Genomic DNA, 57,671 nt, shown 5'->3' on the forward strand with positions numbered 1-57,671 from the left:
TCTATACCATCAATTGGCTTTTCTGTTTTTATCGGTATCGATAGTAAACCGCAAAGGGTTGGCAAAATATCGATACTACTTGCTATTTCGGTAAGGTTCAACCCTTTTTCAATATGATTCACCCATTGCATATAGAATGGAGTACGAACACCACCTTCACTTACATTTCCTTTTTTTCCACTCATACCGCCATTCCACCGATAAGCATTAGGGCCATTATCAGAAAGATAAATAATGATGGTATCCTCTTCTAAACCTAGCTGTTTAATTTTATCAGTAACTCTGCCAACATTATCGTCTATATTTTCGACCATGGCCAACGCGGCTTTTGTAAATTGTAAATCTTCCTCTACGTCAGTTTCGGAAAGTAATTCTAAGGACTTGTGTTTCATTCTATCCCAATATTTGTCAGGTACTTGCATTGGGCTATGAGGGGTATTGTATGGCAGGTAAAGAAAGAACGATTCACTGGCATTTTTTTCAATAAAATCAAGTCCTTTATCCGTAAGGTCATCTACTAAAAAACCATTACCCTTTACCAACTTGCCGTTATTTTCTAACATGGGACTAAAGTAATTACCCCAATGGCCAGAAGCGAAACCATAAAATTGGTCAAATCCTCTTGAATTTGGGTGGTATGGAGGCTGCATACCATTATGCCATTTACCAAATGCAGCAGTATTATAGCCTACATTTTTAAGAAGTTCAGCTATGGTAGTTTCATTCAAATTAAAACGTTCACCACCAGATGAGGTTTCATAAACACCCATACGGGTAAAATACCTGCCGGTCAATAATTCGGCTCTTGTGGGTGAGCAAACTGGTTGCACATAGAAATTTTCAAAGGATGCTCCATTAATTCTTAAAGAGTCAATGTTGGGTGTATTTAGATTGGTGTTACCATTGCTACTTAAATCGCCCCAACCTTGGTCATCAGCAAGAATAAGAATTATGTTAGGTTTTTTTATTGAGGGTTTCGAGCTTTTTTCTTTTACTTTTTCAACACAAGAAATTAGTGCTGATAAAAAGATAAGAATGCTTAAAATTTTAAATTGCTTCATGAAATATCTAAAGACTTTACTAGATTTTTAAAATTTATTCTTTAACCGCTAAACCCACCATAGAATCTGCTGTTCCATAATATAGAAACCATTTATCTTTAAAATAGACCAAACCTTCAATGAAGGTAGTACCGGCCTTATACTGACCGCTTATTTCATGTGGTAGGCTAGGACAGATAAAAGGAGTGTCTAGTCTTTCTATCATCTTAGTTGGGTCATTTTTATCGAATAAAACTTGCCCTCCACAATAGGTGCCTTCTGGAAATTTGTCTGTGGCACCTTCGCCGCTTAAATTCTTTCCATTGTATAGTAAAAGAATGCCTGCATCTGTATATAGAGCAGGAGGCCCTGGTTCGGTTAAGTGGCTATCAAAATCATTTAAAGTTGGTTTAAAACTATGCAGTAATTCTCCTGTTTCGGTCAATGTTGGCTCCCAATCGACACCATTACTAGAAGTTGCAAGATTTACGAATAGCTCGCCCCAGTACATTAAGTACTTCCCGTTTATCTTTTTCGCAATCAATCTTCCATCTACGAGCTCTGTTACAATAGAACCCGATTTGCTCCATTCATTTAAAAACTTACCATCATTAGCATCTTCAAAAACAGGGCCTTGTTTAGACCAATTTCTCAGGTCTTTAGAAGTCGCACTTGATAGACGTGCAATATCTTTATTCCAACTTGTGTATAACATAATAAAGGTGCCATCAGGAGTTTCCACGACACGTGGGTCTTCGATTCCGCCAGGTTGGTCCCATTGCGAAAATGCGTCATTATCTGGGAATAGTACAGGTTCAGGATATTTTGTGAAGTCAATCCCGTTTGTACTATAAGCCAATCCGATACGAGAGGTTCTTCCGCCTAAAATAGCAGCAGGATTATCCTCTGCCCTAAATAATAGAAATACAGTATCGTTTTTTACGATTGCCCCAGGATTAAAAACATCGGCTTTTTGCCATTTTACTTCGTTGTTTGATATAGGGTCTAAAAATGTATAGGTCGAATCTGCCTGCATTATCGGATTGGTTTTGGTTTTTTCAAAACCTAGCAACCATGGAGATTCCGTTGACTTTTCAGCTTCGGTTGATGAGCTTTTCTCATCTTTACATGAGAATGATAAAATTGCTAAGGTCAATAATAACGATATACGGTAGTTCATTGTTTTTGGTTAAATTGCTAAAATGAAAGTTCCAAGTAAGGTAGTAATTATTCTACTGGGACTCAATATGAATTTTGGAAGATATTGAAATATAGAATGGCAGAAAAAATGAGTTGGCTTACTAATTTAATAACAGATTTTAAAAAATACGCTTCTTTAAAAATAGTAGTAGTCTTTATAATGGTATTTAATTTTTCTTGTAAAGAAAACACTAAGATATTAGAAGATAAACATTTACAATTAGAAGCCATAATCAAATCAGATTCACTACCTACAGAAGCTAATATTGAGATAGAAACGAAAAAAGAGGTTGCACCTTTAGCTTCTCTCATCGATACTACATTCATACGATTAGCAGATTACAGTGATGGCTTTGCTTATGATTTACGATACGCAACAGATAATAATTTTCTAAAGGAGAAAGTTTATGATTGCGCTGAATGTTATACCAGAGTGAAAACGGCAAAAGCATTAATAACTGCCAATGAAGAATTTAAAAAGGTAGGGATGAAAATTAAGTTTTATGATTGTTACCGACCGAATTCAGTGCAATACAAAATGTGGAAAATAGTGCCTAATCCACAATATGTGGCCAACCCTGTAAAAGGCTCTATACATAATAAGGGTGGGGCAGTAGATATTACTTTAGTTACTTTAGATGGAGAAGAGTTAGATATGGGAACCGATTTTGATTATTTTGGAAAGCGTGCTTACCATGATAATTTAGACCTACCTCAAGAAATACTAGATAACAGAAAGTTATTAAAAGAAACCATGGAAAAATATGGTTTCTGGTCTACTAGAACAGAGTGGTGGCATTATAATTTGAATGGTGCTACAAACGACCCCATAGCGAACTTTAACTGGTCATGTGATTAAAAAAGGTTAGAATATGAAATACAAAATACTTCTATTTGCGTTAATTTTTATGAGTCAAATAAATGCACAAGACACAATAATTAAGCTATGGCCAAAAGGTAAGGTTCCGAATCAATTGGTTTCCAATGATAAGGAAATACATAAAAAGGAAGGTATCTTAATAATAAGTAACGTTCAAGAACCTACAATTGAAGTGTTTTTGCCTGCGAAGCAGAATGCTACAGGAAAGGCAGTGCTCATTTTCCCTGGAGGTGGTTATGGTATTCTTGCTTATGATTGGGAAGGAACGGATATCGCAAAGTTTTTAAATGGAAAGGGGATTGCAGGGATTGTAGTAAAATATAGACTACCCTCAGATGTATCTCAAACAAATAAACAAAACGTACCATTAATAGATGCGCAAAGGGCTTTAAGAATGGTAAGATATCATGCTAAAGGTTTCAATATAACTAAAGATAAAATAGGCATTATCGGGTTTTCTGCAGGCGGACATCTGGCGTCTACCTTAGGTACGCATTTTGAGGAGTCTGTATATGTTTCAATAGATGATGTGGATACCGAAAGTGCAAGACCAGATTTTATGGCACTGGGTTATCCTGTAATAAGTATGGGGCCAATGACCCACGAAGGCTCTAAAGGCAATTTGTTAGGCAATAATCCGACTCAAAATTTACAAGACTATTTTTCAAATGAAAAACAGGTAACAAGAAATACACCACCCACATTTTTACTTCATGCTACAGATGATAATGCCGTACCCGTAGAGAATAGTTTACTTTTTTATAAAGCCCTAAAAGATAAAGGAGTTTCGGCAACTATGCATATATATCCTAAAGGAGGTCATGGTTTTTCGTTAGCACTTAACGACCCGTATTTAAAAGGTTGGACAGCGCTTATGTATGATTGGATTGTAAGCCTTGAATAGTTTATGTTTTTCAAGAAAAACATAGAAGCTAATCTAGTTTACTTTTATATTTTTGCAATCTGATTTCAGGATGTAATCCTTGAAAATATTCTTGATTAATTATAAAAAATAAGGTCTTGAGTTTTTTGAAATGATTATTTAAATTTCGGGATGTAGCGCAGTCCGGTAGCGCACTCGGCTGGGGGTCGAGTGGTCGCAGGTTCAAATCCTGTCATCCCGACAAAAAGGGTGTCATTTGACACCAAAACATAGCTAATCTTATGATAGTCAAGGGTTTTCATTTTTCTTGAAATCATAAGATTGGCTTTATTATCAAATCAAAGGTTACCTATTCGGTTACCTGGTTTATTACCAGAATTTTTACTACATTGGTAATTCAATAGATTTGACTTTCGCAACGATTTGACTTTCGTAAACAAATCGATTATTAATTTAAAGCGAGAGTTTATGCAGACTTCAAAGACTTTTAGTATTCATTTTTGGTTGAGTATGGCCAAGAAAAAAGACGATTTCGCACCCATATATGCCCGTATTACGGTCGATGGTAAACGTGCCGAAATCAGTTTAAAACGGTTCACTTCGGTTACCTATTGGGATACTCGTTCCAAAAGGGCAAATTCGAGAACTTCCGAGGGGAAATCCCTCAACGTGTATTTAGACCAAGTTTACTCTGATTTATTGGAATGTCAGAAACAGCTTGTTGGAGAATCCAAATACATTACCGCCCAAGCCATCAAGGCGAGGTATCTCGGCGAAGATGAACAGCACAAAACACTTCTCCAACTGGTTTCCTACCATAATAAAAATATGGTTTCCGTGCTCAAGCCCGGCACTTTGAAAAATTATTATACTACGGAACGCTATATCAAACGGTATTTGAAGAATAAGCTAAAGACCAATGACATTTTCCTCAAACAATTATCCTATAAATTCATAATTGACTTTGAACAGTTCCTTCGTAACGGTAAATCTATAAACCGTTCCCAACCCTTAAAGAACAATGGGGTTATGAAACATTTGGAACGATTAAAAAAGATGATGAACCTCGCCCTTCGATTGGAATGGGTGGAGAAAGACCCTTTTTTAAGATTCTCGCTGAAGTTCACAAAACATCAACGAGCGTTTTTATCCCAATCGGAACTTGAAGTTCTGGAATCTGCTCAGCTTTCAAAAGAGATTCATCAGAAAACAAAGGACGTTTTTGTCTTTGCCTGTTATACGGGCCTGTCTTATATCGATGTGAAATTGCTTAGCGATGATCATATTGTACGCGGTATCGATGGGGAATATTGGATATTCACAAAAAGGGAAAAGAACGATGAAGCGGTAAAAATCCCTCTTTTGGAAAAGGCTCTTGATATTATAAAAAAGTATGACCAAGATTCCGAAAACGAACAGGAAAAACTTTTGCCTGTATTTTCCAATCAAAAAATCAATAAATATTTGAAGGAAATAGCGTCAATACTTAAAATCAATAAAAAGCTTACGTTTCATGCGGCAAGACATACGTTCGCAACCACCGTTACACTTTCCAATGGAGTGCCCATTGAAACAGTTTCAAAATTGTTGGGGCATACAAAGCTTTCCACAACTCAAATCTATGCCAGGGTCATTGAACAGAAGGTGTCATCGGATATGCTTTCGTTGCGCAGTAAATTAAACACGAAGAACCAGGCCGAAACAGGGGTGCCTTATCAATAATTCTGTTCAGAGAATACCTTTTGGGTTCTAATCCAGTTCACATCACAATTTTCATCACTCAATATCATTGAAGGTTTATCCAGTACCATAAACTGGATTTTCTATTAGGACATTAGGAAATAAAACCCGTTCAGCACATTCCTCTACATTTCGCGAAAAGCTACATTCCGAGAAAAGACCTTCACTACTCAGGTCTTGGACACAATCCCCAATGTCAGCTTTCCATTCCGTTAACCCTTTCCGCTGCGCTAGAAAGGAACACTTCATTTCAGAGCCAAAATCGTGAATTAAGTCCGCCAAATCGGAATTCCATTATTCATTTGGTGTCGCTTCCTATGGTTTTGTACTTCACAAAGGCCTTTAGGTTCACCTTTCGTACCATCACGGTTATTCCCTTTTTATGCCAGCAAAATACCAACATTGGGAAGTTGAACGGACTGCATAAACCAGGCTCACTTCGACTGCGCTCAGCGCAGGCTACCCTCGCTCTTTTTTATAAGTCCTTATCAATTCCAAATATTGAAAAAGTATCGGCAACAAAAAAAGGTAACAGCGACGGCACTATGGGATGTAAATCTAAAATGAAGGGTATGAAATCTTACAAAAACATCAAAAAGGAAGCGACACCAAAAAAAACAAAAAAGGAAAACGCTCTAGATATAATAAGTAAATCACTTCAAAAAAACAGAAACAAAAACTATCTGAATGGTTCGGGTAGCATTTTAATTAATCTTTAAATCTATTACTATGAGTACTTTAAAAAATCATGTACAGTTAATTGGAAACGTTGGACAAGAACCAACTATTACGAATCTTGATAGCGGTAAAAAAGTAGCCCGTTTTTCATTGGCAACAAATGAGTATTACAAGGATGCCAAAGGGGAAAAACAAACGGACACCAATTGGCACACTGTTGTTGCTTGGGGCAAGACTGCGGAAATCATCGAAAAATTTGTAGGCAAAGGAAAGGAGATCGGGGTAACCGGGAAACTTAAGACACGAACCTATACCACCAATGAAGGAAATGAACGCTATGTTACTGAAGTCGAAGCAAACGAAATCCTTTTACTTGGAAGTAAAAACGACTAGTACTATTTAAAAAGCAAAGGGCGTTCCCGAAATTAAACGCCCTTTTTTCAATTCTCATTATTAACCTTTTAAGTAGAAAACAATGAAAGCACAAGTTAACGAAATCAAAGAAGGATTGCAACATTTTCACGGAACGGAAATGTTCTATCAAATACCATTATTAAAAACCCGTTTTACGGACGGGTTAAAATATTTATCCGAAGTCGCTGAATGTTTTTGGCTTATAACAGACACTTCAGTAATCGCAAAAAATCTGATGAACCGAAGCGAGTTTATAACGATAGACTTCAAAAGGCTACATAAAGAAAAACAGGATTTTGAAGGATACGAAGCGGAAATAATTTACAGCGACGGCAATGATACTATTTTGCAAAAGCAAAGATATAGGGTAACCGATTTTCCACTCGATGAACTGCGGTTATTTTTTGTAAATGATACGTTGATGTTACCTAGCGAATATTAAAATCTACAGCTATGGTATATCTCAATTTTACAGACCTGAGCGAAGAGGCGCAAAACCGACTTTTAGAAAATTCTAAAAAAGACGTTGAACGAAAATTTGGCGATAGTCTTCGAAAATATATAAAAGAAAATCACACCTGTTTTGAAACTATGGTTGAGGAAGAAGCAATACGGAATTTGTATTCTTATACTTTTATTTTTAACCCTTAAATTTTAAAATAACTAAATTGACACCTCTGAAAATACAGGGGTGTTTTGCTTTTAATCAATATCATATCAAGAAAAAAATTGTATCTTTAGTTTGCTGATATACAGCATTCAATTTTAAGTAGGGTTATCCATTTTTCGACTTTCGCCGATAACCGTACACATCGAAATAATAACATATCGGAAATTCATTTCCTTAAAATGGCAATTGGCTTTTTAGCCAGATTGTATGAAATTTTTGTTCGCCTGCAGCGAACGAAAAGGAATAGCAAGAGGGTAACACGCTAAAGCGATGTTTCGGATTCCTTTTCGTATTCAAATCACTGATTACCAACGACTTGAAATTATATTAATTTCTTGAAAATCAACGATTTGCGACAAACGGGCTGGAAACGCCCATTTTTAGGAAAGATTTTGCGACAAATCGGCGAATTATGAAATCATTTATCGGAATTAGATTCAAAAAGAAAATAGCAAAACGTTTTCAGGAATTTTCAAAAACACACTTCAAATCACATACCGAGGCAATGGTGCAAAAAACCGTCAAAGTGAACCACTGAAAACGGATTTTTTTGAACGACTTAAAAAATCGTTTCAGACTATCCTATAAAAGGGTTTGCAATAAATATTGCTATGCTCACTTTAATCCGGCGGGGGTGGTATACTTTGTCCGTCCTTTCCAGCTTAAGGATTATGCCTATAAATATTTCGAGGAAAGGGACAAAAATGCCTTGGCCTACTTGCCCAAATTGATCAATAGTTAGATATGGAGTTTACTTTTCGATAATGCCCTAGGGATTTGACATTTGGAAGTTATTTGCCGGATTGGGAATATTTCTTTTCGGAATGTTCTTGATGGAAGAACCCAACAAAAAACTTTCTGGCAGGTCATTCAAACGTCTAATCAGGGAATACATCTCCGGTAAGATCAAATCTATATTTTCAGGGATACTTGCAACCTCGATTATCCAAAGTAGTTCGGCCGTCTCACTTATGATCCTTGCATTTGTTAGTGCAGGAATCATGACGATGGAAAATGCCATTGGGGTTATACTAGGTTCTAATATAGGCACAACAGTTACAGCATGGATTTGTTGCAACCCTTGGGTTTAAGGTTAGTATAGAGAGCTTTGCACTGCCATTGATAGCAAGTGGTGGTCTTGGTCTTATTTTTCTTGGTAATTCTGAAAAATACGCCAACATAATCAAGCTAGTTGTTGGCTTTGGTTTTCTTTTCATGGGTCTTGACTATATGAAAGTGAGCATGGAAGTTTTTACAAGTACCCTGGATATCAATTCGATACCTGATTACGGAATTTTATTTTATCTAGTGATTGGAATATTACTTACTACGATAATGCAGTCCAGTTCTGCGACTATAGCGATAGTTCTTACCGCCCTGAATTTGGAAATATTAAGCTTCAATTCTGCGGTAGCCATGGTTATAGCTCCAAGTAAGATGTCGGCACTACAGCCACCATCTTACTTGGAGCTATAGGTGCCGTTCAAGTGAAAAAAAGAGTGGCGTTCAGTCATTTCGTGTTCAATCTGGTAACAGCATTGGTTGCACTTCTGGCAATGCCTGTTCTAGTATATATTGTACTTCAGCTTGTGGATATTAAAAATGATGCCGTTATAGGTTTGGCTTTGTTCCATACTATTTTTAACCTTTTAGGAGTCTTGATATTTATCCCTTTTATCCCTGTTTTAGCTAGGGTACTGATTAAAATATTTCTAGATATAAAAACGGAGGTCACTTTATTCGTCAACAATACTACCACTGATATTGCGGAAGCGGCCATTTCTGACATGAAAAAAGAGACGCTTCATTTGGTCAGCAAAGTACTTCCCTTTAACCTGAGCGTCTTACGCATTGATGAAAAAATCGTCTTTTCGTAATATGACTATAGTGGACCAGAAATAAAGCAAACCAAGGTATCAGGGTAGGATATGTATGATAACCTGAAATTATTACAGGCCGAGATTTTTACTTTCTCGGCAGGCATACAATCCAACGAACTATCTGAGACCGAATCACGGGACCTTAATCGTCATCTGCACGGGGCAAGAATGTCTTTGCATTCTGCAAAAAACATTAAAAGATGTTAAGCATAATTTCGACGAATTCGAGAATTCCGATAGTATTTTTTTGAATGACCAATATACAAATTTCAGAAAACGTTTGATGGAAACCTATCTAAAGATAGATAAGCTAATTATAGAGGACCCGAAAAAGGATAAAACAAAGTCCATCCTAAAGATATTGAAAAACCTCAAAGATGATGACCAATATTTTCTAAGGTTAACTACGCAGGCAGTAAGCAGTAAGCAGTTACAGGATATGGAGGTGTCAACGGCAATTATCGTAAATTTGGCATTCCTTCAATCATCTAAGCAGATATTATTGGCCATTCGCGAATTAGTGTTGAGCAATGAAGAAACTCAACAGTTTGAAGACGTTCAGGATATTAGTGATGAATTGAGTGAAAATGAGTGAATAATTTAAAGAAATTAATATCCAAAGAACTTGGATAAATTATAAACGAAAATTGTAATAATCTATACCCATGAAAACAACATTGACTAATTTCGTTTTAATTATCTACACGTTCTGTTTGGCATCGTGTACCGATAAAGATGGACAGACTGAAAAGGAGGGTTTAACACAAGAAGAAAATATTGTGCACGACAATAGTATTGGCTTTGACTACCTCATTCAAGAAGAAGTATTTGTGCCCATTTACTCGGAAATCTACACCAAAAAGAGAGAATATTTCTTTCATTTAACTGCGACCTTAAGTATCAGGAATACCAGTAAAGTAGATACTCTTTTTGTCAAAAATGTAGACTATTACAACACCAATGGGGAATTTATTCGTAGCTATCTTAAAAGGCCTGTTTATGTAAAGCCTTTTGGGACATTGGAATATGTTATTGCTGAAAAAGATTCATTGGGTGGTAGCGGGGCCAATTTCCACTTGGTTTGGGGATCTAATAAACCTATAAAACCTTTTATACAAGGAGTTATGATAGGAATATTTAACCAACAGGCTTTTGCCTTTACCACACTAGGGGTTACAATTTCTACCAAAGAATAGTTGATTTTTATTGGAGGATGGTTGAATGGTTTTTCTTGAGGTGTACATAAGTTTTAAAAAACCAATCTTCACTAAAAAAGTAGAAAATTGATGTTAAATATTGATGCGGATAGCTGAATAATGTTTTCCTTTAGTAAGCCCCTTGAATATCAGAATTATGAAAACGATACCTACTTTTGGTAGCAAGCTTAGAAAAAATATTGTCACTTTGCCAGAGGTCATAGACCAATGTAGCGGCATTCGTATTTTTGGCCAACTATTGAAATCATTTTTGTTTTCTACTGATGTGGCAATAATCCGAAATACCAATGCGAATGCGATTATTGCGGTTTATCCTTTTACTCCACAGCCTTTGATTTCCCATTCTTTGATCTTGGCTGCTGACAAACCTATTTTTTGCGGTGTCGGTGGAGGAATTGCCACAGGTCTTAGATCTATAGAACTTGCTATTGATGCCGAATTTCAAGGCGCATTAGGGGTGGTACTCAATCGGCCTACCCCTAATGATCTGATTCAAAAGCTTAAGGAGAAAGTTGATATTCCTGTAATTGTTACGGTGGTATCTGAAAACGATGATTTTGAAGGTAGGATTGCTGCTGGTGTAGATATATTCAATGTGTCTGGTGCCGACAAGACCGCTCACATCGTAAAGAAGATTAGGGATATCGACAATGCTGTGGCTATTTTGGCAACAGGGGGTAAGAGTGATGAAACCATCGTGCGCGTAATTGAAGCGGGTGCCAATGCTATCTCCTATACGCCTCCAACTTGCGGAGAGTTGTTCAAGGTAATAATGGATCAATACAGGAATGAAACAAAGCATCCGTCCCCGAACAAGGCAAAAGAGTGAAATATTACGTTTAGTATCAAATAAGTGATTTGTGTCATTTCATCCAGCAGTAACTTCAGATATCTTTGGTGCCTTATCAAACAAAGCATTCTAAACTATGAGCACTTCGGATAATTTACGGGACTTACAATCTAAGATTGTAGAAATGACCGCCATGATAGAAACTGATTATCCAGAACTTTATGGGTTTCAATAAGATGATACTATCACCCTTCCTACCTCGGATAACCCGCAAATGAATGAAGATGCCCTACTACAATATCTAGATAGCTTATCGCAGTTGGTAAAACAATATTTGAAGACAAGGGCAATTCAGCATTGATGAGAAGAATCTTTGGTTAGAATTTAAACACGACATCAATAAATCTAAAACCGCTTTTGAAAAATTTTGAAGATTATTGCAGAATACCTCTTCCCAGAGAACGAGCCTAAAACTATCTAAATAACAAAAAAGCTCTAACCATGATAAAATCCTTTGTTTCAAGACCAAATCCTCAGGTGGCTACAGAGCTTGTATATAAAGAAATAGAGCATATGAAAAGTCTCAACTACAAAATAAAAAAAATCTCAAGAGCGAAATGTCGTTATTTCAATCCGCTTAGCAATACAAGAGAGCTGCATTTTACTTTTACTATATGGTTCGAAGAGGTAGTAGTTCCACACAAACCAGAGCAATAAAACCTTCGTAAATCTAATTGCTACGCTTTTTTATCAGGTTTTCTATGGAAAAATAAGTAAAGGGACCTGAGTATGGTAGACCATTTTTTTGATTATGCTTTTGTGAAAAAGGCGGTCGGTAAAATTTCTTTTTCTTTCGACCAAGGCCAGAAGGTCAGTGTTTGATTCTTTCAATAAAATTTCTAACCGTTCCTCTATCTTATCCCAGTATAAAAACTTGTAGTCCAATCTACCGTAGCTGACTGTTTTAGATACCTCATCCCTTAAGTTGTCGGCGTAATGTTTTTCCTCCTCATTCTTGTATGCGGTTTCCGTTACATGTACCACATCAATAGAGGCTTTATAATGTTTTGCGAGTTTTACTAGAAAATTTATGTTTTCGGTATCTTTCTCTTCATAATCTGTTGCGAAGATCATTTTTTCAAAACCTTTATAAGACACTTTTTCAGGAATTGTCATTACAGGAAAATCTGTTTTCTTGATAACCTTATAGGTGTTGCTACCAAAAACCTTGTTTTCCACAGATCCTGCACCTGTTGTTCCCATTACCACTAAACAGGGCTTCTTTTCGTTGAGATATTTAGGCAGCCAAGACAGGGTGTCGCCTTGTAATACCTCTGTACCACAATCAATTCCACTCTTTTCAATGTTTGATTTTAATCTGAACAAACGGTTTTGGGCTTTTATTTCCAGTTCTTTTATTTCTTCCAAAACACGAAGCGGATTTTCTTCTGATTTTAGAATACCACTAGCATCAACGAAATGTACAATTTGAATTTTACATTTCAAGGCAGTGGCCATGGCTATTGCATAGGGCATAGCGTTTTCTGCGCAGGTCGAAAAATCAGTCGGGTAGATGATCATTTTAGGCTCCATTCTATTATTTTTAAGTATGCTAGACACATATAGATTAATAATTTAACCGTGCTAGCTGTGTTAGTCTTTTAGTTTTCTATTTTTAAGGATATTTGTTGTATAGTCGTTAATTTCAAATTTCAAATCTTTAAAGATTTCAGAACAATCCACCACCTGTGCCTTTAAAACTTCATGTTTTTGACTTAGCTGAAGATTGAACTCACAGTCCAATACTTCCAATATGCCTCCCAGTTTGTTTTCGTGCTTTGAAATACTGTTTCTTACCTCTAATTTGATAGCTTTTAACTTCTTTAAACGTTCTTGGTAGTCTTGCACCCGTTCAAAATGATCGGGAGTATTGGGTTGGTACAGATAGGAATTCATTAATCGCTCTAAAAAAACCATCTCATCGTCAACGAATTGCAAGGTGGACTTCCAGTGCTGGCAATCCCAATGCCACTTCTCTAGTTGTAGTTGATGTTCCGATTTTGTTTGGCCAGTGCCCATGGTAAATTACGCTGTTTGACCCAAGATATGATTAATGAAGAAAATCGGACATGATAAAAATCATCAGGAGGTATTTTTAAACAACGACCTCAATAACTTCATGAAGTTTGGGAATATGAACACTCCAACCAAATGTGTCTTTTATTTTTACCCTAAAAGCATCTAAGGCCGTAGGCTCACCATGAATTAGAAATACTTTCTCAGGAACGTTTTTGATATTCCGCATCCAATCTATCAGTTCCGCTTGGTCTGCATGGGCAGAAAGACTTTCTAAATGAACAATTTTAGCCTTTACGGGATAGTACTTACCAAACAATTTAAGTTCGTGGGCTCCATCCAGCAATTGTCTTCCCCTTGTACCTTCTGCCATAAAACCTACCAATAAGACCGTTGTTGACACAACATCGATTAACTGCTTTAAATAGGTTAATACTCTACCACCCGTTACCATACCACTACCAGCAATGACTATCTTGGGTCTTGGATCGTCTATGGTTTTCCAAGTGTCTTTGTAAGAGCTTATAATTGTTATATGGTCACACATCTCATGATACTCTTTCATGGGGAGTTTATGCCATTCTGGAAAACGCTCAAAGACTGATAATACATTGTTGCCCATGGGGCTGTCCACAAAAATTGGAATATTGGGAATGCGGTTCTTTTTGTACAATTTCCACAATTGGTACATTAATGATTGCAATCGTTCTACGGCAAATGAAGGGATAATTAGATTTCCCCTTTCACGGATGGTTTTATTAACAAGATCAACCAGAATTTGTTCCACATTTTCGTCAGGATGTAACTTATTCCCATAGGTGCTTTCAATAAAAAGATAATCCGCCCATTTTGGTCTTTCGGGTGGGGGCAATAAAAAATCCTCTTTTCTTCCTATGTCTCCTGAAAACAAGAATATTTTTCCAAAAATATCCAATTCGATAAAGGTCGCTCCTATGATATGCCCGTTATAATTGAACCTGAATTTTATGTTATCCGATAGCGATATCCAAATGTTTTTTTCTTCAAACTTGAACAAATCAATTGCTCTTTCTACTTCTTCTACGTTATAAAAAGGCAATGCAGGCTTATGCTTACTGTATTCTTCGTCGTTCGCTTTTTTAGCCTCCTCTTCGTGTATCTTGGCACTATCGAGTAGAATAATCTTTGTTATGGCGAGTGTGGGGGCAGTACCTACTATGCTTCCCTTAAACCCTTCTTTTACCAATCGGGGTAAATATCCCGTATGATCCAAATGACCATGGGTTAACAAAACCACATCAATTTTAGATACATCAATGGGCAAAGGTGTCCAATTGAGATTCCGTAATTCTTTTAAACCCTGGAACATGCCGCAGTCAACTAAAATATTTTGCTCGGGCGTTTCTAAGTAAAACTTGGAACCAGTTACCTCACCAGAGGCACCTAAAAAATGAATCTTAACTTTTTTCATAAATACTTAGCAGTTGCAAAGAAGCCTTACTTCTTCCATTATCTTTTTTTTTCGGTTTTCCGCAATTCCCAGATGATCCAAGAAAAAGGAATCTTTCAATAGTTGTTGGCATAACACCACATCTCTGCTCAATAGAAATTGCTTTTCCCTATTGGTTAGCATAGTTGATACGGTTATCGGATATAGTCCCAACCTGTCGATTCTGTCCCTAAGCCCATTGCCCTCAGGAAAATCCCAACATAGTAAATGCAAATCGGCACATTTTCCATATTTTCTAGCATCTTCGGTAAAACGGGTGTTGGTCACTACCCAACCTTTGTCCATTTCTTTTGTATTCTCCTTCTTGGTTTTCCAATGGGCTTTTACATCTTGGTAACGGGAATGGATATACAGAGGTACTTTAACGTCACAGTTTCGACCTTCTTCATTATGAAATTTGCATTCCACAATAGTTACCTGTCCATTTTTTTCAGCGAAAACATCAATTTCATGTGTAACACAAATACCCTGCATAATTTTACCTACTTCGGTCTTGTACCCTGAATATTCGAGAATTGCGCTAACAAATTTTTCAAATGGAAAACCTGTAGGACCTAACTCGTAAATCGCCTTTTTCAATTTGTATTTGGATGCAAATACTGGCTCATTTTTCTTCAGTATGGCAAAAGCACGATTGTATATTTCTTTGGAGGTAATACCTTGATACAATTCATCACGCACGCGATCCAATATTCGTTTAATTAATTGGTCATTGGCTCCACTACGTTTTAAAGATCCGCGTAATTTGCTAACGGAAAACTGTACTTTTTCTCCAGAGGATTTAATAACTTCCATATTCATTATTTAGAAATACTATTGTTTGATACGCACATCCATTTCTGGAATTTTAAGCAATTGTAGTGTTGTAGAGGCAAGTGTTACTTTTTCGCTACTTTGTGAAATCGCTTTTTCTATGTTCTCGAAAAGTTGATGTTTTGTAAGTCGTCTTAGCTTGTAGTCGGTTATGTATCTGAGGTTCAATTCTACCCAATTATCGGTCAAACGAATGGCGATGCTGGGGTCTAATTTGGCATTTTCGAGAAAGTAACGGTCTACCAACTCTTCCCATTTTGCTTTGGAATTTTTGGTATAGTCAGCGAGCAGCTCATTTGCCTGATCTAGCACAATTTTTTTTGCCAGTTCGAGATCTGAGCCGTAAGCTATGGGAATATTGAGTTCGTCCCAAACGAACGGGAAATCCATAGAATAGTTTTTGATAGGGCCTTTAAAAACAAAAGCATTACTGATTTTGACAATTCTGCCAGAATAGTTATCTGTGCTTACCCATTCCCCCATTTCCATAAGGGTAGTGAACATATTGTTGATGTCTATTACATCTCCTTTAATAGCATTGATTTCTATTCGATCCCCAGGTTTATAAACCCTGAACATAAGAATGTAAAATGACCCAGCGATACTTAAAATCAATTCCTGCAACGTAAAAGCGATACCCGCAGTAAAAAGACCTAGAATGATGGTATAGTTCTTTAGACTATCAAATGTAAAGGACAAAACAACAAGGAGAATTATAAAAAAGTACCCAACAACATCAATGGTCTTTTGTGCCCGGTATGCAATGCCCGTATTATCAATACGTCTTTTAACCAACTTTCTGAGAAAGCCCATGCCGACAATGATAACGACTACCCAGAGCAGTAGTGTGGCCAGCTTGATAACAATTGGCTCCTTAAAGAGTTCTAATACTTCTTGCATTCAAAACAAATTATTAATTCATTATTCTATGTCTTTCAATACCAAAATGGGGATTTCCGAATAGAAACCTAACTCCTTTACCAGCGGATTGGAGAGAATACTACCAAAGAACATATGTTTTTTGTTCATAAAAGCGACCATGCCACTTTCCCTACTTTGGATAAAGGTGTCAATGCCTTTTTGTACCTTAACATTAGTCATGGTATGAAAACTGTGACCTACATCATCTAACATATGATCCAATAGCACTTTATTGTTTTCTTGTGTCTTACTTAGTTTAGAACTCTCCATGACATGCAGTACGCGAATGGCCGACTTATGGTTCTTGGCAATATCCAAGAGGACTTGAATTTCTTTTCTTTTAAAACTAGCCTTAAAGTCCGTGGGGAAAACGATTTCTTTAGGTGGCGTAAATCGAACGTTTTCAGGTATAGCTAAAACCGGACATTCTGTTACCTTTTCCATAATATTTACGGTATGTGTTCCAAAAACCGTTGACCTTGTGCCCCCAGCACCTTTGGTACCCATAATGACAATGTCGATATCTTTTTTATCAATGATGTTCTTTAACCCATACAGAATGGAATTGAATTGTGAAATTGTATGAAAGGTATGTTTCGGGTTTTTTTCACGTAGGTTCAAAATTTCTATTTGTTTTTCCAAACCATCCAAAGAATATTTTTTGGCAGCATCATAATCAACATCTCCAGGTTCTGGTACCATTAAGCTTTTAGTAGAGTACCCTTTCACTTGAAAGACGTTCAATAAATAAAACTCACATTTTTCCTTTTCGTGCATATCCAAAGCATACCGAATTGCGTTTAGGGCATTATTGGAAAAATCGGTGGGCAACAAAATTCTCTTGTCCATGATGTATTTTTAGGTTTATAAGGTAAAAATAGAACCGAGATTGCGGTTGTGCCATGACATTTATCAGTCCTCACTAGGAATTATTAAAAAAGGGATATCTAAATTGAAACTTACTTTTTTTATAAGCGAACCTTGTACTAATTTTTTAAGAAAACCCTTCTCATAATTGATCATTGTCAACATATCAATACCCGAATCTTTTAAAAAGTTGTTTATTGTCTTGGTCTTATTAGAGAAATTGGGCATCCATTCTACTTTATAATCTACGGGGTCGAGATATTGTTTTAAAACATCCCTATTTGATTTTTGGGTTTCATCCAAACTTTCAGATTCCAAGACTCGAAAGATGCGGATAGAGGCATTAAAAAGGGAAGCCATAAAAAGCAAGGGCGAGATGACCTTTAGGTTAAAACTTCGCTTGTAATCGGTTACAAAAGCTATTTTCTTTACAGGTTCAAAGTCAATTTCACCAGGCACCATCAATAAAGGACATAACTTCATCGTATTTATGGTCTCTACAGCGCTACTACCCATAAAAATCGCTTTCGCAGCGGTCGTTCCCTTATTACCCATGACCACTAGATCAACGTTGTTCCTTTCCACCGTTTTTGAAATGGCTTCTACCAAATCGCCTTTAGTACTAATGGTCTTGAACATGTGATTGGTATTTCCGTTGTCCAATACTATTTTATGCAGGGTAATTTTTAGCCCTTCTTCTGACTCATCGCTTAATTGATCTAGCAAGGCATCGCCCTTACCCGTGGGGATTCTTTTGCTCGTTAATGGTGTATGTTCTTCATACGTATTGAGTATGTAAAAAGTGCAAGCCTTATTTCTTAATAGCTGGGTAGCATAAAACAGCGCGTTGTATGCGTTACTGGAAAAATCGGTTGTGGCGAGAATGTGCTGCATGACCTCAGTTTTTTGTATCATATGGAAGGACCATAAGGGGAAACGTTAGATTGAAACCTAATTCCTTTATTAGCGATTTGGAAAAAATACGCCCTATCAAAGAATGTTTTAACCTTAGCATAACTAATAAATCGATCTTATTATCGAAGGTAAAATCAATTATTGCATCCGGTATATCGTTATCGGTGTCAATATGAAATTGACAGGGAATGCCTTTTAGGATTTCTTCTAAATTTGCTTTACGTGCCAACTGACCTTCAGTTAGTTCATATCCCCCTGAAACATACAGCAGTTCGATTTCGGCACGTTTTTGTTTAGCAATATTTAGCAACTCCTTTAATTTTTCTTTTTGGTACACAATGCCATAGTCTGTAGGAAACAAAATCCTTTTGGGAGACTTATATGTAAAGTTGGAGGGAACCGCTAGTATTGGGCAGGCCGCCTTTTTTAAAATATGTATGGTATTGGTTCCGAATAAGATATCGCCTGCCCCGGTTGCACCCTGGGTACCCATAATGACAAGGTCAATATTTTCCTTGTCAATTATTCTTTCGACTTCATCTACCAAGGTGTTAAAAGCACAATGGGGTACAAAAAGGTGTTTGGGGTTTTTAAATTTCTTAGAAATGCGTTTTTGTAGCTCTGCCATTTGTGCCAGGGAAGATTCTTGACTTGCATCCTTGATATCGGTCTGGCCTGGATTAAACTCCTCCAATTTGTCATGGTAGGTAGAAGGTGTGAATGTATTCAATAAGTAAAACGCGCATTCCTCCTTTTTAAATAGATTTAGGGCATAGCTTATGGCATTAAATGCATTTTCCGAAAAATCGGTGGGTAGTATTATTTTTTTCATTTCTATATCTTTACGTTTTAACGAAATCTGTTTTGCATTACTAAAAAAGGAACCTTAATGGTCAGGGTTATTTCATCTATAGAGGAATGGAACAGAACTTTTTCCATGTATGAATGCCTTGTATTTATCATTACCAGAAGATCAATCTCACTTTTTGAAATAAGTTGGTTTATGGCAACTGACTTATCTTCAGCAAGAATGGTGTCAAAGACCAAATCTGGTTTGGTAAGACCATTCAATAAAAACTGCTTATTATCTTCCTGCCATAAAGAAAGAGTAGCCTTGGGGTTTATGTACAGCATATGAATAGTGGATATAAAAGAACCTGACATTTCGTTCAATAACTTCAGTTCCCTTCGTTTATAGGGTACCAAATAATCTGTAGGGAAAAGTATTTTTTTGGGCTGATGATACAAGAAATTTTCTGGGATAGCCAGAACAGGACATAGCACATACTTAAGCAATTGCACGGTATTACTACCAAATGTAATCTTAGGGTCATTGGTTTTTCCTTTGGTGCCCATGACCACGATATCTATATTTTCTTGGTTGACCAAATCGTTCGCCTCATCGGTAAGAGTGCCGAAAGCGGACAGTGTCTTGTATTTATGTTTTGGATTGGGAGAATATTCCATGATTTCATCCCATATTTTTTTGAGCTTTTTCTCTGAATTTTGATAAACTATTTCTTTTATATCCCCAATTGAGTTTTTGTTTTCATTTGAATGGCGGGAATAAACTTCGTCTGCAAAGGCATGTAGGATGAAAAATTCACTATGTTCATATTTAAACAGTTGGCAAGCATATTTTAATGCATTGAATGCGTTATCAGAAAAATCTATTGGAATCAAAACCTTTTTCATCGTTGCTATTTAATGATTATGGTCAAAAATAATCGGTACCTCTTCCATAAACCATGATATCGGTCAGTTCTCATTTGGAGAATTCTTAGTGCATGATTCTTCAACTTATTACTTAAATAGCGACACAGGTAATCTAAAAAGAGGTGATTAAGGGTAAGAAAACTGTAAGTATGAGGTTTGTTTAAAAGTTGAAGCTAACTCAGATTTTTTTGATGTGATATATATCATTTCCTATAACATGCTTTAAGAATAGTTTGCATCCTAATTTGAACGGACCAACTAACAGACAAAATAAGCATTTGGTCTAATCCTTAAATTATAATAAACATGGCAGTAGCGGAACACATACTTTTCTTTGACCAAATTTCTAATAAAGATGTACCTAGAGTTGGCGGCAAGAATGCCTCGTTAGGTGAAATGTACAATCAACTGAATCCAAAAGGTATAGGTATTCCTAACGGTTTTGCACTTACTGCTAAAGCTTATCGCTTGTTCAGGACAGAAAACAATTTAGAAAAAACGCTAAATGATTTGTTGCATGCTCTGGATACTGATCAGTATACCAACCTTAGTGAGATTGGTAAAAAGGCTAGAACATTGATATTAGGAGCATCCTTCCCTGATGAGGTTAATGCAGCCGTCAAGAAGGCATATATTTCACTTTCCGAACAATGCAAAATCAATAATTTAGATGTCGCTGTTCGTAGCAGCGCAACCGCCGAAGACCTCCCCACGGCCAGCTTTGCTGGAAGAATGGAGTCGTTTCTAAATATAAGTGGGGAAAAACAATTGTTGGATGCTGTGCATCGATGTTACGCCTCCTTGTTTACAGACCGGGCCATTAAGTACCGTCATGATATGGGGTTTACTGATATGGACATCGCCATTTCGGTTGGGGTACAACAAATGGTACGAAGTGATAAAGCAGCGTCGGGCGTTGCATTTACCATTGACCCCGATAGTGGGTTCGAGAATGCAATTATCATTAATAGTGTATGGGGCTTAGGCGAAAACATTGTACAAGGAAGATCGACCCCAGATGAATGGATTGTTTTTAAGCCTACCCTCACCAACGAAAAGCTGCATCCAATTTTGAAGAGCAGCTGCGGTAAAAAAGAATATACTATGGTGTATTCTGAAAAGAAAGAGGGAGCATCTGTGGAAAAAACCATTACGAATTTGGAAACGGCTATTGAAAAACAAAATATATTTTCCTTATCGAAAAAAGAGGTTGTACAGCTTGCACAATGGTGCTACAAGATAGAACAGCATTATGGGATGGCTATGGATATTGAATGGGCAAAAGATGGTCTTAATAATCAACTTTACATAGTACAGGCACGCCCTGAAACCGTTCACGGAAAGATAAAGAAACAGATTAGAGAAATCTTTACCCTGAAAGAGACTGGAAAGCTCCTTACTAAGGGAATTGCCTTGGGCGATAAGATTACTTCGGGCAAAGCCCGAATCATTATTAGTCCAGAGGATGGGGGGCAACTGAAAAAAGGCGAAGTCTTGATTACCGACATCACTAATCCCGATTGGGATCCGGTGCTCAAAAAAGCAGCAGCCATTATTACCAACAAAGGGGGAAGAACAAGCCATGCCGCCATTGTTGCCAGAGAATTAGGTACGGTTGCCGTGGTAGGTTGTGGCAATGCTACGCAAGTGATAAAAGATGGTCAAGAAATTACGGTTTCTTGTGCAGAAGGTAAAGAAGGCAATGTGTATGACGGGGTTCTAAAATGGGAAATAAAAGAAGAAGATTTTAGTCAATTACCAATGCCAATTACCGCACCTATGTTCATTCTTGCGGACCCTGATAGGGCCTTTGAACTCAACAACTATCCAAACAAAGGTGTTGGCCTGTTGCGACTAGAGTTTGCGATATCAAACAGTATTCGCATCCACCCTTTGGCCTTATGTGAGCCCGAAAAAGTAGTGGATGAAAAAACAAAGGCTGAGATAAAAGAACTTACCAAAGACCACAAAAATGGAGAGACCTATTTTGTGGACAAGCTTGCCGAAGCAGTCTCCATGGTAGCGGCAGCATTTTACCCTAAGGATGTAATTGTTCGAATGAGCGATTTTAAAAGTAACGAGTACGCTAATCTATTAGGGGGCAAGTATTTTGAACCACATGAAGAAAACCCGATGCTCGGCCTTCGAGGCGCATCACGGTATTACAGCGATTTTTACCGTAAAGGTTTTGCCTTGGAATGTATGGCCATGAAAAAGGTACGCGAAGAGATGGGAATGACCAATGTGAAGTTGATGATTCCATTTTGTAGAACTGTGGAGGAAGGAGAAAAGGTTATTGCGGAGCTTGCGCGAAACGGGCTTAAGCAAAAAGAGAACGGTTTGGAAGTTTATGTAATGATCGAGATTCCAAGTAACGTACTAATGGCTGATGCGTTTGCAAAGCTCTTCGATGGTTTCTCGATAGGTTCCAATGATTTGACTCAGTTGACCCTTGGGCTAGACCGCGATTCTGCCTTAATAAGTTATCTCTTCAATGAAGAAAACCCAGCCGTAAAGGGGTTAATACTGGAAACTATCCGTGCCGCGAAACGGAATAATATCAAAGTGGGATTGTGCGGTCAAGCACCCAGCGATATTCCGGCCTTTGCAAAGTTTTTGGTAGAGGAAGGGATTGACAGCATTTCCTTTAATCCTGATGCATTGGTGCAGGGAATTGAAAATATATTGGAAGCGGAAAAAAACACAAAACCCAAACAATGACAAAAATATTAATTATAGGAGGCGGTACTGCGGGTATAACGGTGGCCGCTCAATTAATACGAAAATTAAAGAAGGTACATATTGAATTATTTGAACCTTCTAAATACCATTATTACCAACCATTATATACACTCGTTGGCGCTGGTACGGATAAAAAAGAAAAAACAATAAAAGAAACTTCAAAGCTGATACCAAAAGGAGTTATTTGGAACCAACAAAAGATTCTAGGGTTTAAACCTAAAGAAAATATAGTTATTGGTGAAGATTGCAAAGAATACGTGTATGATTATCTGATTGTAGCACCAGGGATTCAATTAAACTGGCACCTAGTAAAGGGGTTAACAGAGACCATGGGTAAAAATGGTGTTTGTAGCGTATATGGTTACCAAGAATCTGAAGAAACATTTTCTTCCTTAAAGGCCTTTAAAGGGGGCAATGCATTATTTACGTCCCCAAATACGCCCGTAAAATGTGGTGGGGCACCCCAAAAAATAATGTATTTGACGGAAGCCTATTTAAGAAAAAAAGGTCTCCGAAATACTACCAATGTGATTTTCGCATCGGGGGGGTCGAAACTATTTAGTGTGCCAGGGTATACCGAAGCCCTTCAAAAAATCATTGATAATAGAAAGATAAAAACCCACTTTTCACATAATTTAATCAAGGTTGATGGCCAAAAAAAGGAAGCCACCTTTACGGTTAAAATGTTCGAAGGAGACCAACAAGTAGGTATGGAAGAAAAGATCATTAGTTTTGATTTGTTACACGTTGCACCGCCACAGAGTGCGCCAGATATCATAACAGAAAGTGAGCTGGCAATACAGGATGGAAAATTGAAAGGCTGGTTGAATGTTGACCATTATACTCTGCAACACAACAGTTTTCCAAATGTTTTTGGTCTTGGAGACGTATGTGGTTTGCCAACCGGAAAAACAGGGGCCGCAATTAGAAAACAAGTGCCTGTGGTTGTGAATAATGTACAAAGGTTACTGGAGAGAAAAGAGGTCAATGGTAAATTTAAATACAATGGGTATTCGGCTTGTCCTATACTAACGGATTACAAGCATGTATTAATGGCTGAATTCGAATATGGATACAAACCAAAATCCTCTTTCTTTTTTGATACAACTAAACCAAGATGGTCCATGTATTTACTCAAGCATTTTTATCTACCATGGTATTATTGGAATAGAATGTTGAAGGGAAGAAACTAGTTGATACTAAAAAAAGTATCTCTATGACATAATAAGTATAAATACCTATGAAATTGAATTATGCGAACGAGGAAGAAGCGGTAAAAATAATCCGGAGCACAGAGCATGTATTTATGCATGGTTGTGCTGCCCCGTGGTTATGTTAATTAAATGCTTTTTCATCTGCAGAACTAGAACATAAAAAGAATGATTAAAACATCAAAATTTACTTATAAGAACGCTCTTAGTCGTTTTACACACAACGCCGCAACATCTGGTATTGTTTTGATTTTAACTACGATAATTGCAATTATTTGGGCGAATTCAGCATGGGGAAGCGTTTATTTTGAGCTTTGGCAAAAACCCGTGTCATTTAGTTTCGGAGATGTTGGTATATCAAAACCTTTGATTTTATGGATCAATGATGGCTTAATGGCCATGTTTTTCTTCGTTATCGGTCTGGAGCTCAAACGTGAGATAATCGCGGGAGAACTTTCTACTTGGAAACAAGCATCAATGCCCATATTCGCCGCCATAGGGGGTTCAGCCATACCTGCATTAATCTTTTTACTATTCAATAGTGGATTGCCAACTGCTAATGGCTGGGGAATACCGATGGCGACCGATATTGCTTTTTCCCTAGGCGTTTTAGCCTTGTTGGGCAGTAGGGTTCCTCTTTCATTAAAAATATTTTTGACAGCACTTGCCATAGTTGATGATTTAGTGGCCGTTCTGGTAATAGCTTTTTTCTATTCCTCAGAGATTGTACTTTCTAATATCATCTGGGGTTTGGGCTTTCTCGGGGTAATGATAAGCATGAATTGGTTGGGTGTACGAAATCAACTTGCGTATGCAATACCAGGGGTATTGGGTTTTTGGCTGGCCTTTTTACTTTCAGGTATTCATCCTACAATTGCAGGCGTCTTGGCAGCTTTGACAATCCCTGCAAGTACCAAAATCAATAAGTCGGATTTTAAAAACAACATATTGAAGCTTCTAGCCGAAATAAGGGATTCTTCTGCAAAACTTAATCCATTTTTAACGAATAAGGAACAAGGCATCGTATCGAATATCGAAGCACAATGTGAATACTATAAACCTCCGCTTCAGGCTTTGGAAAAGGCGTTCCATCCTTGGGTTGTCTTTCTAATCATGCCAATTTTTGCTTTGAGCAACGCGGGAGTTTTGCTTGGTGATAGCATCGTATCCGCGATGTTAAGCCCTACCGGATTGGGAATTTCAATAGGATTGGTTTTAGGAAAACCAGTAGGCATTCTATTATTTTCTTGGATAGCATATAAATTGAAGATTGCCATGCTGCCCACAAACATTAAATGGGTGCATATATTGGGAGTTGGTCTTTTGGCCGGAATAGGCTTTACGATGGCCTTGTTTATTATGGGGCTCGCCTTTTCAGACACTACAATGATTAGTAATGCCAAAATAAGCATATTGTTTACCTCTTTAGGTGCTGGCATAATAGGCTATTTCATATTGTACAGAACATTACCAGCATATGAATCAAAGTAGAAAATGGGGAATTCAGTTAAAAAGTTTAAAAATTAGGATATGAGAAAAAACTTGGAAAAAGAGGAAATAGAAGGGGTTCTAATGAGCAACTATATAGGCCATCTGGCATTTATATCACAAGCAAGGCCCTATATGATGCCAATCACGTATTACTATAATAAGGTCCAGAATGCCATAATAAGTTATTCGGGCGAAGGTTTAAAATTGAGCGCAATGCGTAAAAACAATGCGGTTTCATTAGAAGTGGATGAAATCAATTCGGTGGGGAACTGGAAATCAGTTTTGGCGCACGGCACATTTGAAGAAGTTCAGGGAATCGATGCCAAACAGCAGTTGCATCAATTTGCCGAAGGTGTGAAAACCATTATCACAAAAAAAGAAGGTCATAGGCCACAATCGCTTAAGGAATTTTCAGCGCGGATATCTTCTGATAAAATTCCCGTTGTTTTCCGTATTAAGATACTTGAAATAACAGGAAAGCAAAGGGAATCTTAAATTGAAATTATGAGGACATTGGTTTATAGTATTCATGGTTTTGACAAACCTTTTTTGGAGATGGCTGCAAACGATAAACATGAATTGGCCTTTACAAAAGAACCTTTAAATGAAAACACGGCAGATCTGGCCAAGGGATATGAAGCCGTAGTACTTTTTACATCAGATAGAGGGACGGCACAAGCATTGGAAAAACAAGCCGCTCACGGAATTAAGTATTTGGCACTTAGGTCGGCAGGCTTTGACCATGTTGATCTTGCCAAAGCCAAAGAATTGGGAATGAAAGTAGCTTACGTTCCTTCGTATTCGCCCTATGCCATTGCAGAACATGCGGTCGCTTTGATGCTGGCATTGAACCGAAAACTCATTTTAGGTCAAGAATTAATGAATCAAAATAATTTTATTTTGGATCAGCTTGTAGGTTTCGATTTACACGGAAAAACGGTAGGAATAGTGGGCACGGGGAAGATAGGCGGTGCTTATACAAGAATCATGCATGGCTTTGGTTGTAAATTATTAGGGTATGATATTGAGCAAGACCAAGAACTTATTGAGGACACCAACATTTCCTACACCTCTTTGGAAAGGTTGTGCGAACAATCGGATGTTATCTCGGTTAACTGCCCTCTCAATGTTTGCACAAAACATATGTTTAACAAAGAAATTTTTTCCAAAATGAAAAAAGGGGTCATGTTCATTAATACTGCAAGAGGCGGAGTAGTCAATACCAATGATTTAATAGATGCCTTGGATAATGGAATTATTGCCTTCGCGGGCTTAGACGTATACGAATATGAAAAACCCATTTTTTTCTATGACCATTCGGGAAAGGCACTGGAGGATAGGCTCTTTGAAAAACTTCGCTCGTACCCGAATGTATTGATAACGGGACATCAGGCATTTTTGACCAATGAGGCCTTGAAAGGTATCGCCTCCACTACTATTGCCAATCTAGATGCTTGGGAAAGGAACGAGATTTCAGAAAATGAATTATAACATTTAAATGGAGCATTTGATATTGATTATCGCATTTATAGGTTTACTTGTAGGGGTTTTTCTTCTCAAGAGACTATGGTTGGGTGCTTTATTTGCCCTAGGATTGGTTATTTTGGGTAAGACATATCCCGCTGGCCTATATGTTCCCATTGCGAATGGTCTAATTATTACAGCTGAATTGGGTCTGTTGATTTTCGGGGCCTACTTGTTTTATAACCTATTATCGGCACATCGGCATTTTAAGGAATTCGATGTTTTTCTAAATTCTTTTTCATCCAAACTATCTGTTGTTATTATTCTGTGCTGGTTTATGGGCAGTTTTATGGAGGGTATCGCGGGCTTTGGCATCCCCGCTATGCTCATTGCCCCTCTTATGCTAGCTCTAGGTTTTAAACCGATTACAAGTATAATTCTACCTTTGGCGGCCAATACCACGGCTGTCGCTTTTGGCGCCCTGGGCACGCCTTTGAAAATAGGCCTTGGTATTTTTTCATCGGGCGATATGGTTCTATATACCCTGCTGCTAAATAGCTTGCCCGCCCTTATGATGCCTTTTGTTCTGGCATTTTTGTATAGTAAAACAGAGCAGGTAAAGATTAATTGGCCCAAAGAAAGAAAAAAGCTCTTAGGTGCTGGTGTTTGTTTTGTCGTACCCTATTTTATAACAGGATTGTTTACTGTAGAATATCCTTCGGCAATAGCCGGTTTTATAGGTCTAATTTTATTTGTTTCCATTTTTATCCCAAAAAAAGAAACGCCAAAACTGTCATTTTGGTGGAACAGTTTCTATCCGTACCTACTTTTCGTAGGGCTACTTTTAACAGCGAAATTTTTAATGTCCGGTTATACTTTTAAATGGAATGGAGATTTGAAGGAAATTCCTTTATATCAACCTGGATTAGTTTTCGTTTTTGCTGGCTTGGTTTATTTGATTATCAAAAATTATAAAAGTCTAAGCCTTCATATTTTGACAGAAACAAAAAGGACAATTTCACGCATATACAAACCAATAACCACAATTCTGTTGTTAGTCTGTTTTGTCCAATTGATAAATCCTGAATTGAACGGATTGATGCAAGGGCTATTAACTGATAACCCAAAGTTATCCATCCCATTAATTGCACTAGCAGGGGTGGGGGGCAGTTTTGTTACAGGGAGTGCCACAATGAGTAATTTATTATTGGGCAATAGTATACAGACATTCGCTTCAATGACCCTCTCCACGCCATTACTTTTAGCATTGCTGCATACAGGAAGTGCTGTTGGCAATGCCATATCATTACAGAACATCATCATGGTCAAGTCGGTTATTCAGCAACCTGTGAGGGAAGAAAAAATAGTATCTTATAATTTAATTACAGTATCGCTCTATATGACTTTATCAATGCTAATTGCAGTTTTACTAGTGAGATATAGATAGATCAGAAATCTAACAAGAATGAAATAATGTGATTAAAACTAATAGAATAAATTCAAGAAGAAATTAAAATGTCGACAGCGATTTTAGAAATTATAGACGTTTTGTTTTTTGCGTTTCATACAGCCCTTATACTTTTTAATGTATTCGGATGGCTTGTACCGGCTTGGCGTTTGGCAAATCTGATTACGTTGTTGCTGACGGTATTTTCATGGTTGGTGCTTGGGTTTTGGTACGGTTGGGGATACTTTATTTGTGTAGATTGGCATTGGTATGTCAGGGAGTTATTGGGTTATCAAAACACAAGCTCATCCTATATACACTTTCTTGTTCTTAAAATTACAGGGATTGATTTCCCAATTAATTTGGTGGATACAATTACAGCAACTGTACTCTTTTTGGTTGTTGTAATAAGTAGTTATTTAAATATTAAAAAATGGAAAAGCAAATAGTTTTTTACACATTCACTTGAATTGGCAAACTTTAAACTACATTACAAACGACTATGCTTTTTGAAAAACACTAGATATGAAGGGATCATTTAAACTTGGAAGTATAGCGGGAATCGCAGTATTTGTCCATTGGACATTTTCGATACTCATTGCTTATATTATTGTAAGTAATTACAGGGCTGGACAAAGTATGGAACAAATTCTATGGTCCTTGCTTTTTATACTCAGTATTTTTGGCACCGTTTTTTTACATGAACTAGGGCATGCGCTTGCGGCCAAAAAGTATAATGTAAAGACCAAAGACATTACTATTCTGCCCATAGGTGGGGTAGCCCGGTTGGAAAAAATTCCTGAAAAACCAAAAGAGGAATTAGTTGTTGCCATTGCAGGGCCTTTAGTTAATGTTGCGTTGGCCCTCATAACCAGCATGTTTATTACATTTCCCGAAGCCAATGAATTAACCGCTCTGGTCTCTGAAGGAATAACGGCCAGTAATTTCTTTCTTCTCTTCTATACGGTAAATATTTGGCTAGCCTTATTTAATCTTATTCCAGCTTTCCCTATGGATGGGGGTCGAATTCTTAGGGCATTATTGGCAATGCGTTTTGAGAGAAGCAAAGCGACCAAAATTGCCGCAAGAATAGGGCAGTTGTTGGCAATAGGTTTTGTTTTCATAGGGTTTTACGTCAATCCATTTCTAATTTTTATTGGTCTCTTTATTCTTCTTGGCGCACAGGCCGAAGTTCAATTTACCGAATCAAAAGCAATACTTGCCGGTTATACGGTTCAAGATGTGTTGATGCAGCAGTATCAATCTATTGATTCTGGCGAACCTATAAAAACAGCTATTGCGTATCTTTTAAATGGTCAGAGTAAAAACTTTTTGGTAACCGAAAACAATTTACCAGTAGGCACTTTAAGTCGCGATGAAATCATCAAGGGTCTGTCAACTAAAGGAGAAAATGAAATGGTTGGTAATGTTATGAACAAAGATTTTGTTTTTCTCGAAATCGATTCCCCATTAGAAGAAGCCTTTGAGCAAATGCAGCAGCAAAAAACTAGCTTAATACCTGTAGTGAAAAATGAACTTGTTGTTGGTGCCTTGGATATGGAGAACATCTTAGAATTTATAATGGTTAAAAATGCCAAGGAAAAAAATATGGCGAAACCGATTAACAATTAAATAATAAAGAAATGGTAGAATTATTCTCACAGGCGGATACTTGGGTAGCCCTAGTAACCCTAACGTTTTTAGAAATTATTTTAGGTATCGATAATGTTATATTCATCTCTATTACTGCAGGTAAATTACCTGAGGACAGCCAAAAAAAGGCAATAAGATTAGGGCTATTATTGGCCATGTTTTTTAGGGTATTGCTGTTGTTTGGAGTCTCCTATTTAATTGCAATGAAAGATGCATTTTTCAGTTTCGATTATTCATGGTTTAAAACCGATATTACAGGGCAAGGCATGGTGTTGTTCTTAGGGGGTATTTTTCTTATTTATAAGAGTACTAGTGAAATTCATCAAAAGGTGGAGAATATTTCGCATAGTAAAGCTAAGGCGGTGGCCGCTTCATTTGTTAAAGTTATTGTGCAAATCGTTATAATTGATATGGTTTTTTCCTTTGATTCAGTTTTAACAGCGGTGGGTATGACTAGCGGGCTTGAAGGTGCATTACCAATTATGATTATAGCCGTGGTCGTTTCGATAATCATTATGATGGTTTTTGCAAATCCGGTCAGCAATTTTGTGAATAAACATCCCGCAATACAAATGTTGGCACTCTCTTTTTTGATTTTAATTGGTTTTATGTTGATTACCGAAGGAGCGCATTTGTCAAATACCGAAGTGTTTCAGCAGCATGTTGGCGCAATACCTAAAGGGTATTTGTATTTCGCGATCGTATTTTCATTAGCCATTGAGTTTTTGAATATGCGTTTTAGAAAAAATATTGATATAGAGGAGATTTCTGAAGAAGGCGAATAGCCAAATGAGTAAGAAGGGTATTTTGGGTAATAAAATTTAAAAATATAGAAGTACGATATACTAGATTATGCTAAGAGAGCAAGGACATAAAACAAGGGCTGATACCGGCAATAGCTTTTCCGAAAGGATTGAGCTGGTAAATAGTGGAGAAGATTTCTTTGACCGTCTATTGTGTATTATTTCTAATACCAAGTCAGAATTGCACTTGCAAACCTACATTTTTGAAAACGATGTCGCGGGAAAAGAGGTTGCCTTAGCTTTGAAAAAGGCTGTCTTAAGAAATGTAAAGGTCTATGTATTGTTTGATGGTTACGGTTCGGCTTCCTTATCAGACTATTTTATAAATGACTTGGTTGCCAATGGAATCAATGTCCGGTTTTTTGCTCCTTTTTTCTCAATGAATAGTATCTATTTAGGGCGCAGATTACACCATAAGATTGTGGTAGCTGATGGCGAAACTGCACTTGTTGGAGGTATAAATATTGCTGATAAGTATCGGGGAACTAAAACGATGGAACCTTGGTTGGATTATGCAGTTCAAATTGAAAGCGCTAATGCAGCGTCTTATCTTCAGGAGTTGTGTAAAATGATTTATTTAAAAAATAACCGTAAAAGTATTGTCACAACAAAGAATACTTTCCACTTAGCAAAAGGTGTTTCGGCCCATATCATTCAAAACGACTGGCTGCATCGAAAAAACGAGATTTATGATGCCTATACCAATGCTATTCAAAATGCCAAGGAGGAAATAACGATACTGGGCAGTTATTTCTTTCCAGGGCGAAGACTTTCTAAAGCCTTAAAGGAGGTGTCCCTGAAAGGAGTGAAAGTGAAATTGATTCTGTCAGGGGTTTCAGATGTGCCGTTGGCAAGACGGGCAACAAACCATTTATATACTTCACTTCTTAAATGCAATATTGAACTGTATGAATGGAAGAATTCCGTTTTACATGGTAAAGTAGCAACCGTAGACCATACATGGGCGACTGTTGGCTCCTTTAACCTAAACCATCTAAGTTCATACGGAAGTATTGAACTGAATTTAGAGATAATCTCAAAAGAATTTTCCAAAACTATAGCCACAAGCTTAAATGGGGTAATTGCTCAATGTGAAAAGATAACTTATGATACCCTTAAGGCTAGGGGAGGTTTTTTTACTACGATATTGAACTGGTTCGCTTATCGCATAGTTAGGATCCTTTTTAGAATTACGACCTACGTTCCGTATAAACGATTTTTTAAACGCTTTCAAAATGAATAGTATAGTTTTTGATATTGCCGGATTCGCATTGTGTGCGGGGGTCATTTTAATTAGTGGTTCCAAACTATCCAAATATGGAGATATGATGGCAGATATGCTAGGTTGGGGCAAAATGTTCATGGGCCTTGTACTGATGGCATCGGTTACATCAATGCCCGAATTGATGACCGGCTTTAGTTCTGTAGTCTTGGTCGATGCTCCGAATTTAGCTGTAGGGGATATTGTGGGTAGTTGTGCTTTTAACATCCTGATTATTTCAATTATGGATATGTTCTACAACAAAAAAAAGCCCCTTACATCGGACGTGCAGCCAGGCCATATCATTTCCGCATCCTTTGGTATTATGATGTTGAGTGTGGTGGCTGTCGCTATTTTGATGCCCGGTGTTTTCGGAAGTATTGCATGGGTTGGCGGATCTAGTATAGTCTTTATCTCGATTTATCTAGTTGCAATACGGGTGCTTTACTTATACGAAAAGAAGCAGCATATTCAACATATTTTCCCAAGCGAAGGGGAACTCACTTTAAAACAGGTGATTACGAAGTATGTCATCAATGCCCTCATTGTGATGGGGGCTGCCTTAGCTCTCCCTTATTTTGGGGAACATCTTGCTGTAGCTAGCGGACTGGGTCAAAGCTTTTTTGGTACGCTCTTCATTGCGGCCTCTACGTCCTTGCCCGAAATAGTGGTTTCCGTAACTGCAATCCGTATCGGTACTATAGACCTTGCTATCGGTAATATTTTTGGGAGTAATATTTTTAATATCGGCATACTGGCATTGGACGATATTTTATACACAAAGGGACCTTTATTATTGGATACAAGTCCCAATCATATCATTCCTGTACTAGGAACTATAATTATAACCGCTATTGGTATTACCGGCATCGTTTATAGGGCAGAGAAGAAATGGAAACTGGCATTGGATACGGCATTAATATTGATCGTATTCGTACTCATGATGTTCCTATTGTATCATAAAACAAATATCGCAATCTAATGAATTGGCATTTACTACCCCTTACCGAAATTTCACAGCTGCTAAATACAAGCCCCTCAGGTCTTGATAGCATAACAGTTTCCCAGCGTCTCGTCGAAAACGGAAAAAATGTAATTGAGGATACGAAAAAGAAGACCGTTTTGCAGATGGTATTGCATCAATTAACGGATTTTATGATTGTGATTCTTATTGTAGCAGCTGTTATTTCTGGAGTTATTGGGGATCTAACAGATACAATAATCATTCTGGTCATTATCATTTTAAATGCCATCGTCGGATTCGTACAAGAATACCGAGCGGAAAAAGCAATGGAAGCTTTAAAAGGGATGGTAGCCAGTCAAGCACGTATTTTGCGTAATGGAAAATTAATTGATATCCCTACTGCCGATTTGGTGCCTGGGGATGTCGTTGCGCTTGAGGCTGGAAATATTATTCCTGCCGATGTCCGATTTTACGAAACACATCAGGTAAAAGTCGATGAATCTGCCCTTACTGGGGAATCCCATAATGTGGAAAAGAACCCAGATGAACTGCCTGAAGGGGAATACCCATTGGGCGACCGTATTAATATGGGCTTTAAAGGAACTTCTATTACCAACGGAAGAGCACTTGCATACGTAGTGGCTACTGGTATGAAAACCGAATTGGGTCGTATTGCAAAAATGATTCAGACCGATGAAATAGTAACCCCATTGCAAAAAAGATTGGACGCTTTCGGTAAAAAGCTCTCTGTCGTTATACTTATTCTGTGTTTAGTAATCTTTACTATTGGCTGGCTACGAGGCGAGAGCATTTTAAATATGCTTATACTATCCATTTCGCTTGCTGTTGCAGCAATACCGGAGGCAATGCCAGCACTTGTAACTATAACACTAGCTCTTGGGGCAAAGCGATTGGCAAAAAGCAATGCCCTTATTAGAAAGCTTCCGGCGGTCGAAACCCTGGGTTCGGTTACTTATATCTGTTCGGATAAGACGGGTACCCTCACTTTGAATAAAATGACGGTTCAGGAGGTTTTTGAAACAAAAGACGCGGAATCCCTTTCTGTTTTCGCAAATGGAAATACGCTACTAAACGCAATGGCCTTGAATAATGATGTTTCGAAAAACGAAGACGGTAAATGGCTTGGCGATTCAACAGAGGTGGCATTGGTACAATATGCGTATGATAAGGATGTTGAAAGAACATGGTTGGAAAAAACAGCTCCAAGAATTGCGGAACTGCCTTTTGATTCTTCCAGAAAGTGCATGACCACCTTTCATAAAACAGATAAAGGAATACTTGCAATTACTAAAGGAGCAGTAGATGTGCTATTGGGCAAACTTGTTGAAAATCAAAATTCTCATATCTCCGATTTTGAACACAAAGCCGATAAAATGGCAGAAAGAGGATATCGTGTCTTAGGCTATGCCATTAGGTTACTACCTAAACTACCAAAAATTTTAAATGCTAATGAAATAGAAAAAGACCTTACACTCATTGGTTTTGTCGGTATGATAGACCCTCCACGTGAGGAAGCTAAGCAAGCAGTAAAAGAATGTAAAGATGCAGGTATTATACCCGTTATGATTACCGGTGATCATAAGCTTACAGCACAAGCTATTGCAAAACAGCTAGGAATAATTTCTTCTGCGGAAGACATAGTATTAAACGGAACCGAATTGGCTAAACTAAGTGACGATGATTTTGAAAAAATCGTTGAAAAAGTCCGAGTATATGCAAGAGTAAACCCAGAGCAAAAATTAAAAATTGTTAAAGCATTGCAGGATAAAGATCAATTCGTTGCGATGACAGGGGATGGTGTCAATGATGCTCCTGCACTTAAAAATGCGGATATTGGAGTTGCTATGGGAATTAGTGGAACAGAGGTTACAAAAGAAGCCTCGCATATGATCCTATTGGATGATAATTTTGCCACAATAGTCGTGGCGGTAAAACATGGCAGGAAGATATTTGATAATATATTGAAGTTCATTAAATATATAATGACGGGCAATTCAAGCGAATTATGGGCCATTCTACTTGCCCCATTTTTTGGATTGCCTATTCCGCTATTGGCAATACATATTTTATGGATAAACCTGGTAACTGATGGTTTACCAGGACTTGCGTTAGCCTCTGAGCCATCTGAATCTGGGATTATGAAACGCCCTCCAAGAAGTCCAAAACAGAGCATTTTTGCCAATGGAATGGCAATCCATATTCTGTGGGTCGGTTTTTTTATGGGTTCAGTAACACTTGGCATGCAAGCATGGGCAATACACCATGAACACGCCAATTGGCAGACGATGGCTTTTACCGTGTTGTGTTTTAGTCAAATGGGGCATGTGATGGCCATTCGTTCGGATAGGGAATCTCTTTTTAAGATTGGGGTATTTTCCAATAAACCAATGCTGGTTGCCTTATTGATAACCTTTGCGTTACAGTTTATGATTATTTATGTGCCCTTCTTTAACGATATTTTCAAAACACAACCACTTTCCTTGTCTGAACTTGGAATAACATTGGCAGCATCAGTTGTTGTTTTTTGGGCTGTGGAATTGGAAAAATGGATAAAAAGAATCAAGTCGAAAAGAAAAACCGTTCAACAATGAAAAAACTATTAAATTATCTTTTACAAGGAATTTTGTACATCGCCCCAATAGGCATAACCCTTTATATCATTTATGCCGTTTTTGATTTGATAGACCAATCATTACAAAAATTACTGGATCAGTTTTTTGATTTCAATATACCCGGATTGGGTATATTGACCTTGGTGTTATTCTTGATTTTAGTGGGCTTTTTAGGAAGAACGATTATCGCACGCCCGTTGGGTCTTATTTTAAAAAAAACAATCGATAGAATACCCTTATTAGGGTTTATTTTTTCCGCATTTAATGATTTGTTTTCTGCATTTGTTGGAAAGGAAAAAAAATTTAATCAACCGGTTTTGGTTAAGGTAAACCTGAATTCTGATTTAGAAAAATTAGGTTTCATTACCGAGGAAAATCTGGAACTTCTTGAAGAGAGAGATAAGGTGGCTGTCTATTTTCCACACTCGTACAACTTTTCAGGCGAATTGTTTATTGTGCCAAAGGTCAACATCAAACCATTGAATATACCTTCCAGCGAAGTCATGAAGTTTATTATTTCTGCAGGATTGACTGGGTGGGAAAAGAAAGTTGAATAGTTCCTTCAGTTCAAATAAAGGTATGTTTTGCGACAATGAAACCATAAAATCGACACTAAAATTTACGAGATTGGACCATGGTCCATGGTTCATTTTGATGACATTATGATATCTTTAACCAAATAATCACTAAATCTTAGAAAATGAAAATCTTTTTATATAGAATGATGCTCTTTTTTTGTTTGACACTACTCCCCATTGCAATCTGCGCACAAACGAATTATTACAATGTTACTACGAAAAATGACACTATAGGAGTGCTGAAAGTTTCAAAGATTATTGAGTCGGAAAAAGTTATATATCATTATGCAATAGATATAGGGTTCGAAATCGTAACTAAAATACACATCTTGTATGATTTAAGTACAGTTTATAAAAACGACGCCCTTTTTTCAGCTAGTGTTGATAATACGGTAAACGGTAGGCAACGGCATAAATCTGACCTTTTATGGAAAGATTCATATTATGAGATTAATGAAGAGGGAAAGAAAAGCAGAAAATTCGGGACTCTAGTGAATTACAGTAATATTAAACTTTTTTTTTATGAGCCAATAGATGTCCAAAAAGTGTTTTCAGAACATGCTGCTGAGTTTGGGACGCTAAAATTAAAAGGTAAAAATCATTATGAGCTTACCTTACATACGGGGGCAAAAAATCACTACTACTACAAAGACGGGATATTGGTTAAAGCAAACATCGGTAATTCTTTCATCCCATTTCAATTGGTATTAAGAAAGAAATAGTGTTAGTCGAAAAAGAAATTAATTATAGAGGAGTATTTAGCCGATAGGATTAATGTGCAAAGCAAATTTTATACTTTTCAAATGTTTCAATTATACACCATGTCAAGTCTTAAAAAGTTGGAATTCTTAAATTAAACACCTTAAAAATGAACATAGTTACCTTAACAGTCAATCCAGCTCTTGATAAAAGTGCCAAAGTAGATGGTCTTGTGCCGAATGATAAACTGAAATGTCATTCCCTCAAATACCAGCCGGGAGGCGGAGGTATTAATATTACAAGAGTATTAAAAAGACTTGAATTAGAGACCAATTGTATTTTTCCATCTGGTGGTAACGCAGGAGTTCATTTAAAAGATTTACTACTTAAAGAAAATATAGAGCCCATTTCAGTTCCCGTGGACGGATGGACAAGAGAAAATCTTTCTGTTGTGGATACCCAAAATGGATTACAATATCGATTTGGGATGCCAGGAAATACATTGTTGGAAAAAGAACTAAATACCTTAGAAAACCTATTGAAAAAAAGTTTGAATACCAACGATATTTTGGTTTTAAGCGGAAGCCTAGCAGAGGGAATACCTATTGATTACTATTCTAAACTCATCAAGGCAGTAGCCAGTAAAAAGGTCAAAATAGTAATAGATACCTCAGGCTCAGCCCTTAAAGAAGTTCTTAAAGAAAATGTGTATTTGATAAAACCAAACCAGCGCGAGTTGGCCCAACTGGCTGGAAAAGAATTTTTATCAAGCGAAGAACAAGAAGCATTTGCTTTAGAACTGATTAAATCGAAAAAGGCAAAATATGTGGTGGTCTCTTTAGGCGCAAGAGGGGCTTTTATAGCCTCGGAGGAAGGTATTCACTACCAAGCCACCCCTTCATTGTAAAAAGCACGATAGGCGCAGGAGACAGTATGGTTGCTGGACTGGTTTATGCCACAACAAAAAATTGTACTCCCAAAATAATGCTGAAATGGGGAGTTGCCTGTGGCGTCGCAGCAACCATGAATGAAGGAACGGACTTGGCCCAAAAGGGAAATATCGATATAATATTTAAAATGCTGTAGCTTCCCCTAATATTGCCTTTAAGGGATTATTTCTATTCTTCGTATAGTTCAGTTACTCATAAAGAAGCAAATCTCATAAACCTTAAAAAATCACTTTGAAGTTGATAATTATCATCGCATGGGCTTTTTCTCATTACTATCATTTGTCTCTATTCAATATGATTTTCTTTCCGTTTTCAACCTTAATTGAAACAAAAATTTTGGTAACAGAAAGTGATTAAAAACTCAAACATAATACGAACAATAAAATTTGATATTAAAAATGAAAAAGTCAATCGTAATTATGGCATTTTGCATAGGAGGTCTTTTGATTGGGAATGGTTGTGCACAAAAAGTAACCCGAATTGGAGAAAGTCAGCAGGTTGATTTAAGTGGAAGATGGAACGATACCGACTCAAGATTGGTTTCTGAGGAAATGGTCAAAGATGGTCTTGCCCGTACCTGGCTTCTAGATTTTGTAGAAGCGCAAGGGAAAAAACCGGTGGTCATTGTCGGTATTATTAAAAATAAGACCAGTGAACATATCAGCTCGGAAACCTTCATTAATGATATTGAAAGGGAATTTATTAACTCAGGGAAAGTGAAACTGGCACAAGGCGGCGAGGCAAGGGAAGATCTAAGACAGGAGAGAGGAGACCAACAAGATTTTGCATCGCTTGATACCGCTAAGAAATGGGGTCTTGAAAAAGGGGCCGATTTCATGCTACAAGGGTATCTAAATTCAATTACCGATTCAAATAATAGAGAAAAAGCCATGTTTTATCAAGTAGACCTGGTGTTGACGGATTTAGAATCGAATGAAAAAGTATGGATAGGATCCAAAAAGATTAAGAAAGCTGAGTTCAACCCATAAGTGCAACAATTTTATTATTTAGGACTTCAATAGGGTTATTATAATTAAACTTTTTAATAGGTCTGTAATTTAGTAATCTTTCTACTTCTTTTATTCTATTGATTGACACCTTTCTAAGGTCTGTTTTCTTAGGAAAGAACCTTCTAATAACACCTATTCTGTTTTCTACTGTTCCTTTGTCCTGAGAGGTGTATGGTCTTGTAAAATAAGTTTTTGCGTTTAAATCTTTGGCTATTTTATGATGGTATGCAAATTCTTTTCCGTTATCAAATGTGATGGTCTTGATCCAAGATGCACTAAAATTGGTCAGTCTCCGGTTCATTTTTTCATATACTTCATCTGCATTTTTACTCTTAAGCTTTTCAATCATTGTTATCAAAGTTGTTCTGGCTGTCATTACTAATAAAGCTGATTTATGATTACTTCCCATCATTAAATCTACCTCGATGTCTCCGATACGAGAGCGACCCTCTACAATCTTTGGACGTTTGTCCATACCAACTCTTCCTTCTATAGCACCACGTCTATCTTTTATATTGTTACGCTTCTGCCTACGTCCAGTGTGACGTAAGTGCTTATATAGTCTTTTATAGTCTAAGTGGTCCCTATGATTACTGTGCTTTGCAAGCCATATCCATTTATAGATAGTCTCGTGACTTACACATTCTTCGGATTCTTTGGATAAGCGCTTAGAAATAAGCTCTGGACTCCATTTCTCATAAGCCATAAGTCCTTTAATACGACTTTTTAATTCTTCGGTTAATAAAATTTGTTTAGCCTTTTTTAAATGACGCTCGTTAGCCTTGCTTTGCGCATGTTCGCCGATATAACGTCCAGCTGTCCTACCTCGTTTAGGTATGTTACGTTTGAGTTCTCGAGATATAGTACTCTTATTAACTCCTATATAATCCGCTATTTGGGTTTGTGACAATCCCACATCCAGTAGTGATTGAATTTGATACCTTTGCTCAAGGCATAGTTGTTTGTATTTTTTCATGCAAGACGAATATAAATATTGAGCCTAAAACAGATGGGGCTAGCCCCATCTGTTTTAAATATTCGTGTTGCACTTATTACTTGAACTTAGAAAATTAATAAAATAGGTTTTGTTTACTTTCGAAATATTAAACAACACTTTGATTCTGCGGTATCTTCCATTCTTTATTTTGCTGCTTTTTTTTTCAGGTTGTGCGACTTATCATGAAAAAAACAATGATTTTCAAAGGCACTTCGTTAAAGGGGAAATAGAGGATGCCAATACGATTCTGGATAAGAACAAAAAAGCATCCGAAGATAAAAACAGGTTACTGTATTATCTACAAAAGGGAGTAGTCTTACAGATGCAGGGTAACTATACGGAAAGCAATCAATTCTTCGAAAAGGCTTATATTTTTGGGGAAGACTATCGCAAGAACTATACTTTAACGGCCGCGAGTATCTTAACAAACCCAAACGCGAAACCTTATGTGGGCGAGGACCACGAATTGGTACTCTTGCATTACTTTAAGGCATTGAATTTTTTAAGAATGAATGACTTTGATGCAGCTTTGGTGGAATGCCGAAGAATAAATAACAAACTCAATGCACTTAATGACAGGTATGAAAAGAAAAAGAATCGCTACAAACAGGACGCCTTTGCCTTGAACCTCATGGGCATAGCATACGAAGCTTCAGGAGATGTTAACAATGCGTTTATCGCCTATCGGAATGCTTACAAAACCTATTCAGAGGACTATAGTACTGATTTTGCCACTGCCCCTCCTACTCAATTGAAAAAGGACTTGCTTAGGACAGCCTATCTTAATGGATTTACAGAGGAATTGAATCGGTTCGAAAAGGAATTTTCAATGACCTATACCCCTATTGAGAAAACAGGTGCCGAATTGCTATTTTTCTGGCACAATGGCTCGGGCCCTGTTAAAGATGAATGGAGCATTAATTTTTTCGTTGTCAAAGGACAGGGCGGTGTGGTTTTGTTTGTGAATGAAGAGCTGGGGTTGACTTTCCCCTTTCCATTACCCGTCATGGGGCAAGGCTCTGGAGGTTTGGGAGACTTGAAATTCGTAAGGGTAACATTCCCGAAATACCTTGAAAGAAAACCTTATTACCGAAATGGGGAACTGGTCTTGGGCAACAACACATATCAATTGGAACTTGCTGAAAATATTAACGAAATCGCCTTTAAAACACTTGAAGACCGTATGCTGCGCGAGCTGACCAATTCATTACTGAGGCTCGCGGTAAAACAGGCCGCTGAATATCAATTGCGCAAACAAAATGAAAATTTGGGTGCATTGCTTTCTGTTCTGAACGCAGTTTCCGAAAAATCCGACACTAGAAACTGGCAGACTTTACCTTATAGTATTTCTTACGCCAGAGTACCGTTAGCTGAAGGTAGCAATCAGCTTGAACTCAAGGTCTACTCGCCAAATAAAAGCCAATATACCACAGAAAAATTTGAGTTCGTTGTAGAAAAAGGGCAAACTCTATTTCACATCTTCAATAGTTTGGAAAGTATTCCGCTAGAACAGTTTTAGCGTGGCATTGACGAATAATGAACTACACCACCAACAGCTGTCGGAGTTTTCTATCTTGGACAAATCGTCTTTGGAAGTCGAATTTCATATATAAAATAAATACGGCTCCAATAAATCGATAGCTTAAAAGCTATAAAATTGATTGAAGCCGTTAAAATGAGTTAGTGTTATTCTTGAAGCACCAAAAAAGGTATTTCCGTATGATAACTTATTTCCTCTACGATTGGTTTGAACAATATCCGTTCAAAAAAGTTATGATTTTCTGCGACCATGGCGATCATATCAATATCCCTGCTCTCCGCAAAGCACTGAACGGCGGCTGCCAATTTTGTGTTTGTCAGCGTATGGAAGCTATGCTCAAAACCTTTAAGGGAATCGCTCAAAAACTTTTTGTTCTTCTTCTGTTCTGCGCTTAATTTCTCCTCCTTTTTTGAAATATATAACATGCGCAATGTAGCATCGTTCAAGGTTGCCAATTCCTTCAATGTGTCCAACATTGTTGCGGTGTATGCAAAGGTAAAATCGGTAGTGAAAGCAATTTCCCTTGCTTTTTCATATTTAGCGTTTTCGGGTACGGCCAGTAGAGGACATTTTACTTTATTGATTACATCTCCTGTATTGCTGCCCAAAGCTATTTTTTTTAATCCTGAAGCACCTTTTGTACCCATAATAATCAGGTCTATTTTTTTGTTCTCCACTACGCTGCGAACAGCATTTACAAAGTTGGCGTATTTCGCAATGGTTACAAATTCATGTTTTATGTTCAGCGCAAGTTTTTCTATCCGTTTCAATAGTTCTTGCAAATCCTCTTCACTTTCTTTCATCATGTTCTTGCCCAGTTTTTCTTGATTAGAACGAACAGAACTCCCCGCACCTGTATATGAAGGTATTTTATTAACAGTGAACAAATAAAAAGTGCATTTGGTTTTTCTGAACATAGATAGTCCATACTGTATGGCGTTCCATGAATTTTCAGAAAAATCGGTAGGCATAAGAATGTGTTTCATAACCATTTTATATTTAGCGTGTTAATGTTCAAAAATATGTTGTAAAAAAAAAGTTGCACATGATATCTATCAGGTGTAAATGCATTTTGGGAAAAATCAGTAGGTAATAGAATGTGCTTCATAGTAGTTCTATTGAGATTATTACATACCAAACTATACATTCTTAAGTCAAGAATCTTTTGTCATTTCCGGCAACACCAATAAAGGAACTTTGGTCTCAAAACCTACTTTTTTTATGACTGAATTTTCGGTAAGCCTCTCCAAAAAAGGATGTTTGTAATGTAATAAAGCAACCATATCCGCTTGTTTTTCTTCCACAAATTTTTGTATGGACTCTGTAATGACTCCGTCAAGGATGCCGTTATAAAAGTTATAGTCCAACCCTGTGAAAAAATCCTTTAAAATCTTTTTATTGTTTATTTGCTCGTCCGTCAAAGGAATATCTTTGGTAAGGTGGAAAATTCTTATGTTGGGTTTCCATAGTTTCGCCAACTCTATCAGACCATAAAGCTCTCGTTTGGAAAAAGGGCGGGTAAAGTCGGTAGGGAACATTATTTTTTTTAGCCCTTGGAATGTATAGCTCCCAGGTACTGCTAGCACAGGGCACTTATTGATGGCCATTATAACCTTGACCGTATTGCTCCCCAGAAAAACCTTTTTCGCTCCAGTTGCCCCTTTTGTTCCCATTACGACAAGGTCTATATCTTTCTCCGTGATTACTTCTTTAATTGCACCAAAAGGTGTATCGGGCTTTGAAATGGCATTAAAAGTACGGTTGAGATCTGCATGGTTCTTTCTTAAATCATCTACCAATTCTTGTAATGCGCTTTCTGAGTTTTCTTCAGCCAAGTCGTAAAGGGCTCCTAGCTTACTGGTGCTTCGATGTCCTGTTTTGACTATTCCGCCTTTTAAATTGGGTGAACTCAAGTTATAAGCGTTCAAAATGTGAAAACTGCAACGTGTTTCTTTATACATATTCAAGGCACAATGAATGGCATTCAAAGCATTGTCCGAGAAATCAGTTGGTAATAGAATATGTTTCATGAACTTATATTTTAATAATTTTATTTTGCCGTATCTCGTATTACCAAGAAGGGAATCTCTACTTGGAATCCGATTTCATCTACATTCTGTTGTAAAAGCAATCTTTCCATAAATGAATGTTTCGGGTTCATCATTGCCAGTAGGTCAATGCTATTGTCTCGCACATAATTGTGTATGGCATCTGGCATATATTCAGTTCGTGTCTCCATAAACATTGGTGCTACTTCTTCCAGACATTCCCTTAGAAACTCTTTATTTTCTTCTTGCCTGATATCTAGCTCGCTTTCTTCCAAAACATACAGCACGGTAATTTGGGCTTTTTGAGCCTTTGCTATTTCGATTATCGGTCTGAGTTCCTTAGGCTTATACAAGGTTAGATAGTTAGAAGGGAAAAGTATTTTTTGTACCCCGTTAAACTTATAATTCTCCGGAATGACCAAAACAGGCACTTTCGATTTGCGTATCACATAAACGGTGTTGGTTCCCATAAAGATTTTTTTGGCTCCCGTAGCCCCTTGGGTTCCCATTACCACCATATCTATACCTTCCCTTTCAGCAACTTCGTTGATTTCGTCAGAAAGTTGATTGAAGGCCGATAACTTTTTGAAGTGGTGCAGTGGATTTTTGAATTTTTTCTTTACCTCAGAAAATGTTTTGTCCAATGCGGCCAAATGAGTATCTACTCCCGAATCAGGAATAGTCGTAAATGCAGGAACTCCCAAGACATAATCCATACGATGATATACAGGGGTATAGGTATGTAATAAGTAGAAAGTACACTTCTCCTCTTTAAAGAATTCCATGGCATAGGAAATAGCATTCCAGGCATTTTTGGAAAAGTCGGTCGGTAATAAGATTCGTTTCATCAGATTTAATTTTATTGTTCTTTATGCTTGTTTTTTGTGATTTCTGGTTACCTCGGCATGTTCTGCAAAACCAAAAACGGTATCTTGGTTTTCAAGCCAATTTTATCAACCGTAGATTGAAAGAGAATCCTTTCCAAAGGAGACTGCCGAGAGTTTACCATAACCAATAGCTGTATGTCAGATTCTTTTACATGCCTATTAATCGTGCCTATCATAAAATCACTTGGTATTTGTTTAAACACTAGTTTCGCCTTTGACAAATATCTTTTTAGAAACAGTTTGTTATCCTCTTGTCGTACCGATAATTTTTCGGACCTAGACATATGTAGAAAATGAACGGTTGATTTGTACGAACTGGCAAGGTCATTCAGTAATCCCAATTCCCTTTTTGAATAGGGGACTTGATAATCTGTTGGGAATAGCATATTTCTAGGGATGCTAAAATCATAATTTTCGGGTATGGCCAAAACCGGACATTTCGCATACTTGAATACTTGAAGCGTATGGCTACCAAAAGTTACCTCTTTGTCATTTGATTGTCCTTTGGTACCCATGATAACAACATCGATATTTTTCTCAACCACAAATTCATTGACCGCATCTACTAACGGCCGAAACACCGATTTAATATGATATTCATGGTTCGGAAATGGAGATTTCTTTTTGACATGGTCCAATACGTCTTGTAATGATTTATCGGTCAACGCGCCCAGTTTTTCCTTAAAAATATTGAATTGGGTTCTTGAAAGTCCTGAATCAAAATTATATACCTCATCTGCATACGCGTGCATAAAATACATAGTACATTCTTCTTGCTTAAAAAGCTTAACGGCATACTCAATCGCGTTCATTGCGTTCTCGGAAAAATCGGTAGGCACCAATATATTTTTCATCGTGATTTTAGTTTTTAAAATCAAATCCAAATATATCGGCTACAAAGATGGTAGCCAATGACATTTATCATTAGGAGAAAGGGACATATTCTGTTGTTAAGATATTACTGGTGTATGACCAAAAATGGTGTCTTGGAGTGAAAACTTACTTGCTCAGTAGTGGAACCGAACAAAATCTGTTGTAAAAAATTCAGATTCTTGGCTACCATCACAATCATATCTGCATTCCAACTTTGTACAAAACAATCTATGGCGGGGGCAACTTTTTTATTGGTTATGATATGAAAACTATGGGAATTCGGAAAATGCTCATCCAAATAACCTTTTAGATATGCCTTGTTATTTTTTTGTAACCCGGTGAGTGCTGCGCTCCTGCGTTGGGCAACGTTCATTACCCTTAGATGGGCATTATCAACTTTTAATACTTTTGAAATCGTTTCTAATACAGCGGCGGAATAAGATAAATTAAAATCTGTTGCGAAAACAATTTCCATTGGAATATTGACTCTTGCTTTCTCAGGAACGACCAGATTGTTGCAGCGTACTTTTGTAATTACTTCACCGGTATTGCTGCCAATGATCAATTTTTTAATTCCGCTGGCACCTTTGGTGCCCATAACAATCAGGTCTATTTGCTTTTCAGTGACTAATTTGCGAATGGAGTCAATGAGATTGCCGTTTTCATGTAGTATCGAAAAACGATGTTTTTTTGAGGAAGGCAACTTTTGCGCTCTTCGTAAAAAAAAATCGAGCCGCTCTATAGAGGGTATGTGCGATTCAGAATCGTGTCTTTTAAGGGATAACCCAATTGAAGCAGCCTTGACTTGTCCGTTATTTATTTGACTTACGTGCAGTAAATAAAAATTGCATGTAGATCCCTTGAAAAAGGATATTGCATATTCTAGCGCATTCCATGAGTTCTCCGAAAAATCCGTCGGTACCAATACATTCTCCATAGTTTCAATACTCTATAATCAGCACCAAATTGACAATGAACGGAAAATGAACATATCTAAAAGAGTCATTTTATAGTCAACTTGGTTAATTCACAAAGCTATCTGTATATGGTGCAGCGTAAAATGATATAAATCATATATGCAAAGTAAAAAGCCGAGTATTTTTATCCACCGCTTAATCTACAAATTTGAGCGCCTGAAGATCTACTATTCTAATATTTCTTCCTTCTATGACTATAAGCCCCTCTTTTTTAAAGCCTGAAAGGGTTCTTATGAAACTTTCAGGGGCAATGCCCGTAACACTTGCCAGATCATTGCGCGATACCTTGATAGGGTCACCAGGTTTCTTGTTGATGATTTCCGCGAATTGTAGCAAGGTCAGCGCGGTTTTCTTACGCACTGAGCTATAGGCCATTTGCAATAGTTGCTCTTTGATTTCGGTGATATCTTCGGTTAAAAGTCGTATCAGTTCCAACGAAATGGCATGATTTTCTTCCAGTACGGCTTTCAGTTTTTCTTTGGAAATACCTGCTAGTTCAACATCTTCTATCGCTGTTGCCGATTCTTCGTAAGGCACGTTATCCAAAAACGAGGTAAACCCCAAAAAATCATCCGTAGGATGCAGAGAGGTAATCAATTCTTTTCCGTTCTCATCAATCTTATGACACTTGACAATCCCTTTTAGAATTAAGTATAATTTACTAGAACGCCTACCTTCTCGGTAGATATTTTCTTCTTCTTTAAAGTTTTCAATTTCGCCATAATCATCAAAAAAGTTCTTTAATTCATTCAGGGTGCGTATTTGCTGCTCGGAAGATTTGCGATTTTTTAAGATGCTCTCCGGCTTCCTTCCCAATAGTTCGGCCTTGGCCAACCTACTTTCAACAGCACTTATCAAATCTTGTTCATCAAAGGGTTTGGTCAAATAGTCGTCGGCTCCCATGTCCATCCCTCTCCGTATCTCTTTTTGCTCCGTCTTTGCCGATAAAAATATGAAAGGTATATTTCTGGTGCTTTCGTCGGAAGCTAGCTCTTGTAACACTCCATAGCCATCCAACTCGGGCATCATGATATCACATACGATGATATCTGGTGGATATGCCAAGGCCATGGTTGTGCCATGCCTGCCATTGGCCGCCGTTTGTACCTTATAATTTGCAAATTCCAATAGCTCGGCGGTATTCTCCCGTAGCACCGTATCATCTTCGATTAAAAGTATTTTCTTCATTTTTTAAGGTTCTTTGGTCTGTGGTATTTGCAGGTTAAAAGTAGTTCCTTGATTCTCAATACTGGTGAAAGTAACTAACCCCCCTAAGTTTTCCAGATGCTGCTTTGCGATACTCAGGCCAATACCGGTACCTTGGTTTAAGAGGGCATTTTTTGCCCTGTAATAGCGATTAAAGATAAACTTTTGCTCTTTTTCGGGAATACCGATTCCCTGATCGATAACTTCAATGGTAATTCTATCTTTTTGATGGGTTACCTGTATTGTGATTTCAGTATTTTCTGGGGAATATTTTATAGCATTGTTCATTAAGTTCGATAAGGCCAGTTCTAAGATTTTCTCATCAAATTCTACTAGTACATCATCAATATCTTTTGGGTATCGTATGTTCTGGCCCGATTTAAGCAACATATTGGCATCATAGACCACTTCATTGATCAGTTTGCTCAACGGAAATTGTGTAAACTTATAGCTGACTTTACCTGATTCGAGACGCTCTACCGATAAAAAATCGGTTAGTATATTATCCAAATACTTTACCTTGCTTTTAATTGTGCTAAGGTGCTTATTCAACTTCTCTTGGTGTTCCGCATTGGGGTATTTTGCAATTAAGGAGGTAGAGGTGAGAATACCGCTCAAAGGAGTTTTAAACTCGTGCGACACCAACGACAAAAATTTGGTTTTCAATTCATTAAGTTCTATCTCTTTTCTGAGGGATTCTTTGGTTTTCTTTTCGGCAAGCTTTCGTTTTTTAGCTTCTTCTTTGAGTTGGTTTACCGTATTGTTGAGCTCTTTGGTTCGTTTTACAACGATTTTCTCCAACGCTGCAGTGTAGTCTTTTCGGTCCGTGATATCTAAAATCATGGCTAAGAATACTTGTTTGTTCCCAAAATGGGATAGCTGCAAATGTACTTCTACGGGATAGGTGGTGCCATCTTTGCGTTGATGTAAAGTTTCAAATCCAATTTTTTCTTTGTTTCCCTTTAATAGAGGTAGTAAGGCTTTTCTGAACTGCACTTCGGTATATTGGGGCTTAAGATCAACAGGGGTAAGTTCTATGAGCTCTTCGAGTGTGTAGCCAATATTTTTTTGTGCCCCTTTGTTCATATTGATAAACTTCAATGAATCGGCATCAAAAACAAAAATTTCATTTAAAGACTCATTAAAGATCCTTCCCCAATGACTGCGTTCCTGCTCTGTATTGACTCTTTCGGTAACATCATTTTGAATACCAATAAAATGGGTTACTAGTCCATTCTTCTCAATAGGTGTTATATACAGATCGTTCCAAAATAGGGTGCCATCCTTCTTGTAATTCCTAATGGTGGCTTGACAATTTTTTCCCTTTTTTATGGCATTACGAATATCATTGATGCTGGTTTTGTCTGTATCAGTGCCCTGTAAAAACCGACAGTTCTTACCTAAAATTTCCTCTTCGGTATATCCTGTTAGCGACTGAAAAGCTTTATTGTAGTATATGATAGGGTTATCCTCTTGAAGGGCATCGGTTATGATAATACCATTGTTGGCAGATTGTAATGCCTCTCGCTGAAGCAAGTGGCTTTGTTCAATTTCCTTTCTGTTGGTAATGTCCATAACCAAGGCCATCACGTAGGTCTCTCCATATATCTCGAACGGATTTAGACCTACTTGAAGGTGGAATTCTTCTCCATTTTTGCGTACTCCAAACAAATCATTTCCCTCGCCCATAGGGCGTTTTTCACGATTTTCTAAAAATACCTTTACATGGGTTTTATGGTCTACATGGTACTTCTGGGGGATTAAAATGTGGAGTGGCTTACCGACCAGCTCGCCCTGTTCATACCCAAAGATTTCATGGGCGGCGTTATTGCTGCCAACGATGATTCGTTTGTCGTTGACAACGATGATCCCTTCGGAAACGGCTTCTGAAAGTAGCTTGAAAATATTACTGTTCTCTTGAAAAATATTCATATTCTAAAGTTAAACTTTATAACTGACTTTTATCATGTCAGATGTTTTGGCAGAGCTCTAATTTCGCTGTAAATCGAAAATATAGTAAAATGACACTTTTTCAAAAAACGGGTAATGAACTCTACCAAAATTTAGGCAAATTGTTTTACGCGGTTGCTTTAGCGGATAAGAATGTGCGCCCCATTGAAGTAGAGAAACTTAAGGAAACCGTAAAGCAGCAATGGCTGTCCGTTGATGCCATTGAAGATGAATTCGGTTCTGATGCCGCTTACCAGATAGAGATAGTCTTTGACTGGCTAAAGGAAGAAGAGAAGGAAAGCGAGCTATATTTTGAGGAATTCAAAGACTTCTTCAAGGAACATAATGGCCGGTTTAACAAAAAGATAAAAGTCCTTATCTGGAAAATTGCCAATGCTATTGCGTCTTCGTTTTCTGGAAAGAACAAATCAGAGTTGATACTGTTGTCAAAGATAAAGGCATTGCTGCAGTAGTGCCATCCCTATTTATTGGCGCGAATAAACGTTAATCAATAGTAATTGACTTTGAAGCCTTCCCTAGGCAATTTCGTGTAGGCATATTTTAAAAAGTATTAATTAAAGAACAAGCTCTCCAGCGGCGAGGGCATCGTTCAAATTTGCCTTTACAATCGGAAAACTATTGAAAAATTTACGCCCGTCTGCCCGCTTTAGAGTCACTACTACAACTCCTTTGCGATTCTCGCCAATTTTGGAAACAACTACCTCTTTGCCAGAAATGTTGTTCATATTAACTATTCCACCTCTTTTAATAATAATATTTCTTCTTGGAAATTGAATGTGCATATACTCCTGCGTAGACGGTTTGTTGATTGTCAGCATTGTGCCAACCTTCACGTCATTTTCAATTCCTGTTTTTTGTTGTTGCGCTTCTAGATTTAAACTAAATAATGCGAAAACAACAATTAGAATTACGTTTTTCATCATCAAATTATTTAATTGTTAATAGTATTTCAGAGTTCTTATGGCATTGTCAAGTCAGTAAACAAGAATACTTCCCATTTAATTGCTAAAAGTAGATGGTACAATTGTTATGGGATATGATAATAATCAGTTCAGCACTATCTTCTGAATGTTAGATTTGGTATTTAAAACTATGGTTTAAGAAGCCTTGAATTGCTTTATATTACAACTAACTAAATTATACTGATGATTACGTTAGTACCTGAGATTCAAATACTGGTTATCAATCAAACAACAATTATTTAGAATGTTCGATTACGTATTGCTTGCAACAAAGTTGGACCCAATTGTTGGGCTCATCTCTGTATTGGCCATTCTAGCCATTGCAATAGGCCTCTTTCTTAAAAAGATAAGACAACCATATATCATAGGATATATAGTAGTAGGAGCCATATTGGGGGAGCATGGACTCGGTTTTATCAAAAATGCCGAGACCATTCATCATTTAGGGGAAATAGGAATAATTCTCCTGTTGTTTTTTATTGGTATGGAGATTAGCCTGCCAGAGTTGATAAAACAATGGAAAATTGCCGCTGTGGGCACGCTCATGCAAGTGGGAATAAGTGTAGGTATTATTTTGACAATAGGATATTTTTTTAATTGGAGAATGGAAAGGTCGATTTTGATAGGCTTTGTGATTGCCTTAAGTAGCTCTGCCGTTATCATAAAATTACTGCAGGATAAAAACCGCATAGATACGCGAATCGGAAAAAATGTGTTGAGCATTCTTTTGATGCAGGATATTATAATTGTGCCCTTATTAATCATTACATCGTTCTTGGGCGGAACATCTGAACCGTTCGGAAATATTGTTTTAATGATTATTGGGGGCATACTCATTATGGCCACCCTCATTTATATCTACGTAAAAAGAGCCATATCGTTTCCATTTGCCAAGCGCATTGAACATGGACTTGCAACAAAAAAGTGGACAATTAGATAAGAGTCATGCTGCTACTTTTTGATTGTACATTTCTATTTCAAATTCTTTTATAGTTTTATACCCTAAAGAAGAGTGCATTCTTCTTCTGTTGTACCAAGTTTCTATCCATTGAAAGACAGATAGTTCGGCTTCCGATCTAAGGCTATAGCTATGTTTGTAGACCCATTCTACCTTTAAGCTCTTAAAAAATGATTCTGCCACCGCATTATCCCAACAATTACCTTTTCTGCTCATACTTTGTTTTATAAGGCCGTTGTGATTTTTCAGCATATCGGTAAATCCATGACTGGCATATTGAGATCCCCTATCGGAATGAAATATGAGTTCTTTTGTTATATCGTTTGATTTAACGGCCATATTCCACGCAGGTATTATTGTATCGTCCGTACTTAAGGTTTCGCCCATCGACCACCCCACGACCTTTCTATGGAACAGATCTATGATTACCGTTAAATACATCCATCCCTGTTTAGTCTCTATATAGGTAATGTCGGACACCCAGACTTGGTTCTTTCTAAAGACCGTAAAGTTCTGGTTCAAAATATTGCGGGCCACTGGATAGTTGTGTTCGCTGTCCGTTGTAATCTTGAACCTGCGCTTTCTTCTGGCAAACAGATTATTGGACCTCATTATCCTGGCTACCCTAGGTCTAGAAACATTATATCCCTTTTTTGAGAGCTCCTCTTTGATCCTTGGTGCCCCATAACTCCCAAAACTATCTTTGAAAATATCATGGATGACCGAGGATATGGTTTGGTTTTTCGACCATCTTTTGGATGGCTCCCTACCCAACCAATCATAATAGCTACTTTTACTTAACTTGAACATTTTGCACATCTTCTGAAGCTGGAAATTTAAATTTGTGGTGTTTTATGAACCTATATTTTTCCTGTCGCCCTAGGAGAAGATGGCTATCGCCTTTTTTAGGATATCGCGTTCCAGTTCGGCATCCCTTAATCTTTTCTTCAACTCGGCAATCTCACGTTGCTCGTCCGTCAGTTTTGGATTTCCCTTGCCGGGAAAACTGTTCCTGCCATAAGTATCCGATTCTCTGCGCCAGCGGCTCAATACGGATGTAGGTATATCCAATTCCCTGCATATTTCCACAACGCTACCACGTGCATAGCTAAGTTCCACAGCTTTTTCTTTAAACTCAACGGTGTAATTTCTTTTTTCTCTTGACATTTTTTAAAGTTAATTTAAACAGCTAACACGCTCTTAACTTTATGTCCAGTTAAATATAGTAAGTCCAAATCACCAAGACGAACCTTTTATAGACTACTAGAAAAACATAAATTGAATAAAGATTTTTATAAGAATTTAAAATCTTGACTCTAATCTTGGGCTTCACACCCCTAGTTAAAACGGCAATGTCTAAGAAACCTTAACTCTTTACAAAACCTGCGTTCTGTAAAGAGTTTCATTATTTTAATCGTTATGAATAAAGGGAAATTTCTCGGTAGCCAAGTTGATAATAAAATATATATCTCAATAAGTACATGTTGGATACAAAGTCAATAAGAGCTTTCTGCGGGTTAAGTATTAAAGAAATTAAGTTGTTTTCTTGTTATTATTAGGTAATAAATGGGGTATGAAGCCCAACGGTGCGAAAACGTACGCTAAGGTATCTAACTCATTGTAAACAGGCTACTTATGGTATTTAAAATCGGCAAATTTAAACGGTTCTCTTTGCCGTAAACAGTCATTACCCATATAAAACGAACGTCTTTTGGGACATTACGGACACATCAATGCTGAAACGTACGCTAAGGAATTATGTTTAACGTTTTGTTAAGAGTCTGTAATGGGCGCAGTTTCCCTTTCAAGAATTTTTCTTCTATTTCAAAAGAATAATTTATAATGGTGTTTTGCAGAAAGGGAATACGTAATAAAACAAAGAAGGGTTTTTTCCGTTATTGTTGTTTCAAAGACTAATAATCAAATCTTATAAATGTTATGAAACTTACAAATTTTTTCTTTACAATTTTAACTGTTGCTGTGGCGACAACCTTTGTCGCTTGCAGCAATGATGATGACGATATCATGGCTCAAGTAAGTGTCAACGGGACCGTATTGTTTGATGATAGTGATGACTTCAATGGGGAGGTGGACGGTGACTTTACAGGAAATGGCGGAAGTGCAGCTAGAACGTTCGTTTGGTTGAACAATTTGACCACTGCGGACTACAATGCCGATATCACGGCCACTGCCGAGGGTGCCTTCAGTATCTTGGTATTGGATGCAGATGGAAATACCGTATTGAACAGGGCGCTGGATGGTGCCACAGAACCGGATTCTTTTTCTGGGGTGACCGATGCTGGGACTTCTGGGGTATGGTCGGTCACGATAACCCTTGGTTCCTTCAATGGGGACGGAAGCTTCTCGTTAAGCGAGGGGAACTAAAATCCAAGAGTATGATAGCATATTAAAAAAGCCCCAAAGAGGGGCTTTTTTTTATTCGTAATTGAACAACTCTTGAAATGGGCCCAGTGACCACATAGCTGCGAAATAGGACAAGCGTTGAAATATTCCTTATGATTTTCGCTTATTGACTTTGGAAATCATATGGTCTTGAAGACCTTATTAGTTGCGAATTAGAGGCGCTCCCAAAATGCACAAGAGGTCAAGCGACCAGTCCCAATCTCTGATCCATGTCCAGTTCAAATCTACCATACGGGTTGACGTGGGCATAAATAAGCGGGGTAAGGGCACGGTAATCTTCTTTTGTCAATCTACCGAACCAATTTTCCGATGTTACGATCTGCTGTATCATCAAGGTATTTATATATACTAGGGATATTTGTACTAGGTGGAGCGCCAGCACCGAAAGTTCTTGATCCTCTAATCTGTTGCTGGACACCTCTCCTCCCTTACCAAAGAATATGAACGAATTAGCGGAATTCCAGTTTTCAACAACATTGAGCCCTTCCTGTATCTCCTGCCTCAATCGTTTATCCTGGAGATACTTGCAAAGAAAAATTGTTTTGATGACCTTTCCCAGTTCTGACAAGGCTTTATAGGTCGGGTGGGCCGCATTGTTCCTGGTGAACCTTTTTAATATCGATTCAGGGTCGGCAGTACCTTGTTTTAGCGCCGAAGTATATTTAACCATTTCATCGTATTGTTGATGGAGTAGCCCCCATTTGATAGGTCTGGTAAGGATAGGGGTCAGATTCTGTAATTCGTTGATCATGCCAACATCGGGAAGATAAAGTTTTTGACTGGCAATATTTTTTAACCTGGGCATTAGATCGAATCCAAGGAGGTGACAAAACGCAAATGCGACTTCGCTCTGGCCATGGGTATCAACATATTGTTTTTGGATCGACATATCGGTGCAATGACGTAGGACCCCCTCGATCATATTGGCTACTTCAGAGGATGAACATCGTTTCAATTGTGAGTAGATACAAGTTGACTTTTTATCTACATGCCAATATATCATTACTCCACGGCCTCCATACCGAATATGCCATTCGGTCATCAGGTTCTGGTCCCATGAACCGAACTTTTTAGAATCCGAGGCGCATGCGGTCGTTCCTTCTCCCCATAGATCGGTATTTCTTACCCTGAATATTGCGTTGGCCGTTTCCCTAATGGCATTTCGCATTGCTTGTTTGTGTACATAGAACTTTCGGATATGCAGCAACTCTTTATATGTCACCCGATCATTCCCGGAGCTTATTCTCTTCAGCCCCGTGTTGGTACCCAATCCGTACAAAGTCAACAATAATCTTTTCCGAAGTTCATTTTTGTCCAATCTTTCGGAAGTACGCTGTGTCTTGAAACAACTTGAGAAATTGACTTTTAGATCCGTTTCTTTCAGGATATCCAATAAAGAGGTCATTGGCCACATGGATTGTACCTGCCCTTTCAATTTGTTGATATTTATAGGTTCCGATTGACGCTCCAAAGGGGACAGAATGATATTCTTTTTTGAGGTGTGTCTAAATTTCACATGTTTATTGGATGGGATCGTTCGGTTGAGTGAATCCAGGGCTTCATGTAATTTTAATTTCAATTCTTCGGAAAATGCTTTTGCGTTTTCCGTAATCCCTAACTGACCATAATAGAATTCACGGTTCAGATGAAAATCAGGTGGAACATCTTCATCCGGGTTTCTGTATTTATCCGCTCCAGCTACCCATATTTCCTTGCAACGTAATTTGTCCCTTAGAACTTCGAGAACGGCAATTTCATAGTCGATCTTATTGATTCTTTCCGTTCCATCATTATCCGGTTCGACTATAATATCATACCATTTCGGTTTTATTATATCTTCTATCGGAACGGACCCTATAAGGTCGAAACGTTTTCTTTTTGCGTTACCACCGTTAGATTTTATCAGATCAAGGGCCTCGAGGATGGGCCTATGTGGGGTATGAAGCCCATCGGTGCGAAAACGTACGGTAAGGATGTAGAAACATATATTCTTCGGCTCAGCAAAATACTCAAAACAAGCTTTTTGAATGTTGGTCTTATACCAAAAATGGAACAAAATCAGGATTTGAGGTATGAATGTTAAAAGGAACTTTTAAATTTAAAGATTATGCCTTTGGACAATTTGAGTTTTGTTCAAGTCATATAATTCCCGCTTTTTATACGTTTATTGACCTTGGAGATTGTGTGTCTTGAACATCCCAATAAGTTTTGGATGTAACTATAACTTTTACCGTCTTTTAACAGTCCTTCGATTTTAGTTTGCAGTTCGATATTCTCAGGTCGTCCTTTATATTTCCCAAGTTTCTTGGCTTTTTGTACTCCCTGAGCTTGCCTACGTCTTCTATCGGTAAAATCTTTACGTGCAATTGCAGCGAGCATATCGAGCATCATCGCATTAAAAGCTGATAACATCCTCTGGGTAAATTCATCTGAAGTATCAAGAAGTTTATGGCTTGTTGGAAGATCGATTGAAACGATTCTGATACTTTTCCCAGAGATTATAAATTTTAATGTTTCCCAATCCTTAGCATTCAATCTACTGATCCTATCTATTTGTTCAACTAAAAGAATATCTTCTGGCTGCAAAAAACGGTCAAAGTGAACCACTGAAAACGGATTTTTTTGAACCACTTAAAAAATCGTTTCAGACTATGCTATAAAAGGGTTTGCAATAAATATTGCTATGCTCACTTTAATCCGGCGGGGGTGGTATACTTTGTCCGTCCTTTCCAGGTTACTCCTTATATGAGAATACGATCTATAATTTTTTTAATATTAATTTCTTAAAAAACACTTGCATTGACGGCCCCGCATGAACCTGCAATGCCAACACTCCAGAAGATGCCGATTTCTCCGTTTCATTATCTACAACATCAATAGTCAATTGACCATTGATATAATGTTGTAAATGACTCCCTTTTACTACAATCTTATAGTTATTCCATTCATCTTGATTTATGACTTTCTGAACCTCTTCGTTGGATATAAATCGTTCTACTGTTTTCTCTCCATCTTTCGAGACAACTACCTTTTCGCCACGCTGTGCAATAATCCCTCTTCCTTTTTCTTCATACAAAATTCCAGAATATTGAATGCCTGCTTCCATATCTGCTTGGTAGCCACCAATAATAAATTTATCTTCATCTATAACTCTCGCTCTATACTGAACACCGCTATTTCCTCCAATAATTTTATATTTAAATGTCAACTCAAAATCTGACACGGTCATATCATGAATTAAAAAAGTATTTTGCTCAATAACCAGTTCATCAGTTGTTTCTCCTTTAATACACCCATTCTCTACAGACCAAACTCGGCTATCTCCTCTCCAACGACTAAGATCTTTGCCATTGAATAATTTCTCCGCTTTACTTACATTTTGACCTACTACATTGCAACTAATAATAATTGCCACGAGTAACGTATAAATTACTTTGCTGTTCATTTTACTGTTTATTTTTTCATTTTGTTTTTGTTTCCACCTGAAAGCATATAAGCAATCAAGTCTGTAATTTCTTGTTCATTCAATCTATTAGCCAAACCAGCTGGCATCGGCGAAACTTTAGATAATTCAACACTTTCTAATCTATCCTTTCTAACTTTTGTGGTAACGCCAGCAGCAAAAGCACTAATACTTACTTCAATATTTTCATCATCTTCATCAACTTCAATTCCTGTAATCACAGAACCGTTTTTCATATGATAATTTGAATATTGATATCTGTCCCCAATC

At 37.5% G+C, this 57,671-nt stretch carries 59 protein-coding genes, 1 tRNA gene and 2 pseudogenes (2 of these 62 running past the window's edge); 37 read left to right on the plus strand and 25 right to left on the minus strand.

The genetic code is table 11. The features are described from left to right. On the minus strand, positions 1-1,061 hold the 5' portion of the coding sequence (locus B5X55_RS11205) for an arylsulfatase (RefSeq protein WP_079512711.1). It extends 727 nt beyond the left edge of the window; only the first 1,061 of its 1,788 coding nucleotides appear in the window; the start codon lies at positions 1,059-1,061; its stop codon lies beyond the left edge, outside the window. A 34-nt stretch (positions 1,062-1,095) separates the two neighbouring features. Further along, a complete protein-coding gene (locus tag B5X55_RS11210) occupies positions 1,096-2,220 on the minus strand; it encodes a glycoside hydrolase family 130 protein (protein ID WP_079512712.1) in 1,125 nt (374 codons plus the stop codon). Positions 2,221-2,316: 96 nt separating this feature from the next. Between B5X55_RS11210 and B5X55_RS11215 the strand changes: the two genes are divergently transcribed. The 16 genes and pseudogenes from B5X55_RS11215 (at position 2,317) to B5X55_RS18680 (ending at position 12,109) form a co-directional block, all read left to right on the plus strand. Then, positions 2,317-3,099 (plus strand): M15 family metallopeptidase, encoded by a 783-nt coding sequence (locus B5X55_RS11215; protein WP_234999719.1) that lies wholly within the window; start codon positions 2,317-2,319, stop codon positions 3,097-3,099. 13 nt (positions 3,100-3,112) lie between these two features. Continuing rightward, positions 3,113-4,024 carry an alpha/beta hydrolase gene (locus tag B5X55_RS11220; RefSeq protein ID WP_079512713.1) on the plus strand — a complete coding sequence of 304 codons (912 nt, stop codon included), beginning with the start codon at positions 3,113-3,115 and terminating at the stop codon, positions 4,022-4,024. Between the two features lie 146 nt (positions 4,025-4,170). Further along, a tRNA-Pro gene (locus tag B5X55_RS11225) sits at positions 4,171-4,244 on the plus strand. A 227-nt stretch (positions 4,245-4,471) separates the two neighbouring features. Further along, positions 4,472-5,725, plus strand: coding sequence for a site-specific integrase (locus B5X55_RS11230; protein ID WP_079512715.1), 1,254 nt, complete (start codon positions 4,472-4,474; stop codon positions 5,723-5,725). A 428-nt stretch (positions 5,726-6,153) separates the two neighbouring features. Continuing rightward, a complete protein-coding gene (locus B5X55_RS11240) occupies positions 6,154-6,462 on the plus strand; it encodes a hypothetical protein (protein WP_143814470.1) in 309 nt (102 codons plus the stop codon). Positions 6,463-6,472: 10 nt separating this feature from the next. Then, a complete protein-coding gene (locus B5X55_RS11245; RefSeq protein WP_079512718.1) occupies positions 6,473-6,814 on the plus strand; it encodes a single-stranded DNA-binding protein in 342 nt (113 codons plus the stop codon). An 82-nt stretch (positions 6,815-6,896) separates the two neighbouring features. Beyond that, the gene (locus tag B5X55_RS11250) at positions 6,897-7,277 is read left to right on the plus strand and encodes a DUF6876 family protein (RefSeq protein ID WP_079512719.1); all 381 of its coding nucleotides are present in this window, start codon (positions 6,897-6,899) and stop codon (positions 7,275-7,277) included. An 11-nt stretch (positions 7,278-7,288) separates the two neighbouring features. Next, a complete protein-coding gene (locus B5X55_RS11255) occupies positions 7,289-7,486 on the plus strand; it encodes a hypothetical protein (protein WP_079512720.1) in 198 nt (65 codons plus the stop codon). Between the two features lie 431 nt (positions 7,487-7,917). Beyond that, positions 7,918-8,013 (plus strand): annotated as a pseudogene (locus tag B5X55_RS19340) (BfmA/BtgA family mobilization protein); the annotation flags it as partial. A 295-nt stretch (positions 8,014-8,308) separates the two neighbouring features. Next, entirely contained in the window at positions 8,309-8,596 is a 288-nt protein-coding gene (locus B5X55_RS19290) for a Na/Pi symporter (protein ID WP_143814471.1), read from the plus strand. Positions 8,597-8,603: 7 nt separating this feature from the next. Beyond that, positions 8,604-8,981, plus strand: coding sequence for a hypothetical protein (locus B5X55_RS11265; protein WP_143814472.1), 378 nt, complete (start codon positions 8,604-8,606; stop codon positions 8,979-8,981). 23 nt (positions 8,982-9,004) lie between these two features. Further along, positions 9,005-9,382: a hypothetical protein gene (locus tag B5X55_RS11270; RefSeq protein WP_143814473.1), complete on the plus strand. Its 378-nt coding sequence runs from the start codon at positions 9,005-9,007 to the stop codon at positions 9,380-9,382. A gap of 286 nt (positions 9,383-9,668) precedes the next feature. After that, a complete protein-coding gene (locus tag B5X55_RS11275; RefSeq protein ID WP_079512724.1) occupies positions 9,669-9,980 on the plus strand; it encodes a hypothetical protein in 312 nt (103 codons plus the stop codon). Between the two features lie 70 nt (positions 9,981-10,050). Continuing rightward, on the plus strand, positions 10,051-10,581 hold the full coding sequence (locus tag B5X55_RS11280) for a DUF3124 domain-containing protein (protein WP_079512725.1): 531 nt from the start codon (positions 10,051-10,053) through the stop codon (positions 10,579-10,581). A gap of 157 nt (positions 10,582-10,738) precedes the next feature. Beyond that, positions 10,739-11,431 carry a beta/alpha barrel domain-containing protein gene (locus B5X55_RS11285; protein WP_079512726.1) on the plus strand — a complete coding sequence of 231 codons (693 nt, stop codon included), beginning with the start codon at positions 10,739-10,741 and terminating at the stop codon, positions 11,429-11,431. 462 nt (positions 11,432-11,893) lie between these two features. Then, positions 11,894-12,109, plus strand: coding sequence for a hypothetical protein (locus B5X55_RS18680; protein WP_143814474.1), 216 nt, complete (start codon positions 11,894-11,896; stop codon positions 12,107-12,109). A 42-nt stretch (positions 12,110-12,151) separates the two neighbouring features. On the opposite strand, the gene B5X55_RS11290 is transcribed toward B5X55_RS18680, so the two are convergent. The 9 genes from B5X55_RS11290 to B5X55_RS11330 all read right to left on the minus strand — a co-directional run bounded on the left by B5X55_RS11290 (position 12,152) and on the right by B5X55_RS11330 (position 20,168). Continuing rightward, the gene (locus B5X55_RS11290) at positions 12,152-12,985 is read right to left on the minus strand and encodes a universal stress protein (RefSeq protein WP_079512727.1); all 834 of its coding nucleotides are present in this window, start codon (positions 12,983-12,985) and stop codon (positions 12,152-12,154) included. A 60-nt stretch (positions 12,986-13,045) separates the two neighbouring features. Further along, positions 13,046-13,471, minus strand: a complete 426-nt coding sequence (locus tag B5X55_RS11295; RefSeq protein WP_079512728.1) for a hypothetical protein — start codon at positions 13,469-13,471, stop codon at positions 13,046-13,048. A 76-nt stretch (positions 13,472-13,547) separates the two neighbouring features. Next, positions 13,548-14,918: an MBL fold metallo-hydrolase RNA specificity domain-containing protein gene (locus tag B5X55_RS11300; RefSeq protein WP_079512729.1), complete on the minus strand. Its 1,371-nt coding sequence runs from the start codon at positions 14,916-14,918 to the stop codon at positions 13,548-13,550. Between the two features lie 6 nt (positions 14,919-14,924). Further along, positions 14,925-15,758 (minus strand): ATP cone domain-containing protein, encoded by an 834-nt coding sequence (locus B5X55_RS11305; RefSeq protein WP_079512730.1) that lies wholly within the window; start codon positions 15,756-15,758, stop codon positions 14,925-14,927. Positions 15,759-15,770: 12 nt separating this feature from the next. After that, complete coding sequence (locus B5X55_RS11310; protein ID WP_079512731.1) at positions 15,771-16,670, minus strand: mechanosensitive ion channel family protein; 900 nt, start codon at positions 16,668-16,670, stop codon at positions 15,771-15,773. A 21-nt stretch (positions 16,671-16,691) separates the two neighbouring features. Continuing rightward, complete coding sequence (locus tag B5X55_RS11315; RefSeq protein WP_079512732.1) at positions 16,692-17,540, minus strand: universal stress protein; 849 nt, start codon at positions 17,538-17,540, stop codon at positions 16,692-16,694. A 63-nt stretch (positions 17,541-17,603) separates the two neighbouring features. After that, complete coding sequence (locus B5X55_RS11320; RefSeq protein ID WP_159447536.1) at positions 17,604-18,452, minus strand: universal stress protein; 849 nt, start codon at positions 18,450-18,452, stop codon at positions 17,604-17,606. Between the two features lie 4 nt (positions 18,453-18,456). After that, entirely contained in the window at positions 18,457-19,305 is an 849-nt protein-coding gene (locus B5X55_RS11325; RefSeq protein WP_079512734.1) for a universal stress protein, read from the minus strand. A gap of 17 nt (positions 19,306-19,322) precedes the next feature. After that, the gene (locus tag B5X55_RS11330; protein WP_079512735.1) at positions 19,323-20,168 is read right to left on the minus strand and encodes a universal stress protein; all 846 of its coding nucleotides are present in this window, start codon (positions 20,166-20,168) and stop codon (positions 19,323-19,325) included. Positions 20,169-20,495: 327 nt separating this feature from the next. Here B5X55_RS11330 and ppsA point away from each other — a divergent pair, with 327 nt between their 5' ends. The 17 genes from ppsA to B5X55_RS11410 all read left to right on the plus strand — a co-directional run bounded on the left by ppsA (position 20,496) and on the right by B5X55_RS11410 (position 39,074). Continuing rightward, positions 20,496-22,910: a phosphoenolpyruvate synthase gene (gene ppsA, locus B5X55_RS11335; RefSeq protein ID WP_079512736.1), complete on the plus strand. Its 2,415-nt coding sequence runs from the start codon at positions 20,496-20,498 to the stop codon at positions 22,908-22,910. After that, on the plus strand, positions 22,907-24,124 hold the full coding sequence (locus B5X55_RS11340) for an NAD(P)/FAD-dependent oxidoreductase (RefSeq protein ID WP_079512737.1): 1,218 nt from the start codon (positions 22,907-22,909) through the stop codon (positions 24,122-24,124). The genes ppsA and B5X55_RS11340 overlap by 4 nt, the downstream gene beginning before the upstream one ends. 186 nt (positions 24,125-24,310) lie before the next feature. After that, positions 24,311-25,633 (plus strand): Na+/H+ antiporter NhaA, encoded by a 1,323-nt coding sequence (gene nhaA / locus B5X55_RS11345; protein ID WP_079512738.1) that lies wholly within the window; start codon positions 24,311-24,313, stop codon positions 25,631-25,633. A 39-nt stretch (positions 25,634-25,672) separates the two neighbouring features. Beyond that, positions 25,673-26,128, plus strand: coding sequence for a pyridoxamine 5'-phosphate oxidase family protein (locus B5X55_RS11350; RefSeq protein ID WP_079512739.1), 456 nt, complete (start codon positions 25,673-25,675; stop codon positions 26,126-26,128). 9 nt (positions 26,129-26,137) lie between these two features. Next, positions 26,138-27,124 (plus strand): 2-hydroxyacid dehydrogenase, encoded by a 987-nt coding sequence (locus tag B5X55_RS11355; RefSeq protein WP_079512740.1) that lies wholly within the window; start codon positions 26,138-26,140, stop codon positions 27,122-27,124. 7 nt (positions 27,125-27,131) lie between these two features. Further along, complete coding sequence (locus B5X55_RS11360) at positions 27,132-28,544, plus strand: L-lactate permease (RefSeq protein ID WP_079512741.1); 1,413 nt, start codon at positions 27,132-27,134, stop codon at positions 28,542-28,544. 68 nt (positions 28,545-28,612) lie between these two features. Continuing rightward, entirely contained in the window at positions 28,613-28,993 is a 381-nt protein-coding gene (locus B5X55_RS11365) for a DUF2784 family protein (RefSeq protein WP_079512742.1), read from the plus strand. Positions 28,994-29,069: 76 nt separating this feature from the next. Then, positions 29,070-30,176, plus strand: coding sequence for a site-2 protease family protein (locus B5X55_RS11370; RefSeq protein ID WP_079512743.1), 1,107 nt, complete (start codon positions 29,070-29,072; stop codon positions 30,174-30,176). Between the two features lie 11 nt (positions 30,177-30,187). Next, positions 30,188-30,982: a TerC family protein gene (locus B5X55_RS11375; RefSeq protein WP_079512744.1), complete on the plus strand. Its 795-nt coding sequence runs from the start codon at positions 30,188-30,190 to the stop codon at positions 30,980-30,982. Between the two features lie 67 nt (positions 30,983-31,049). Beyond that, positions 31,050-32,243 carry a phospholipase D-like domain-containing protein gene (locus B5X55_RS11380; protein ID WP_079512745.1) on the plus strand — a complete coding sequence of 398 codons (1,194 nt, stop codon included), beginning with the start codon at positions 31,050-31,052 and terminating at the stop codon, positions 32,241-32,243. Continuing rightward, complete coding sequence (locus tag B5X55_RS11385; RefSeq protein ID WP_079512746.1) at positions 32,236-33,243, plus strand: sodium:calcium antiporter; 1,008 nt, start codon at positions 32,236-32,238, stop codon at positions 33,241-33,243. The genes B5X55_RS11380 and B5X55_RS11385 overlap by 8 nt, the downstream gene beginning before the upstream one ends. Continuing rightward, positions 33,243-35,837 (plus strand): cation-translocating P-type ATPase, encoded by a 2,595-nt coding sequence (locus B5X55_RS11390; RefSeq protein WP_079512747.1) that lies wholly within the window; start codon positions 33,243-33,245, stop codon positions 35,835-35,837. The genes B5X55_RS11385 and B5X55_RS11390 overlap by 1 nt, the downstream gene beginning before the upstream one ends. Continuing rightward, complete coding sequence (locus tag B5X55_RS11395; RefSeq protein WP_159447538.1) at positions 35,834-36,415, plus strand: DUF502 domain-containing protein; 582 nt, start codon at positions 35,834-35,836, stop codon at positions 36,413-36,415. The genes B5X55_RS11390 and B5X55_RS11395 overlap by 4 nt, the downstream gene beginning before the upstream one ends. A gap of 143 nt (positions 36,416-36,558) precedes the next feature. Beyond that, positions 36,559-37,158 carry a DUF6134 family protein gene (locus B5X55_RS11400; protein ID WP_079512749.1) on the plus strand — a complete coding sequence of 200 codons (600 nt, stop codon included), beginning with the start codon at positions 36,559-36,561 and terminating at the stop codon, positions 37,156-37,158. Positions 37,159-37,304: 146 nt separating this feature from the next. Next, the gene (locus tag B5X55_RS11405) at positions 37,305-38,042 is read left to right on the plus strand and encodes a 1-phosphofructokinase family hexose kinase (RefSeq protein WP_079512750.1); all 738 of its coding nucleotides are present in this window, start codon (positions 37,305-37,307) and stop codon (positions 38,040-38,042) included. A 26-nt stretch (positions 38,043-38,068) separates the two neighbouring features. After that, complete coding sequence (locus B5X55_RS19295; RefSeq protein ID WP_143814475.1) at positions 38,069-38,221, plus strand: hypothetical protein; 153 nt, start codon at positions 38,069-38,071, stop codon at positions 38,219-38,221. Between the two features lie 262 nt (positions 38,222-38,483). Beyond that, positions 38,484-39,074, plus strand: coding sequence for a penicillin-binding protein activator LpoB (locus tag B5X55_RS11410; protein ID WP_079512751.1), 591 nt, complete (start codon positions 38,484-38,486; stop codon positions 39,072-39,074). On the opposite strand, the gene B5X55_RS11415 is transcribed toward B5X55_RS11410, so the two are convergent. Next, positions 39,064-40,071 (minus strand): IS30 family transposase, encoded by a 1,008-nt coding sequence (locus tag B5X55_RS11415; RefSeq protein WP_079512752.1) that lies wholly within the window; start codon positions 40,069-40,071, stop codon positions 39,064-39,066. The two genes, B5X55_RS11410 and B5X55_RS11415, sit on opposite strands and share 11 nt — an antisense overlap. 109 nt (positions 40,072-40,180) lie before the next feature. Here B5X55_RS11415 and B5X55_RS11420 point away from each other — a divergent pair, with 109 nt between their 5' ends. Then, positions 40,181-41,611: a COG3014 family protein gene (locus B5X55_RS11420; RefSeq protein ID WP_234999720.1), complete on the plus strand. Its 1,431-nt coding sequence runs from the start codon at positions 40,181-40,183 to the stop codon at positions 41,609-41,611. 167 nt (positions 41,612-41,778) lie between these two features. Here the strand turns inward: B5X55_RS11420 and B5X55_RS11425 are convergent, their stop codons facing one another. The 7 genes from B5X55_RS11425 to B5X55_RS11455 all read right to left on the minus strand — a co-directional run bounded on the left by B5X55_RS11425 (position 41,779) and on the right by B5X55_RS11455 (position 49,555). Then, positions 41,779-42,618 carry a universal stress protein gene (locus B5X55_RS11425; protein ID WP_079512789.1) on the minus strand — a complete coding sequence of 280 codons (840 nt, stop codon included), beginning with the start codon at positions 42,616-42,618 and terminating at the stop codon, positions 41,779-41,781. A gap of 168 nt (positions 42,619-42,786) precedes the next feature. Further along, the gene (locus B5X55_RS11430) at positions 42,787-43,662 is read right to left on the minus strand and encodes a universal stress protein (RefSeq protein WP_079512754.1); all 876 of its coding nucleotides are present in this window, start codon (positions 43,660-43,662) and stop codon (positions 42,787-42,789) included. 20 nt (positions 43,663-43,682) lie between these two features. Beyond that, positions 43,683-44,528 (minus strand): universal stress protein, encoded by an 846-nt coding sequence (locus B5X55_RS11435; protein WP_079512755.1) that lies wholly within the window; start codon positions 44,526-44,528, stop codon positions 43,683-43,685. Between the two features lie 47 nt (positions 44,529-44,575). After that, a complete protein-coding gene (locus B5X55_RS11440) occupies positions 44,576-45,421 on the minus strand; it encodes a universal stress protein (RefSeq protein ID WP_079512756.1) in 846 nt (281 codons plus the stop codon). Positions 45,422-45,525: 104 nt separating this feature from the next. Continuing rightward, complete coding sequence (locus B5X55_RS11445; RefSeq protein WP_079512757.1) at positions 45,526-46,377, minus strand: universal stress protein; 852 nt, start codon at positions 46,375-46,377, stop codon at positions 45,526-45,528. Between the two features lie 175 nt (positions 46,378-46,552). Next, positions 46,553-47,605, minus strand: a complete 1,053-nt coding sequence (locus B5X55_RS11450) for a response regulator (RefSeq protein ID WP_079512758.1) — start codon at positions 47,603-47,605, stop codon at positions 46,553-46,555. Between the two features lie 3 nt (positions 47,606-47,608). Then, the gene (locus tag B5X55_RS11455; protein ID WP_079512759.1) at positions 47,609-49,555 is read right to left on the minus strand and encodes a sensor histidine kinase; all 1,947 of its coding nucleotides are present in this window, start codon (positions 49,553-49,555) and stop codon (positions 47,609-47,611) included. Positions 49,556-49,644: 89 nt separating this feature from the next. Between B5X55_RS11455 and B5X55_RS11460 the strand changes: the two genes are divergently transcribed. Next, entirely contained in the window at positions 49,645-50,046 is a 402-nt protein-coding gene (locus tag B5X55_RS11460; protein WP_079512790.1) for a hypothetical protein, read from the plus strand. A 102-nt stretch (positions 50,047-50,148) separates the two neighbouring features. On the opposite strand, the gene B5X55_RS11465 is transcribed toward B5X55_RS11460, so the two are convergent. Continuing rightward, entirely contained in the window at positions 50,149-50,514 is a 366-nt protein-coding gene (locus tag B5X55_RS11465) for a hypothetical protein (protein WP_079512760.1), read from the minus strand. A gap of 286 nt (positions 50,515-50,800) precedes the next feature. Here B5X55_RS11465 and B5X55_RS11470 point away from each other — a divergent pair, with 286 nt between their 5' ends. After that, on the plus strand, positions 50,801-51,496 hold the full coding sequence (locus tag B5X55_RS11470) for a cation:proton antiporter domain-containing protein (RefSeq protein WP_079512761.1): 696 nt from the start codon (positions 50,801-50,803) through the stop codon (positions 51,494-51,496). Between the two features lie 3 nt (positions 51,497-51,499). Here B5X55_RS11470 and B5X55_RS11475 read toward each other — a convergent pair. After that, positions 51,500-52,681: pseudogene (locus B5X55_RS11475) on the minus strand (IS3 family transposase). A gap of 771 nt (positions 52,682-53,452) precedes the next feature. On the opposite strand from B5X55_RS11475, the gene B5X55_RS11480 reads away from it, so the two are divergent. Then, complete coding sequence (locus tag B5X55_RS11480; protein ID WP_079512762.1) at positions 53,453-53,899, plus strand: hypothetical protein; 447 nt, start codon at positions 53,453-53,455, stop codon at positions 53,897-53,899. Positions 53,900-54,119: 220 nt separating this feature from the next. On the opposite strand, the gene B5X55_RS11485 is transcribed toward B5X55_RS11480, so the two are convergent. The 4 genes from B5X55_RS11485 to B5X55_RS11500 form a co-directional block, all read right to left on the minus strand. Beyond that, on the minus strand, positions 54,120-55,994 hold the full coding sequence (locus B5X55_RS11485; RefSeq protein ID WP_079512763.1) for a Tn3 family transposase: 1,875 nt from the start codon (positions 55,992-55,994) through the stop codon (positions 54,120-54,122). Between the two features lie 77 nt (positions 55,995-56,071). Then, complete coding sequence (locus tag B5X55_RS11490) at positions 56,072-56,569, minus strand: recombinase family protein (protein WP_079512764.1); 498 nt, start codon at positions 56,567-56,569, stop codon at positions 56,072-56,074. Positions 56,570-56,696: 127 nt separating this feature from the next. Beyond that, entirely contained in the window at positions 56,697-57,383 is a 687-nt protein-coding gene (locus B5X55_RS11495) for a 3-keto-disaccharide hydrolase (protein ID WP_079512765.1), read from the minus strand. 8 nt (positions 57,384-57,391) lie between these two features. Beyond that, positions 57,392-57,671: the final stretch of a c-type cytochrome gene (locus B5X55_RS11500; RefSeq protein ID WP_079512766.1), read on the minus strand. It continues 2,327 nt past the right edge of the window; 280 of the gene's 2,607 nt are visible here — the last part of the coding sequence; its start codon lies off the right edge, out of view; its stop codon occupies positions 57,392-57,394.

It is taken from the genome of Maribacter arcticus, assembly GCF_900167935.1.
Classification (GTDB): domain Bacteria; phylum Bacteroidota; class Bacteroidia; order Flavobacteriales; family Flavobacteriaceae; genus Maribacter; species Maribacter arcticus.

What these genes read in the sequence shown, in the direction of transcription:
- B5X55_RS11340 (WP_079512737.1), top strand. Translation starts at nt 22,907, where the DNA reads ATGACAAAAATATTAATTATAGGAGGCGGTACTGCGGGTATAACGGTG.
- B5X55_RS11360 (WP_079512741.1), top strand. Translation starts at nt 27,132, where the DNA reads ATGGAGCATTTGATATTGATTATCGCATTTATAGGTTTACTTGTAGGG.
- B5X55_RS11280 (WP_079512725.1), top strand. Translation starts at nt 10,051, where the DNA reads ATGAAAACAACATTGACTAATTTCGTTTTAATTATCTACACGTTCTGT.
- B5X55_RS11375 (WP_079512744.1), top strand. Translation starts at nt 30,188, where the DNA reads ATGGTAGAATTATTCTCACAGGCGGATACTTGGGTAGCCCTAGTAACC.
- B5X55_RS11460 (WP_079512790.1), top strand. Translation starts at nt 49,645, where the DNA reads ATGACACTTTTTCAAAAAACGGGTAATGAACTCTACCAAAATTTAGGC.
- B5X55_RS11380 (WP_079512745.1), top strand. Translation starts at nt 31,050, where the DNA reads ATGCTAAGAGAGCAAGGACATAAAACAAGGGCTGATACCGGCAATAGC.
- B5X55_RS11445 (WP_079512757.1), bottom strand. Translation starts at nt 46,377, where the DNA reads ATGGAGAATGTATTGGTACCGACGGATTTTTCGGAGAACTCATGGAAT.
- B5X55_RS11385 (WP_079512746.1), top strand. Translation starts at nt 32,236, where the DNA reads ATGAATAGTATAGTTTTTGATATTGCCGGATTCGCATTGTGTGCGGGG.
- B5X55_RS11395 (WP_159447538.1), top strand. Translation starts at nt 35,834, where the DNA reads ATGAAAAAACTATTAAATTATCTTTTACAAGGAATTTTGTACATCGCC.
- B5X55_RS11495 (WP_079512765.1), bottom strand. Translation starts at nt 57,383, where the DNA reads ATGAACAGCAAAGTAATTTATACGTTACTCGTGGCAATTATTATTAGT.
- B5X55_RS18680 (WP_143814474.1), top strand. Translation starts at nt 11,894, where the DNA reads ATGATAAAATCCTTTGTTTCAAGACCAAATCCTCAGGTGGCTACAGAG.
- nhaA (WP_079512738.1), top strand. Translation starts at nt 24,311, where the DNA reads ATGATTAAAACATCAAAATTTACTTATAAGAACGCTCTTAGTCGTTTT.
- B5X55_RS11255 (WP_079512720.1), top strand. Translation starts at nt 7,289, where the DNA reads ATGGTATATCTCAATTTTACAGACCTGAGCGAAGAGGCGCAAAACCGA.
- B5X55_RS11320 (WP_159447536.1), bottom strand. Translation starts at nt 18,452, where the DNA reads ATGCAGCACATTCTCGCCACAACCGATTTTTCCAGTAACGCATACAAC.
- B5X55_RS11325 (WP_079512734.1), bottom strand. Translation starts at nt 19,305, where the DNA reads ATGAAAAAAATAATACTACCCACCGATTTTTCGGAAAATGCATTTAAT.
- B5X55_RS11440 (WP_079512756.1), bottom strand. Translation starts at nt 45,421, where the DNA reads ATGAAAAATATATTGGTGCCTACCGATTTTTCCGAGAACGCAATGAAC.
- B5X55_RS11290 (WP_079512727.1), bottom strand. Translation starts at nt 12,985, where the DNA reads ATGGAGCCTAAAATGATCATCTACCCGACTGATTTTTCGACCTGCGCA.
- B5X55_RS11215 (WP_234999719.1), top strand. Translation starts at nt 2,317, where the DNA reads ATGGCAGAAAAAATGAGTTGGCTTACTAATTTAATAACAGATTTTAAA.
- B5X55_RS11350 (WP_079512739.1), top strand. Translation starts at nt 25,673, where the DNA reads ATGAGAAAAAACTTGGAAAAAGAGGAAATAGAAGGGGTTCTAATGAGC.
- B5X55_RS11250 (WP_079512719.1), top strand. Translation starts at nt 6,897, where the DNA reads ATGAAAGCACAAGTTAACGAAATCAAAGAAGGATTGCAACATTTTCAC.
- B5X55_RS11310 (WP_079512731.1), bottom strand. Translation starts at nt 16,670, where the DNA reads ATGCAAGAAGTATTAGAACTCTTTAAGGAGCCAATTGTTATCAAGCTG.
- B5X55_RS11295 (WP_079512728.1), bottom strand. Translation starts at nt 13,471, where the DNA reads ATGGGCACTGGCCAAACAAAATCGGAACATCAACTACAACTAGAGAAG.
- B5X55_RS11405 (WP_079512750.1), top strand. Translation starts at nt 37,305, where the DNA reads ATGAACATAGTTACCTTAACAGTCAATCCAGCTCTTGATAAAAGTGCC.
- B5X55_RS11480 (WP_079512762.1), top strand. Translation starts at nt 53,453, where the DNA reads ATGAAACTTACAAATTTTTTCTTTACAATTTTAACTGTTGCTGTGGCG.
- B5X55_RS11370 (WP_079512743.1), top strand. Translation starts at nt 29,070, where the DNA reads ATGAAGGGATCATTTAAACTTGGAAGTATAGCGGGAATCGCAGTATTT.
- B5X55_RS19295 (WP_143814475.1), top strand. Translation starts at nt 38,069, where the DNA reads ATGGTTGCTGGACTGGTTTATGCCACAACAAAAAATTGTACTCCCAAA.
- B5X55_RS11430 (WP_079512754.1), bottom strand. Translation starts at nt 43,662, where the DNA reads ATGAAACATATTCTATTACCAACTGATTTCTCGGACAATGCTTTGAAT.
- B5X55_RS11355 (WP_079512740.1), top strand. Translation starts at nt 26,138, where the DNA reads ATGAGGACATTGGTTTATAGTATTCATGGTTTTGACAAACCTTTTTTG.
- B5X55_RS11305 (WP_079512730.1), bottom strand. Translation starts at nt 15,758, where the DNA reads ATGAATATGGAAGTTATTAAATCCTCTGGAGAAAAAGTACAGTTTTCC.
- B5X55_RS11285 (WP_079512726.1), top strand. Translation starts at nt 10,739, where the DNA reads ATGAAAACGATACCTACTTTTGGTAGCAAGCTTAGAAAAAATATTGTC.
- B5X55_RS11435 (WP_079512755.1), bottom strand. Translation starts at nt 44,528, where the DNA reads ATGAAACGAATCTTATTACCGACCGACTTTTCCAAAAATGCCTGGAAT.
- B5X55_RS11300 (WP_079512729.1), bottom strand. Translation starts at nt 14,918, where the DNA reads ATGAAAAAAGTTAAGATTCATTTTTTAGGTGCCTCTGGTGAGGTAACT.
- B5X55_RS11465 (WP_079512760.1), bottom strand. Translation starts at nt 50,514, where the DNA reads ATGAAAAACGTAATTCTAATTGTTGTTTTCGCATTATTTAGTTTAAAT.
- B5X55_RS11245 (WP_079512718.1), top strand. Translation starts at nt 6,473, where the DNA reads ATGAGTACTTTAAAAAATCATGTACAGTTAATTGGAAACGTTGGACAA.
- B5X55_RS11450 (WP_079512758.1), bottom strand. Translation starts at nt 47,605, where the DNA reads ATGAAGAAAATACTTTTAATCGAAGATGATACGGTGCTACGGGAGAAT.
- B5X55_RS11365 (WP_079512742.1), top strand. Translation starts at nt 28,613, where the DNA reads ATGTCGACAGCGATTTTAGAAATTATAGACGTTTTGTTTTTTGCGTTT.
- B5X55_RS11330 (WP_079512735.1), bottom strand. Translation starts at nt 20,168, where the DNA reads ATGAAAAAGGTTTTGATTCCAATAGATTTTTCTGATAACGCATTCAAT.
- ppsA (WP_079512736.1), top strand. Translation starts at nt 20,496, where the DNA reads ATGGCAGTAGCGGAACACATACTTTTCTTTGACCAAATTTCTAATAAA.
- B5X55_RS11315 (WP_079512732.1), bottom strand. Translation starts at nt 17,540, where the DNA reads ATGGACAAGAGAATTTTGTTGCCCACCGATTTTTCCAATAATGCCCTA.
- B5X55_RS11390 (WP_079512747.1), top strand. Translation starts at nt 33,243, where the DNA reads ATGAATTGGCATTTACTACCCCTTACCGAAATTTCACAGCTGCTAAAT.
- B5X55_RS11470 (WP_079512761.1), top strand. Translation starts at nt 50,801, where the DNA reads ATGTTCGATTACGTATTGCTTGCAACAAAGTTGGACCCAATTGTTGGG.
- B5X55_RS11410 (WP_079512751.1), top strand. Translation starts at nt 38,484, where the DNA reads ATGAAAAAGTCAATCGTAATTATGGCATTTTGCATAGGAGGTCTTTTG.
- B5X55_RS11425 (WP_079512789.1), bottom strand. Translation starts at nt 42,618, where the DNA reads ATGAAACACATTCTTATGCCTACCGATTTTTCTGAAAATTCATGGAAC.
- B5X55_RS11210 (WP_079512712.1), bottom strand. Translation starts at nt 2,220, where the DNA reads ATGAACTACCGTATATCGTTATTATTGACCTTAGCAATTTTATCATTC.
- B5X55_RS11275 (WP_079512724.1), top strand. Translation starts at nt 9,669, where the DNA reads ATGGAAACCTATCTAAAGATAGATAAGCTAATTATAGAGGACCCGAAA.
- B5X55_RS11400 (WP_079512749.1), top strand. Translation starts at nt 36,559, where the DNA reads ATGAAAATCTTTTTATATAGAATGATGCTCTTTTTTTGTTTGACACTA.
- B5X55_RS11230 (WP_079512715.1), top strand. Translation starts at nt 4,472, where the DNA reads ATGCAGACTTCAAAGACTTTTAGTATTCATTTTTGGTTGAGTATGGCC.
- B5X55_RS11220 (WP_079512713.1), top strand. Translation starts at nt 3,113, where the DNA reads ATGAAATACAAAATACTTCTATTTGCGTTAATTTTTATGAGTCAAATA.
- B5X55_RS11455 (WP_079512759.1), bottom strand. Translation starts at nt 49,555, where the DNA reads ATGAATATTTTTCAAGAGAACAGTAATATTTTCAAGCTACTTTCAGAA.
- B5X55_RS11415 (WP_079512752.1), bottom strand. Translation starts at nt 40,071, where the DNA reads ATGAAAAAATACAAACAACTATGCCTTGAGCAAAGGTATCAAATTCAA.